We start from the raw sequence: 45,655 nt of genomic DNA, 5'->3' as shown, positions 1-45,655 counted from the left end.
CCTCAACTTCAGACGCACCGCTCGATCGGCTGCCTGCTGACGACGCGCCATCCCACACCTCGCTGATCACGAGGTGTTGCGACGACCAGTTGAATTCGCCCAGGGTCTCTCGATCGGCATGGTGATCGGCCCCGTTACAGCCGCATTGATCAGCAACCTGCCGTTGGAACAGGCCGGCGCAGGATCGGCCGTCACCAACACCGTGCGACAGACCGGCAGCGTGATCGGAATCGCGGTAGGCGGCACAATCATGTCGATCATGTACCGACGTGCGATCGAACCTTCGCTGGAAGGTGCATCCGGTCCGGTGCAGGATCAGGCGCGAGTTTCCGCCGAACAGGCCCGCCACGTCGCCACCGCTGTCCATCGGCCCGCTCTTGCTCAGGCTGCCGATAGTGCGTTTATCCATGCTATGCACGTCGGCGCGGGCTGGATCGCGGTCATCGCACTCCTCGGAGCGGCTGTGCTGCTGATTTCCTTGCCTGCTGCCGAAAAGAAGAAGGGTCAGGTACCGGATCCGGACCACGAAGAGGCCCGCAGCTCCGTCTGAAAGTGTGACGGCAGAACCCATGATCAGGCCCGCGCAGGGCGGCACCCACAGCGCAGCGCGCGCCCCCACTCCGTGACGTGGACCGCCCGGGCCCCTGCCAGCCCCACCGGCTCCTGAGATCAGCCGGAGCTTCCCCCAGGCCACCGTCACACGCCGGTGTCTCGTCCTGCCGGCGGGAACACCGCAGGCCGGCAATCTGTTGGCACGCCCGTAGAGATGAGCGATCCAACGTTGGAGGGCCGAGTGCCACTCGCATCACGACCGCTGCGCAAGCTGGGGTTCCTGACCATCGGACTCTTCGACGAAGCCGACCCGGGCCAGGGCCACGAGTCCACGCTCCAACTGATCGAGTTGGGAGAGCGGTTGGGCTTCGACAGCGCCTGGGTCCGCCACCGTCATCTGCAGTACGGCATCTCTTCTCCCGTCGCAGTCCTGGCAGCCGCCACACAACGCACCCGGCGCATCGAACTCGGCACCGCGGTCACGCCGCTCGGCTGGGAAAACCCACTGCGGCTCGCCGAGGACCTGGCCACGGTCGATGTCCTGTCCGGCGGCCGCCTCAATTCAGGTATCAGCGTCGGCACTCCGATGTTCTACGACCGGGTCAAGGACGCCCTGTACCCGGAGACCGCGGATGCCGAGGACTTCGGGTACGGACGGGTGGAACGGCTGCTGGACCTCGTGCGGGGCAAATCCGCCGCCGCCTCCAGCGGCAGGGAGGGCTTCGAAGTCTTCTCCGACCGGGTACAGCCGCACTCACCGGGGCTGGCCCGGCGGATGTGGTACGGCGGAGGAAGCTTGCGGTCGGCCCGCTGGGCGGGCGAGCACGGGATGAACTTGCTGACCAGCAGTGTCGTCAAGGCCGAGGGCCCCGGCGACGAGCCCGCCGACTTCGCCGCCATCCAGCTGTCCCACATCCGCGCCTTCCGAACGGCCCACCCCGACAGGGAGGCTGCCCGTGTCTCCCAGGGACTGGTCGTCGTCCCCACCGACTCGGCGTCACCCGAACAGCGGGCCAGGTACGAGCGATACGCCGCCGAACGGCTGCCCCGCACAGCGGCGCCGCAGGGTCCGGCACGCATGATGTTCGCACCTGACCTGGTCGGCACCTCGGAGGTGATCGCCGAGCGGCTGCAGGCGCACGCAGCGTTCCGTGAAGTGGACGAAGTGGCGTTTGCGCTTCCTTTCACCTTCCGGCACGAGGACTACGAGCAGATACTCACCGACATCGCGATGAAGTTGGCCCCGGCACTGGGCTGGGGGTCAGGAGCCCGGTCGCGGTGACCGGGACCACCTCTCGCAGCATAATGACCCTCATGGTGCATATTTCCTCCCGCCCAGTCAGGGGTTCCTCGCTCTCCTTGTGGTCGAAGGACTCATTCCTGTCCATCGGCTCCGTGGGGTCCGTGCTGTCCATCGGCTCGGTCGGCAGCGCGCTGTCCATCGGGTCCATCGGCTCTTCGCTGTCCGTGGGCTCGATCGGCTCCGCCATGTCCCTGGTGTCGCTGGGGTCCATTCAGAGCACCGGAAGTGCGCTGTCCATCCAGGCGCGGCGCTCAGTACTGGCTATCGGCCAATACCGCGTGATCAGTTCCCCAGGCACGCTCGCGCTGGTCGGATCAGGTGCGCTCGCGCTTGCAGGCGTGCTTGCCCTGCGCACGCGTACCAGGCCGTGAGCGGTCCGGCGCCTTCGATCGGGGGGACTTGCCGCGACCGCCCTGCCACGTCCTGCGGCCACGACATGTTCGCGCAGGCAGACCGGACGGGTGCGGTAGCGGGCAGCAGGCGCGGCCGAGCCCGCCGTGGCGCAGTGCGGTACCGCGTCGTCCGCGTAGCGCTGGAACCAGAAGGAGATCCTCCAGCCGCCCGGACTCGACGACCGGCAGCGGGAGCAGATGCTCGCCCGGATGAAGCGCGAGGCCCGGACCGCGGCAAGGCTCAACCACCCGGCGTTCAGCCCCGGTGGCAAGACCCTCGCCACCGGCACCGGCGCATCCGACTTGACGGTCCGGCTCTGGGCGGTGCCCTGAACCTGGGGGCTGGGCCGCTCACCACCGTATGATGGGCGGTTCCCCGTCACCCCCGGCTCCCGGAACAGCGCGTGCAGATGGCGTACGGAGATGTGCTGCGCCGCCGCCCCTGAACCGTCGTCAGACCGCGGTTCCGCTCCCGGACTGCCGAAGGCGTTCCGCCAGGGCGAGGAAGACGAAGAAGTTCGGGATGCCGGACACGGTGATCGAGGTCACCGCCGTGTTACCCAGCGAACGCCACTGTCCGGCGATCTTGATCTTCACGAATCCGTCGAAGACCCTGATCTCCTGGATCTGCGACCACTTCGCGGTATCGCGCGCCGAACCCACGGCGTCCAGAGTCAGCCACAACCGGCCGAAGTCGAGTGACTCCCCGGCCTTCAGCCTGGCGATGGCCTTGGGGAGCTGCGCCTCGGTCACTGCTTGCTGGATGGTGTCCCCCCACTCCTTCGGATGGGGGAACCGCCCCTTCTGGGCGACCCCGTCCGACCGGCCCCGCAGTACGACCTGCTGACCTTCGATGTCGGTGAGGGTGTACTCGTACTCCGTGTAGCCGGCCACGCCGGTGTGGCGCACGGAGTTCTGAAGGACCGACGTGCCGTCGTAGCGAACGGCGTGCACGCGGTTCTTCAGGGCGGCGGTGAGACCGTGTTCGTACAGGTCCAGCTGGAAACTCTGGTTCCTCTTCGACGTGAGTCGTTCGAACCCGATACTGATCCAGCTCACGAGCAGCAGTCCGAATGGGATGACAGCCAGCCCTGTTCTGCCCGCGAGGAACAGGGCGAGCGCGATCCCGAAAAATACGGCACCCGCGGCCAACGCACAGCCGGGCGACCCGGATTGCGACTGCACCCCTCGATGGACTGCCCGCCTCTCCCCCAGGCGCCCGCGTTCCGCGGCCTCGTCGATTCTCGTGAGCAACTGGTCCTGGGCTCGCAGACGGCTGTCCCGTTCGGTCATTCTCTCCCCCTGGAATTCCGGCATCGGGCCATGGGCACGATAGTCGCCCCCGATGACATCGGCTCGAACAATTCGCGCCTGCCCTATGTCGGGTTGATGGTGTCGAAGTACAGCCGGTCACCGACCGCGTCGAGGAAGAACCGCCCGCTGGTGAGCTCGCCCGGCTCAGGCCCCAGCAGGTGGCGGCCCGCCTCACCGAATACTTTCCGCAACGGTGCGCACCCTCTTGTGGTCCGGCAGTGGCTCCGGCGTATCGCTGATCGCGTGCACACCCATGCCGACGGCCGCGATGGCCCCTGCCACGAGCCCCCGTGAGAGCCAGGCGCGTCGACCCGCTTCGAACGACCGCTTCATCAACCCCAACTCCCCGCACACCGTGCCCCCTTGGCCGGGTGCCACCGGTGAGCGTAACCGCAGGGCTGCTTTCACCGGTCCAGAGATGGTGGAAGGAAGGCGGCCGACCGGCTCACCGCGGCGTTCTCAAAGCCGCTGCTGAACCGGGCTCAGCGGAGCTCGCTCGCCAGCAGACCCATCGTGAACATGTCGTACCACCTGCCGTCACGGCGGAAGACCTGACGAAGCCGGCCCTCCTCGACGAAGCCAACCTTCTCGTAGACCTTGCGCGCGGCATGGTTCTCGGTCACCACGGTCAGCGTTACCTTGTGGAGGCGCATGTCTTCGAAGCCGTAGCGGCAGATCGTCCGCACTGCATCCGTGGCGTAGCCACGGCCCCAGTAGGCCTTCTCGCCCAGGTAGATATCAAGTTTCGCGATGCCCTTCTCCGGGGCCGCATCGTGGAGCATGACCAGACCGATGAGCGTGTCGTCGGCGAGCGCCTCGATGCCGAGGAGCAAGTCGCCGTAGGTGTTGCGGGGGCGCTCCTCCAGCCACGTGCGGACGCGCTCCACCGGTTGGGCATACGTGTCGTCCATCCACCGCATGACCTCGGGGTCGTGGTTCCAGCGCCACAGTGCCTCGGCGTCTGCAGGGCCCATGGCCCGCAGTTTCACCAGTTCTCCGAGCGCCATGCCCACCGACCCCTTGCTGTATCTCGTGATCATCTTTCGAACCATGAAGTGGTACCACGACCGGCATGGAACACCCAATGATCACGGGGATGACCGGCACCTTCGGGGATTCGGGCACGGTAATCTCGGGCCATGTCCGAGACCTCGGTGGCGCACTTCTACGACGAACTGGCTGACGACTACCACCTGATCTACTCGGACTGGGGCGCGAGCATCCATCGGCAGGGGGGCGCTCTGGACGCCCTGATCGGCCAGGATCGCGCGGCGGTCCTCGACTGTTCCTGCGGCATCGGCACGCAGGCCATCGGCCTGGCGCTGCGCGGGCACCAGGTCACCGGGACCGACCTCAGCCCCCGCGCCGCCGCCCGCGCCGCACGTGAGGCCGCCCGCCGGAGCCTGAGCGTGCGCACGGCCGCTGCCGACATGCGGCGCCTGCCGTTTCCTGACGGCCGGTTCGACACCGTCGTCTGCGCCGACAACTCGCTGCCTCACCTGCTGACCGAGCAGGACGTGCACACCGCCCTGGCCGAGATGCGCCGCGTGCTGCGTCCCGACGGCCTGCTGCTGGTAAGCACACGCGACTACGACGACCTGCTGCGCGACCGCCCGGCGTCGACGCCTCCACAGGTGCACGGGGACGTCGGCCGGGCCGACCGCGAAGACCGAACCGTCACCTTCCAGCTCTGGCACTGGCACGACGACGGCGAACACTACGACCTGGAGCACTTCCAACTCCTTCCGGCAGACGGAGAATGGCGCGTCCAGGTCCGCCGTACTACTTACTGGGCACTCGGCCGGGACCGGTTGGCCGGCCTCGCGGCCGAGGCCGGGTTCATCGACCCCGTATGGCGAATGCCGCAGGAGACGGGCTTTTTCCAGCCGCTGCTCGTGGCTCGCGCAGGTGAGTAGGCGCCGCCGCCTCCGGCCTGGTGAGAGCATGGACGTAACGCGGTCATGGGTCGTTGGCAGAGCAGGGAGCGACGGTGTTGTCCAAGGTCGACGTCGAGCGCATGCGCGATACGACGAAGCCCTGGACCTTCGTCGCGAGCGGGGCTCCGTTTCGGATTGATGTCATGGTTCGCGCGGTCCGATTCTTCGGGGGCGTGTCTGAAGGTCTGCCTTCCGCGACTGCGCATGCGCCGAGACCCGGCGCCCGTCTGCCTCGCCATGGCCCGCGCCGCAGCCCGGCCTGCGAGGTCAGCGTCGCAGGACGTATCGGGTCACACGGGAGCGAGCCGTCTTCTCGCTGACCCCCAGCGCCTGGGCGACGGCGCCCCACTCGGGCCCGTCGCCGGTGTCGAAGCTGAACGCGGCATCGGTCGCCACACGCCGGGTGAGGCGTTCCAGGGCCGCTGCGGCACGGAGGGCAGCCAAGGGCTCGTCGGCGACCAGCGAAGTGAGCCGTGCCTCGATCTGGTCGAGGAGAGCGGTGAGATCGGCAGGTACGGGAACCGTCCGTGAGGTCACCTCCGCGATGTGGGTCTCCCAGTCCGCTTCCGGTTCGCTGGTGTCGGCCATGTACGGGCGCCGGCGGTCCACGGCGCTCCAGTCGATCGGGTACGTGGCGGAGCCACGCCAACCGCACGAGCAGGTACCGCGAAGCTCGGTCGCGGACGGGGCCCCGAGGCTGCCGTCGTAGATCCACCAATCGCTGCTCCGGTGCACCGACGGGCCGCTTCCGGCATCGAAATACACCGGGCCCGGCTCACTGCCGTCGGCGAGCAGAACTCCAGGCCGGCCTTCGTGCTCACTGCCGAACTCCTCGGACTCCCACATGATCAAGTTCCTCTCCGCTACCCGGTCAGGCCGCACGCCGGCGACACGTCGAGACCCAGCTCAGAAGCGGCCCACCACAGCCGTCCTGTCCAAGGGCCGGCACGCCAGGCCTCCGTACGACTGTGCCCGAGGCAGGCAGCCGGAGGCGGGCGAATACCCGAACCGGTGAACCTTCAGCCACCTTGGCGAGGGGAGGCCGCAGCGCCGGCACGCAGATGCTGCGACTGCTGCGCCCCAGGGTCTTTCGTTCGGATCAGGCTGGGCTCGCGGGGCCTGACAGCCCCGGCTGTCACAGGGCGTCCGCCCGGTCCGGGGCGATACTGGTCGAGACAGTCGCCTCTCCGCCGATAGCTCCGGATGCGGGCCGGGCCGGGCGAGGCACCTCTGCCGATGTCTCCGAGGGGAGCCGTTCATGACCACGGCGAAAGACCTGTTCATCGTCGCCATGGACCCGAGGCCGGAACACACCGTGGGGCAGGGCGACCTGTCGCTCGCACTCGCGGGGGCCGAGCTGATCGATCTCATCCACGCGGGCGCCGTCACCGTGGACCGTGACCGCATCGTGCCGGGCGAGCCGCCGACGCCGGACGACCGGCTCCTCGGCGAGGCCGCTGCACGGCTCGCTCGGGAGTCGCCCTACGAACGGATCGAGGACTGGCTGTGGCGCCGGGGCCGCGACCTCTCGGCCTCGTACCAGGCCGCGCTGGAGGAGGACGGCGAGCTGACGCGGAAGCGGAGCGGCCGGTTGTCCTTCGGTTCGGAACACGTGGAACCGGTCGATACGCCCAGCCGCCGTCGGGCAGCCGATCGCTGGGAGGAGAAGGAACCCGTCCTGGCCGCCCTCGCCTCGGCCGTGGGCATCGACGCCGGGGAGCCCGACGCCGAGGCCGGGCTCGATGACGAGGCGGTGACCACCGTGGTGGCTGCCGTCCATGACGCGGTGATGGAGCTCGAGGCCGTACGCCAGAAGCGGGCCATCGAGAACGCGGCCTTCGCCAACCTCTGGCGCGGACCGTGAGGCGGGGCCGCGGTCGGTGAGTGAGCTCGGTACGGTCCGATACCGAGAACCGGGCTGCGGCGCCCGGCGAGCCGATGCCCGGATGCTTCGGGGTGACGAGGACTGGTGGCAACGCGTGTTCGAGGAAGTCGTACGATGCCGGCTATGGACGCCTCACAGGACGACTTGCGCTGCGGGCTCTGCGGGCAGGTCATGGATGCCCAGCATGAGCAGAACCACAAAGTCTCGGGGGTCGGCGCGGGCAGGCGCGTGGAGCACGTGGTGATCGAACTGCGCGGCGCCACCGCGCTCTGTCAGGCTGCCGACGACCCCTCTCGGACATCCAGGACCGGTGCCGCCGGTCTGGCGGAGCAACTGCGGATCGACCTGCCCGATCTCCTCGGCCGCCGTTACACGTGCTGGGAGACGCCTGGGGAATACGGTGTCGTCCGGAGCGGCTTCGAGCCGGTCTGAGGGCGGAACGGAACCGTGGGCATGGTTCGCCGGGCACCGAAGTGTCCGGCCCGTAGCGTGGTGGCATGACCAGCTTTCTTGCGCTGCACCACACCGGGACACCGCTCCTGCTGCCCAACGCCTGGGACCATGCATCCGCGGCAGCCCTGACCGCACAGGGCTTCCCTGCTGTCGGCACGAGCAGTCTTGCCGTGGCCGCAGGGGCCGGACTGCCCGATGGCACGGCGGTGACCCGGGAGGAAACCCTCCGGCTGACGCGACAGCTCGGCAACCGGGGGTTCCTGCTGTCCGTGGACGCCGAAGGCGGCTTCAGCGACGACCCTGCGAAAGTCGCCGAACTCGCCGCCCTGCTGGCCGCCGCCGGTGCGTCAGGCATCAACCTGGAAGACGGCAGGGGCGACGGAACGCTCACCCCTGCGCCTGTACACGCGGCGAAGATCGCGGCGGTCAAGGCCGCCGTACCGCATCTCTTCGTCAACGCCCGCACGGACACCCATTGGCTGAACATCCGGCAGGACGAGACCGCGGCGCGGCTCGACACCTACAGCCGGGCAGGCGCCGACGGTGTGTTCGTCCCGGGGCTGTCCGACCCCACCGCCATCACCACCCTGGTCAAGTCCCTGGACCTGCCCCTGAACATCCTGTATTCGCCCTCAGGCCCCAGCGTCGCCGAACTCGGTGCACTGGGCGTACAGCGGGTGAGTCTGGGCTCGCTGCTCTACCGGGCGGCGCTGAGCGCGGCACTGGACACAGCAATCGCCATCCGCAGCGGGCGGTCGGTGACCAGCAGCATCACCACCTACACCGATGTTCAAGACCTCAGCCACGGTGGACACCGAACCTGACCGCAGGTCAGGCCGGTGTACCGGGCCGTCTAGAGAAGGTCGGCGGCCGTGACGCGATGAAGGTGCACCAGTACGTCGAACTGACGCCCGAGCGAGGTTCGGTAGGGGTCCTCCGGCCAGGCGTTCCCGATGGACCGGGTCGGTCGCTTCGCCGTCAGCCAGTCTCGCACCGGGGCGGGTGCGGCCCGCAGATCGAGGTAGTAGTCCCGGCGCGACACTCGCTCCAGCACCTCCTCGTTGCTTCCCGCGCCCAGCGGCTCCACGGAGAATCGTCGGTAGGGCTCGGCCGGATCTGTCAGATCCATCGCGTTGAACGAGCCCTGGCCGAAGGTGTAGCCGATGTTCATGTACTCGGCACCCACCCGCTGGCGGATGAACTCCCCCTGAGTCCTGGGGTACTGCTCAGGGTTGTCGGACTCGTAGGAGACATGGCCGTTGTGGGCCGACAGCAGCATCCTGTGGCCGGTGTGCCGCTGCCACCACACGGTGTTCTCCGCCATGACCTGATCGCGGTAGAGCATGGCCTGAGCGATCTTCTCCGGGTCGGAGAAGTCGTAGTACGCATAGAGGTCGGCCGTCCGGGAGATGGCCCTGGCGTGCTGGAGGACCCACTCGTACGTCTGCCGGTCCCCGTCCGGGCCCTTCGCCCGGAGCAGTTCGTAGGCACGCCGTACGAGCGTGGCCGCCCGCTTGCGCTCGGCGATGGGCTTGGTCATGTTCCCGTTCACGGTCTCCTCCACGCTCCCCGTCGGCCGGAACCCGCCGTAAAGGCGGCGGAACTCCGGCAGCAGTTCCGGGTGGTGGGCGGACACGTAATCCGTGACCTCGTCGAACAGCTGGGGTCCCGCGTAGCCGTTGTCCTCGCCCATGAACTGCACGGGCCGGTCGGGATGGCGGACGTTGTGGGCGCGCATCCACTTCAGCAGGGCGAGATACTCGCGGTTGTTCCAGATCCGGTAGGAGCTCTGGAACTCCTCCCGCATGATCTCTTCCGGGACGCCCTTCCCGTGCAGCACGTACTCGTTGAGGACCAGTCCGGTCGACCAGGGGGCCTCCAGTGCGAAGGTGGTGAAGCCCTTCTCCTCGACCAGGTAGCGGAAGACGCGGTGCTTCATCGTGAAGAACTGCCGGGAGCTGTGAGTGGCCTCACCCAGGCCTACGATCTTCGCCGAGCCGATCATGCGTCCGAGCGGCCGCAGATCGCCGTCCCGGTCGCCGGGCGCCGTGGAACGCAGCGGCTCCGCGATGCGGGCCAGTGCGCGCGCCGGATCCTCGGCGGCGGGCGGGTTCGTGCGAGCCGGCAGGGCAGCAACCGGCAGCGCCCCGGACCCGAGCGTCAGCACCAGCAGGACCAGGAGCAGCAGTAACCGAGGCGATCGGTGTGTTCTGTTCAGTACAGGCATGGATCAAGGCTGCCGACGCGCGGCAGCCCCGGACAGCCAGCCCCCTGCAGTGTTCGTCCGGGGGATAACCACAGGGCGTCGAGGCATGGCCACCGCCATCCTTACCCTGCGGTAACTTAAGCTCCGCGCCCGCCGAACGAACGTCAGGAGCCCCCATGAAACGCCTCGTCCCCCGCTCACCCCTCATGCTCGCCGGTCTGATGGCCGCGGCCGGGGTCGCGCACCTCGCGGCTCCCAAGCCCTTCGACGCGGTGGTGCCGCGGTCGCTCCCCGGCAGTCCTCGATTCTGGACCCTGGCGAGCGGTGCCGTGGAGCTGGCCCTCGCGGCCGGACTCGCCGTCCCCAGCACCCGCCGCGTCAGCGCCCAGGCCACCGCGCTCTTCTTCGTCGGCGTCTTCCCCGCCAACGTGAAGATGGCGTACGACTGGCGTGCCCGCCCCGCACCGGTCCGGGCGCTCGCTTACGGCCGCCTCCCCCTCCAGGTCCCGCTGTACCTGTGGGCCCGCGCGGCGGGTCGCCCCACGACCGGCTGACGCTGGAGCGGCTCCCCCTTCAGCGGGCCGGTCCAGCCGGCCCGATGCCACATGGGCGGCGTTCAGGCGCCAGGAAGGAAGAGACAGAACGGATGGCCGTGAGGGTCGCGGAGGACCCGCACGTCCTTCTGCGGCTGGTACTCCTCCAGAGTCGCGCCCAGGGCGCAAGCCCGCTCGGTCTCCGCCTCCAGATCGTCGACCTGGAGGTCCAGGTGCGCTTGCATCTGCTGAGTGCCCGGGCGCTGCGGCCACGTCGGAGGAACGTGATCGGTTTCCAACTGGAAGCTGAGGCCGGGGCGTTCACGTTCCGGAGCTCTCAGGCGGACCCACTCGAGCTGGCGGTCGACTTCCTCCCAGCCCAGCAGGGCCCGGTAGAAGTCGGCCAGCGCGGGCGGGTCGGGAGTACCGAGGACGAAGGCACCGAGCGTCGTCATGCCTCCTACTTTGCCCCTGGCGCTCCTCCTCACGCATCCGCGCACACCCGCCGTCGCCCGTTCCATCCCTTCGGCCGACCGTGTAGCCGTACCAACGCCCGTGGAGAGCGGACTGGAAGCGTGCCGGAGCCCGCTCGTCGACGGCGGAGGCGTGCGCCGTGGCAAATCCTTCCCGGGCGAGGGAGCTGATCCACTACAGTGCGCCGTGGGCCGTGACTGGCGCTGAGGTGGAGAACCACCGGGGAGCGGTCTGACGAGATGTCGTTGCCGTGCGCCTGGGCGAGCAGTCAGCAACGCCTGGAGGGCACGATGTCCGCGACCGAGACGGCCCAGCTCATGGAGGGCACCGGCCTCGCCGAACGCACCATCGAAGAGACCGCTGCCAAGGCGGCGGAGATCACACGGCGTACAGGGACCAGCCCCTGTCTGGCGACGGTGCTGGTGGGAGAGGATCCCGCGTCCGTTACCTACGTCCGCATGAAGCGGGCGCGTTGCGCGAGGGCCGGCATCCGGTCCCGGCACATCGGTCTGCCCGCCACCACCACGACCGCCGAACTGATCGGCGTACTCGCCGGTCTGTCCGACGATCCGGACGTGCACGGCATCCTGCTCCAGCACCCCTGCGGCCCGCACATCGACGAGCGGGCGGCGTTCGAGGCCATCGCCCCGGAGAAGGATGTCGACGGCGTCACGATGCACTCGTTCGCCGCGATGAGCTTCTCCTCGCCCGGTTTCGTGTCCTGCACTCCCGGCGGAATCATGCGGCTGCTGGAGGCGTACGACGTCGAGCTCGCCGGGAAGCACGCCGTCGTGGTGGGACGTAGCGCGATTCTCGGCAAGCCGGCCGGGATGCTTCTGCTCGCGAAGGACGCAACGGTGACGTACTGCCACTCCCGCACGGCGGAGCTGTCGGCGATCGTCCGGGAGGCCGACGTCGTGGTGGCGGCCGTGGGGCGGCCTCGGCTGATCCGGGGCGAGGACATCAAGCGTGGCGCGGTGGTGATCGACGCCGGATACAACCCGGGCAACGTCGGCGACGTGGACTTCGACGCGGCCCGCACCCGGGCCCGTCTGATCACTCCGGTGCCGGGAGGCGTCGGGCCTATGACGATCGCGGTCCTGCTCGCGCAGACCGCGGAGGCCGCGGCGCGTCAGCTGGGAGTTCAGCGCCCCTGACCCGTGTCCGGCAAGCCCGCGGGACACCGGGTCGGCACGGTCTCGTAGCTCCGTCCTCGCCTTTTCGGCAGCGACCGGTGGCCGGCCCTCGGGCCGGGAGTCGGCCACCGATCGTCAGTTCCACATCGTCTCCGGTTCTGATGAACTCCCGGATCGTCCAGGTGCGGCCGTCGATGCGAGTGCCGGCACCGGTGGTGTATGCCGGAAGAGCGAGTACGGGGCCTGCCGGGCCCCACTGTGCGCAACACCGCCCCGGTGACCACGTCGTCGGACGCGAGTGCTCTCAGGGGCGGGGCGCCTTCTCGCCGTGTACGGCCATGTATTCGGCTGCGAGCCAGGGCCCCAGCCGGTCGACGAGCATGCTGATTACTGCCGGGTCTGCCGAGGGCCTACGGCCGGTAGCCGCGGCAACGCGCATCTGCTCGACGTGTTCGGGGTAGTAGCGGCCGAACAGCTCGGCCGACTCTTCGAGGTCGCTCGTCCAGCCGCCCCAGCGGGGCATGATCAGCGTGAACGCCGTACGGACGATGCGGCGGCCCACCGCGCGGCTGAGTGCCTTGCGGTCGGCTTCCGTGGTGGCCTCGACCGCTCGGGCGCGCCATCGGGGGAGCACAAGTGGGAGGTCGCCGTTCGTCTCGCGGGCGAGCAGGGATGTGGGGCGGTAGCGGGGAAGCTGTCCTGCCAGGTCGTTTCCCAGCAGTGGGGTACACAGGCAGGCGACGAAGAAGCCGCCGTCGTGGCGTTCGAGTTCGCTGAGCAGGGTACGTGTGCCGGACAGGAGGATGCCGACGCCGTTGATCTGAGCGAAGCGACGGTCGAGAGCGGTCTCGATCGTCCTGGCGTCCGCCCGGTCGGTCTCGGTCGGCTCGTGGCGGAGGGCGAGCAGCAGGTCGAGGTCGGCGACGCCGGGGACTGCGGTGCCGCGGGGGATGCTTCCGTAGAGGTAGGCACTGTGCAGTCGTGTGCTGCCGAACGTCTCGGTGATCCGGGCGCGCGAGGCCACGACGACGGGGGCGAATGCTTCCGGTACACGGCTCAGCGCACCTTCACGCGCGATCGTACCGTCGTGGGCCAGCCCTATTCCGCTCATGGGTTCACTCTGCCCTGCGGACTCGCATGTCGCCGAGTGGTTTCTCCTCGGCGGCTCGCCGGGCGGGCAGCTGGGGGTGTTCCTGGTTCCCCGGCCGCCGTACGTACACCGCAACCGCCATACGGAGCAGCGGACTTCGACCGAACGGGCATCCGGGAATCCCCGCTCCCGTATCTCACGCACGAGGACGCAGCTGCCAGATCTCGTCGATCGCTTCTCCGGTCAGCACCTCCCGCGGGTCTCCCTCGCCCCACAGCCTTCCGTCCCGGAGCAGGAGGAGGTGGCCGGCCGATCTGGCCACTTCAAGGTCATGGGTCGCCTGGACGACCGTCAGCCCCTCCCCCGCCACCTCGGCCAGCACATCGGCGATGAGCCGCTGGGCCGTCGCGTCGAGGCCGGCGGCGGGCTCGTCGAGCAGGAGCAGGTCCGCCTCCTGGGCCAGCCCCTGCGCGATGAGGGCGCGCTGGCGCTGGCCGCCCGACAGCTCCCCCAGTTGCCGATGGGCGAGGGAGCTGATGCCGAGCCGGCGCATGCTCGTCTCCACGACGTCCCGGTCCTGCCGGGTGAGCCGCCGCCACAGCCCCCGGTGTCCCCACCTTCCCATCGCCACGGCGTCCCGCACCGTCAGCGGCAGCACATCGGCCACCTCGCTGCGCTGCGTCACGAACGCCACGCGCTTGTCCGTTCCGTGTTCGACCTTGCCCGCTGTTACCTGGATCACTCCGGCGATCACCCCGAGCAGTGTGGACTTGCCGGATCCGTTCGGACCGACTACCGCCGTCGTGGTCAACGCCGGTATGTCCAGGGTGAGTTGATCCAGCACCGCACGGTTGGGATATCCGGCCGACACCCCGTCGAGCCTTACCTGCCGCTGCATCTCCCGAACCTCTTCCTGTCACGCTTCTTTGTAGTGATAATCATTTTCATTGTAGTGTCCCGCTGCATGGAATGGTTGATGGCCCCCTTCGAGGTGACCTTTGTGCAACGGGCCCTGTGGGGCGGCGTGCTGGTGTCGTCGATCTGCGCCCTGGCAGGTACGTGGGTGGTTCTGCGCGGGATGGCGTTCCTCGGGGACGCGATGTCGCACGGCATGCTTCCCGGGATCGCGCTCGCCTCCCTGCTGGGAGGCAACCTGCTCGTCGGTGCCGCCGTGAGCGCGGCCGTCATGGCGCTCGGCGTCAGCGCCGTCGGCCGGTCGCCCCGTCTCTCGCAGGACACGAGCATCGGCCTGCTCTTCGTGGGGATGCTGTCGCTGGGCGTGATCATCGTCTCGCGCTCCCAGTCGTTCGCGGTCGACCTGACGGGTTTCCTCTTCGGCGATGTGCTCGCCGTGAGATCGGCCGATCTGGCCGCTCTCGGGGGTGCGCTGGTCATCGCACTGGCGGTCTCCGCACTCGGCTACCGGGCGTTCGTCGCGCTGGCGTTCGACGAGCGCAAGGCGCACACGCTGGGGCTGCGGCCGCGCGTCGCACACGCGGCTCTGCTGGCCCTGCTCACACTGGCCATCGTCGCGTCGTTCCACGTGGTGGGGACCCTGCTCGTCTTCGGCCTGCTCATCGCGCCGCCCGCGGCCATGCTTCCGTGGGCCCGGCGCATCCCGGTGATCATGATCGGCGCCGGCTGCCTCGGAGCGAGCTCGACGTTCATCGGCCTGTTGCTCTCGTGGCACCTCCACACCGCTGCGGGGGCGAGCATCGCCGCGACAGCGGTCCTCCAGTTCCTGCTCTCCACCGGGGTTTCGGGCCTCCGCAGCCGATGGGTGCGGGCCGCTCTCCCCACCTCCACACCTGACCGCCCGCACATGGAAGACGGACAGACGTCATGACACCCAGGAAAACCCGAACCGCCACAGCGCTCACCTGCGCCGTCCTCGCCGGCTCCGGGCTGCTCGCCGGCTGTCAGAACGGCAGCGACGCGAAGTCCCCTTCGGCGTCCTCGGCCTCGGCCTCCGCGAAACCTCATGGGTACGTCGAAGGGGCCGAGGAAGCCTCCGAACAGCAGTCCCGCCTCGTTCTCGCCGACGCCGGCACCGGAGCGGTCGAGGTGCTGGACCTGATCACCGAGGACACCACATCGCTCGAGCACGGTGACGACGTACGAGGTCTGCGCACCGACGGCCGGTTCGCCTATCTGAGTGCCGATGGCGGCACACGCGTCCTCGACACCGGTGCCTGGACGGTCGACCACGGCGACCACGTCCACTACTACCGCGCCGCGATCCGTGACATAGGGGCGATCGCGGGGACGGACGCCGCTCACATCCGCAGCGATCGGACCGTCACCGCGGTCTCCTCCGCGGAGGGTGGCACCCAACTGCTCGACCGCAGGAAGCTGGAGGACGGCACCGTCCCCCGTGGCACCGAGCTGACCGGCGTGGGCAGCGGCGTGGTCGTCCCGTACAAGGAGCGTCTGCTCGTCACAGCGGCGGGTTCCGGGAAGGACACCGTCGAGGTCCGCGACCGGGACGGTGCACGGGTCATCGCGCTCAAGGAGCCGTGCTCCCAGGCGCACGGCGAGGCCGTCACCCGCCGGGGCGTGGTGTTCGGATGCGCCGACGGGGCGCTGCTGGTCAGCGAGGACAAGGGCACGTTCGAGGCCGAGAAGATCCCGTACGGAACAGCCGTGGGAGCCCCGGAGCGGGCGACCGAATTCCATCACCGGGCGGGCAGCACCACGCTCGCGGCCAGGTCGGGCGATGACGCCGTCTGGGTCCTCGATGTCACCGACCGCTCCTGGACCCGCATCAGAACCGGCCCGGCCATGGCCGCCAACACCGCGGGTGAGGGTGCTCCGTTGCTCGTGCTCGGCGAGGACGGCGCCCTCACCGCCTACGACATCACCACCGGGAGGAGCATCGCCCGTAAGGAACTCCTCCCTGAGGGGGCCGAGTCCGCTTCCGTCGAGATCGACACCACCCGTGCGTACGTCAACGACGCGGCGGGGCGGAAGGTCTACGAGATCGACTACAGCGACCGGCTGCGGCTCGCCCGGACCTTCCGGCTCGACTTCTCCCCGACGTACATGGTGGAGGCCGGCCGGTGAGCGCCGTTCCCGAGCCCCGTCGCCTCTGCCGCCGGCTACGCGCCCGCCTCCTTCAGGCAGCCCTGGCCGGCGTGCTGCTCCTGGGGGTGAGCGGTTGCGCGGAGGGCGAGCACAGACGCCCCTCGGTGGTCGTCACCACGAACATCCTCGGTGACATCACCCGCAAGGTCGTGGGCGACGAGGCCGAGGTGATCGTGCTGATGCGAGCCGGTGCCGATCCCCATTCCTTCGGCGTATCGGCTCCGCAGGCGGCGTCCGTCGAGCAGGCCGATCTGGTCGTCCACAACGGCCTCGGTCTGGAGGAGAACGTCCTGCGCCATGTGCGGGCCGCCGAGGAATCCGGTGTCCCGACTCTGGCGGTCGGGGAGTCCGTCGATCCGATCACCTATGCGGCGGGCGCATCGGCCGACGAGCCCGACCCCCACTTCTGGACCGACCCCGAACGGGTCCGCAAGGCCGTCTCGCTGATCGCCCATCACGTCGTCGAGCACGTGCGGGGCGTCGACAAGGCAGCCGTCGGGAAGAACGCGTCCGCGTACGGAGCGGAGGTCACCGAACTGGCCTCGTGGATGAGGCAGCAGTTCGACGCCATCCCGGCCGGGCAGCGCCAGTTGGTGACCAACCACCACGTCTTCGGGTATCTGGCGCAACGCTTCGGATTCCGGATCGTGGGCGCGGTGATCCCGAGCGGGACCACTCTCGCGTCGCCGAGCGCCTCGGATCTCAAGTCCCTTGCCACCGCGATCGAGGCGGCGGGCGTGTGCGCGATCTTCGCGGACTCGTCGCAGCCCGACCGGCTCGCCCAGGTCCTGAAACGCGAGAGCGACGTCGAGGTCGACGTCGTGCCTCTGTTCTCCGAATCCCTCACCGCGAAGGGCAAGGGAGCGGACACCTACCTGCACATGATGCGCGCCAACACCAGGTCCATATCCAAGGGCCTGAGCGCCGAACAGCCACGTTGTCGCCTGTCATGAGCGACATCCATGGAGAGGAAAACCACCAGATGAAGCACGTAGCACGCCCGAGGCGGGCCGCCGCCGTCAGCACCCTGCTCGCGGCCTCCGTAGCACTCACCGCCTGCGGGAACGACGGTAAGGCGTCCACCGCCGGAACGACGGGCAAGGCGTCGGGTGCTCCGGCGTCCCAGGTCACGGACCCGATCGTCACCACGTACGACGGTGGCCTGTACGTACTGGACGGCACGACGCTGGAGCTCGCCGAGGACATTCCTCTGGAAGGCTTCAACCGGGTCAACCCCGCGGGCGACGACCGTCATGTGATGGTCTCGACCGCCACCGGCTTCCGGGTGCTGGACGCCGGGGGCCGAAAGCTGACCGCCGTGGAGTTCGAGGGCAGCAAGCCCGGCCACGTCGTACGTCACGCCGGCAGGACCATTCTCTTCGCCGACGGCACCGGCGTGGTCACGGTCTTCGATCCCGAGGACCTCGGCGGCGGCACGAAGCCCGAGACCGAGACGTACACCTCCGCCGCTCCGCACCACGGTGTCGCCATCCAGCTGGCCGACGGCAAGCTGGTGACCACCCTCGGTACGGAGGAGAAGCGCGTCGGGATCGCCGTGCTGGACAAGGACCGCAAGGAGATCACCCGCAGCGAGGAGTGCCCCGGTGTCCACGGGGAGGCCGCCGCGCAGGGCGAGGCGGTCGTCATAGGCTGCGAGGACGGCGTCCTGATCTACAAGGACGGCGCCATCAAGAAGGTGAAGAGCCCGGCGGCGTACGGCCGGATCGGCAACCAGGCGGGGTCCGACGAGTCGCCCGTGGTCCTCGGCGACTACAAGAAGGACAAGGACGCCGAGCTGGAGCGACCGGAGCAGGTGTCCCTCATCAACACCGAGACGGGCAGGATGCGGCTGGTCGACATCGGTACGAGCTACACCTTCCGTTCGCTGGCACGTGGTCCGCACGGTGAGGCGCTCGTCCTGGGCACCGACGGCAAGATCCACGTCATAGACCCCGCTACGGGCAAGGTGACCAAGGAGATCTCCGCACTCGGTGCATGGCAGGAGCCCCTTGACTGGCAGCAGCCCCGCCCGGCTCTGTTCGTCCGCGACCACACGGCGTACGTCTCCGACCCATCGAGCAGGAAGCTGCTGGCCATCGACCTCGAGTCGGGCAAGCAGGTGGCCTCGGCGGAACTCCCGAAGGCTCCCGACGAGCTGAGCGGCGTCAAGCAGCACTGAACCTGACCTGTCCCGGGACACGGGAGCGCGTTCCCGCCGGGGGGGGGGAGCGCGCTCCCCGCGCTGTCCGGGGCCGCAGGGCGCACCGCACCACCGGCGTGGTCAGGCCAGTCCGGCCTCGATCGCGCGGCGGACGGCGTCGGCCCGGTCGCGGATCCCCGCCTTGGCGAACAGGTTGTTGATGTGGGTCTTGACCGTGGCTTCGCTGATGAAGAGCTTCTCGGCGATTCCGCGGTTGGGCAGGCCCTGGCCGATCAGCGTGAACACCTCACGTTCGCGCGGGGTGAGGTTGCCGGGCAAGGTCTGTCCCGGCACCGGCGCCTTGGTTCTGACGGTGGCGAGCAGCCGGTCCTGGACCTCCCGGTCGAGCACGGACTGCCCGGCGGCAGCGGCGCGGATCGCCCGGGTGATGTCCTGGCGGCCGGCGTTCTTGGTGAGGTAGCCGCGGGCCCCCGCGCCCAGGGCGCCGAGGATCGAGTCGTCGTCGGCGAACGTGGTCAGTACGACGACCGCAACCTCCGGGTACTCCTCGCCCAGCCGGCGGGTTGCCTCGATCCCGTCCATGACAGGCATTCTCAGGTCCATCAGCACCACGTCCACCGGCCCGTCGGCAACAGCCGTCAGCACCTCGCGCCCGTCGGCGGCGGCCGCGACGACGTCGATGTCCTCGGACAGCCCGAGCACCGCGGCGAGCGGCTCCCGGACGGCTGCCTGGTCGTCGGCGACGACCACCCTCAACCGCTGTGGCGCCTCGATAGGTTCGCTCATCCCGGGATCACTGCCTCCACCTGCCAGCCGCCTTCGTCCGGTCCTTCGGTGACCGGGAACGCGGTGACGCTTCCGCCCAGCAGGGCGACACGTTCGCGCATTCCGATCAGCCCCATTCCACTCCCGATACCCGTGTTCACCTCACGGGTGGCGGGGCCGTTACGGATCCTCAGTGTCGTCGATGAGGCCGCAAAGGTCAGTTCCACGGCGACATCTCCCCCAGGTGCGTGCCGGGCGGCGTTGGTCAGCGCCTCCTGGGCGATCCGCAGCAGGTTCTGTGTCACCTGGGCGGGAACCTCGCGGACGGTCCCGGTGACGGTGAGAACGCCACGGTGGCCCGATGATTCGAGCATCGCGGTCAGGCTCTCCAGCAGGGGCAGCGAGTCCTCGCGCAGGGCGTGCACGGTCCACTGCGCCTGTTTCAGGCTCTCCTTGACCAGTCCGTGGGCCTTGTCGTTGGCCTCCCTGACCTTCTCCAGGTCACCGGTTTCGATCAATGCGTCGGCCAGTTCCAACTGCATGTTGATCCCGGCCAGCGAGTGCGCCAGAACATCGTGCACATCCCGGGCGATCCTGCTGCGTTCCGTCAGCACGGCGGTCCGGGCCTCGGCCCGAGCGACGCGTTCGGCCGATTCGGCCGCCTCGATGGCCGCCAGTACGGCCCGGCGCCGGCTGCGGTTGACGATGCCGACCAGGACCGGCAGGCCAGTGGCGAGACCGACTGCCCAGGGCAGTTCGTGGTACCCCGGCCCGAGGCGGAAGTACAGGACACCGCCGCAGATCAGACTGCACATCCCCGCGAGGACGAGAGCCTGCCTGACCTCCAGCCGGAATCCGATGTGACCGGCGAGGAAGAAAGCGAAGAGGTAGCTCGTTCCGCTGTGGCTCACGCCGATGAGGGCGGCCGCCGCGATGACGCCGAGCGTCAGCCAGACGAGAGCGAGATGCCTGGGCACCCTGTTCTCGGGCAGGAGCCGGACCAGCAGCGCCGCGGAGTTGATCACGAGAAGGAGAGCGACGGCCAGGCCCTGGCCGCTGAAGCCCAGCGGCCGGATGGTCCAGATTCCGACCACGATGACCGACAGGGTCAGCACCCACTGCACACGCGGGTCCCGTCCAGGAACGGGCCGCGGGCCCGCTCCCCGGGCTGCGGCCTTCCCAAGGGGCAGGGCGCTCTCGGTTGCGGACACGGGCAGAACATATCGCATGGTCAGGCCGTACGTTCGAAGACGGGTGCGGGGCTGGTGACCGTCCGGGTCCCGCTGCGGGTTTTCCGGCTCCGTATGAAGATCGTGGCCAGTCGCGTGACCACTTCGGTGAGTGCCATCAGCACGAACGCCGCCACCCAGGCCTGGTCGCTCGTGATGTGGTGAGTGATGCTGAACCGGGCGACGTCATCGGCCCCACCGCCGTGCTCGACCCACATCTGGAAGGCCATCCGCGCTCCCATGCCCGATACCCACAGGATCGCCGATACCGCACCGGCCTTGATCAGGATGTGCTCGCCGGCGGTCCGTATCCGGGTGTAGATGCCGCCCGCGACGCCGAGGGCGGCACCCGCACTCATCAGGGCGCCGATCAGCACCAGGTCGTTGCCGGCGGTGGGGATGGTGTCCAGGTACGAGTAGGTCACGAAGGCCACGATCCCCAGCGGGATCAGGAAGGACTTGAGGTTGAGCCGGCCTTCCCGCAACTGCCGGAAGACGACGAGAATGAGGGCGATGTCGGTGATCCACTCGGTCGTTGTCATGCCTCAAGGTTGCCGGGACGAGGCTCGCAGCGCCTCGACCCACGGGTGGAACCCGGGGTGGAGTTCGACCACTCCACCGACGTCCACCCCTCGCCTGTCAGCAGACGCGAGGGCGTGCCCGCACAAGGCCGCGCACGGGCGCGGAGGAGAGGACCGGAGAGCGCCGTCTCCTGGGTCACCTCACCGTTGAGCCGGTACACCCCGTTCGGAGCCGCCGTCACCGGTGCCGAAGAGGCAGCACACTCCGCCGCCGGCGCCGGTGAGGCCGACGAACACCTCTCGGTAGACCACTCCCCCAGATACACACATCGGTTTCGTCAACGACGACCACACCTGTCCGAGCCCGGCGCCCGCACCGACAGAGTCCTGTGCGCTGAACGCCTGTCAACCCTTCAGCAGCGCACGGCAGTCATCGGCCGCGACCCACAGACAGGCAGCACAAACGGGTCACCCGTTCCATTAGACCCGAGGATCTGTTACGGTTCCCTCAACTTAACGGAACCATAATCCCATTAGGGGTCAGCCGTGAACACTGCCTACGTACGCCGCATCGCCGCACCTCTCTTCGCCGGATCCCTCGCCATCGGCATCCTGGCCGCCCCGGCCGCACCGGCGGACGCAACACCCGTCGCCTGGACCGCGGCCTGGGGCGCGTCCCCTCAGTTGCCCAGCACCGGCTTCACCCCGAACTGGTCGCAGGAAGGCTTCTCCCACCAGTCCGTACGCCAGGTCGTCCGGGTCACCAAGAGCGGCAGCCTCGCCAGAATCCGGCTCTCCAACACGTACGGCACCTCACCACTGCGGATCACGGGTGCGGTGATCGCCCGCACCGCCCGGGGCGCGGCCGTCGAAGAGGGGTCGGTCCGCCACCTCACCTTCGACGGCAAGCGGTCGACGTGGATCCCGGCCCATGGGGAACTCCGCAGCGACACGGTCCAACTGGACCTGAAGCGACTGGAGTCGGTCACGGTCACCCTCTACTTCGCGGGAACCACGGGCCCCGCCACCTTTCACTCCCAGGGCTGGGCCGACACCTACCGGGCTGAAGGCGACCACCGCGCCGATACGACGGGCGCCGCGTACGACAGCACATCCCAGTCCTGGTACTACCTCTCCGGCATCGAGGTCGGTGATGCGGAGGACAGGCTCCGTGCCGGGACAGCCGGGAGCCACGCCGGAGGTACGGGCGCCGAGGGCGGCGTCGTCGTCTTCGGTGACTCCATCACCGACGGCTTCGGCTCCACGCCCAACGCCGACCGCCGGTACTCCGACGCCCTCGCCGAGCGAACGGGGAGGCCCGTCGTCAACCAGGGCATCGGCGGCAACCTGGTACTGAACGACTCCGCCTGGTTCGGTGAGCGCGCCACCGCCCGCTTCAGGCGCGACGTCCTCGACGCGCCGGGCGTCTCCACGGTCGTCATCCTCGAAGGGGTCAACGACATCGGCTTCAGCGAGGCCGCCAAGGGACCGAATCCGCCTGCCACCTACAAGCCCGCCCCTGTCGTGTCGTCCCGTGAACTCATCACCGGCTACCGCACGCTGATCCACGCCGCGCACGACAAGGGCCTCGAAGTCGTCGGAGCGACTCTGCTGCCCTTCAAGGGCTCGGACCACTGGGGCCCGCACGCTGCGCAGGTCAGCAACGAGGTCAACGACTGGATCCGGCATTCCGGCGAGTTCGACGCCTATGTCGACTTCGACAGGGCGCTCGCCGCCCCCTCCGACCCGGACCGCCTCAACACGTCCTACGCCTTCAAGGACGCTCTGCACCCCAACGACGCCGGCTACCAGGTGATGGCGAACGAGGTGGCCAAGGTCCTCCACAAGTGACACCCGGCAGGCCCTCTCGACGAAGCCCGGAGCGTTGACGGGAGCGAGGTCCTCAAGAGCACCGCTGCGACTCGCCGTGACGGCCCATCAGAGGTCGCTGTCGATACCCGTGACGGCGGGCGGGCCCAGCGGTGCATCGTTTTCGGCGAATCCCGTCTCCCGCAGCGCGGCGGACACGAGGCGTACGGCGGCCAGTTCCGCCTCGTACCGGTCTGCGGCATCGACCTCCAGCCGGATGGAGAAGGTGGCGTCATCGTTGAGGCTGAGCAGATCGATGCCTTCGCTCTTGCTCACGTCCGTGTGCTGTGTGGCCAGTTTGCGCTCCAGGGCCGAACGGGACGTCTCTGTGACGTCCGTGACGAATGTGCCGGGCACGGTGATCACAAATGTGGTCATGAGAGCTCCTCACGGTGCGCCATCGTTTTGGCGTCTCCTTGCGGCTACCCACATGCGCAGAAGTCACCGAGGGGCACGCTCGGTCCAGGTGTCAGCGGCGCCGCGCGCCCAGGCCTCGGGCGCGCCGGCCCGGCGCCGGGACCATCCGTACGATGCCTCGGACGAGGGTGTCGATCAGGTCGTCGGTCGGTGCGTCGCTTCCGTGCGTCAGCAGTCGGGCGAGGGTGTGCACCAGAGCGGGCGAGGCCATGACACGGGGGCTGAGGAGCGGCCGGTAGCCGTAGCGGGCGAGCACAAGATCGGCGACGGTGTTGCCGAGCCGGTAGTAGCGCCCCCAGCGGCGGTTCACTTCGCTCGCGTACTGATGGAGTGCCTGCTCACGCCCGGGGCCGCTCGGGCGGTGCAGCGCGAGGGCGACGGTCTCGGCCGCGACCTCCCCCGCCTCCATGGCCTGGACGATGCCTTCCCCGCTCCATGGACTGACCATGCCGGCGCTGTCGCCGACCAGGAGCAGACCGCGACGGTACTGAGGCCTGCGGTTGAAGCCCATGGGCAGCGCGGCGCTGCGCAGCGGGGAGTCGGCGTTCTCCTCACGCAGATCCCAGTGGTCGGGAACCCGGGTCAGCCACCGGTCCATCGTGGCCCGCAGATCCACCGATCCGTGACCGCGGTGCGGCAGGGCGCCCAGGCCGACATTCACGCGGCCGTCGCCGAGGGGGAAGATCCATCCGTATCCCGGCAGGTCACGACCCGTACGGGAACAGAGCAGGTCGGCCCAGAGCTCCAGGTACGGGTCATGGGTGCGGGCCTCGCTGCGGTAGTAGCGGCGGGCGGCGGTGGCCATCGGCCTGTTCGGGTCCCGCTCCAGTCCCATGGCGAGGGCGGTCCGTGCGGAGGCACCGTCCGCGGCGATCACCACGGGGGCGTGGTAGTTCTTCGGCTGCTTGTCGGCTCCCGCGACCGTGCTCACGCCGGTGATGCGTCCGGCGCGGTCGGTCAGAGGGGCCGTCGCCTTCGTCTCCAGGCACAGCCGCGCCCCGGCGGCCACGGCCTGACGGGCCAGGATGTCGTCGAAGTCGTGGCGGGAGCGGGTCAGGCCGAAGTCCGGATGGCTGCCGGAACGAGGCCAGTCGATGTGTACCTGACGCCCTCCGCAGACCCATCGCATACCTTTGGTGCGCATCCAGCCGGGGGCGTCGATGTCGACCCCCATGCGCACCAACTGCTGTACGCCTCGCGGTGTGAGTCCGTCCCCGCACACCTTGTCGCGGGGAAAGGTGCCTTTCTCGAGCAGCACCACGTCCACACCGGCCCGCGCCAGGTGGAGCGCCGCAGCCGAACCGGCGGGCCCCGCACCCACCACGATCACCTGCGCCTGATGATCGCCGCCACCCACACCGTCGTCCGACTCCACGTGCTGCCTCCTCGATGAACGGGGCGGACCGGGAGGTCCGACGCCCGATGCCGGACCGGTTACGGTCGCGTCGAGGCCGCCGGGGCCATCTCCGGCAAGGTGAGCGTGTGCGGGACACCAGGCCCTCGGGCGGCTGCGCCCCCGAGGGCCTGGGCTGTCTCGGCCTACGCGATCAGGCGGTCGTGATGTTCTCCGCCTGCGGGCCCTTCTGGCCCTGGGTGACGTCGAAGGTCACGGCCTGGCCTTCCTGGAGCTCGCGGAAGCCCGTGGCGTTGATGGCGGAGTAGTGCGCGAAGACGTCCGGCCCGCCGCCGTCCTGCTGGATGAAGCCGAAACCCTTTTCGGCGTTGAACCACTTGACGGTTCCGCTGGCCATGCTCGTGCCTTCCCGTTGATATCCGGACCCGCACCTCGCGGTCCCGAAGGTGCCGTGGTTCCGCACCGACCCAGCAAAACGCCCGCACCGAAGCGCGGGCAGGCAGGCGAACCACGACATCTGGCAGTGACGCTACATGGCGAAACCGGCCCCCACCAGAGAGCAACGACGCGATGTGTACGTCCGGTGGAATCGGCTCACTCCTACGGCGTGATTTGGGCGTGAACTTCGGATGTGTGTCACCCCCTTGCTCGGGAAGGGGGCACGGACGATTCGCGTACGGCCCTTCTGACCGTCGCCCCGACAGGCACAACTTCGGGCCAACATCGCAGAGTCGCCCAGGCCTGGCGGTCCGGGCATCCGAAGGCGACGCGTGCCGGATCCACTCGATCCAGCGCACGGAAAGGGCCCACATCCGTGGCGCTTCGGGATCCACCGGGTGTTACCCACGTCGGTGTCGGTAGCATCACACGCCATAGGCCGTTTGAGACACACAGCGAAAGACGAGGACTGCATGTCCGAAAATACTCCTACATCCGGCATCAGCGCAGACTATGCACAGCGGATCACGGACGATCTCGCAGCCAACCGGAGCGAGCAGGACCGGGCACGCGGCGAGCTGACCCGACTGCAGGACGAGCTCATCCAGTTGGAGGAGGGCGAGCGGATCCTGGTCAAGATGCAAGATGTGCTGGGGATCGCAAAGCCCGCCGCGAGCAAGGGCAAGGCAGGCAAGTCGGCGGCTTCCGTCCCGGCGGCTCGCCGCTCCAGGAGCAGCACCGCCTCGCAGAAGGGCGGCAGCACACCGAAGTCCCGGACTCGGGCCGACCGCCGGACGGCCGCCGGTGAGACCGGGGCAACCAAGAAGTCCGGGGAGCCGACGTGGCGCGAGCTGGTCACCGGATATCTCTCGGAGCAGAGGGAACCGAAGTCCGCCGCCGAGGTGGCCGCGGCCCTGACCGAGGCTCACCCCCAGCGCACGACCCAGGTCACGGTGGTGCGCAACACGCTCGAGCAAGGCGTCGCGCATGGACTGCTGGAGCGCTCCAAGCAGGGACGCTCCGTCTACTACAGCCCCGTCCCGGCCGCGGAACTGGGCGCCGGCGCCGCGGCCAAGTAGCTGCGCATCAAGGACTCCGCCCCTGGCCGCCGCGCTGCCGCCACCCAGTCCCCAGGCCCGCACCCCGCGGAACACGCACCTCCTGTCGACATGACCGCCGCGGCCGGGCGTGGGGTCCGGCGACCATGACGGACAGCGAGTGTACGTTCGTACGCTCGGCCTATATGGTTCCCGTATGACTGTTGAAGCGCCGAGCAGGCCCGCCCTGGCCGAACGGCAGGCCCGGGTAGCCGTTGCCGTGCTGTTCTTCACCAACGGGGCCCTCTTCGCCAACCTCCTGCCGCGGTACCCGCAGATCAAAGCCGACCTGGGCATGAGCAGCACCGTCTACGGGCTGGCGGTCGCTGCGTTCCCGGCTGGGGCCATCGCCGCCGGGCTTGCGGCCGGAGTGGCCGTCCGACGGCTGGGTTCGGCGCGGGCGGCGGTGCTGGGCACCCTGCTGACCGGCGCCGGCATCCTCGCGGCGGGCCTGGCCGACTCGGTCGTACTGTTCGCGGGTGCGCTGTTCCTGGCCGGGGCGATGGACGCCGTCACCGATGTCGCGCAGAACGCCCACGGACTGAGGGTGCAGCGTCGCTACGGGCGTTCCATCATCAACTCCTTCCACGCGATCTGGTCCATCGGCGCCGTCGCCGGGGGGTCCATGGCCGCCGCGGCGATCGCACTCGGCCTCTCGAGGGGCCAGCACCTGACGGTCTCGGCCTTGGTGTTCGCGGCCGCGGCGTGCGTCGCTCTGCGGTACTGCCTGTCCGGGCCCGAGAGCGAGTCCGGCCCCGTACCCGACACCGACCGTCGTGCGGTGCGCGCGGCGGGTCCGGAGACGAGGGGCCGGCGCACCGCGTACGTCCTGGCTGCTCTCGTCCTCATCGCGACGGCCGGCACCCTGGTCGAGGACGCGGGCAGTTCCTGGGCGACGCTCTATCTGTCCGGCTCGCTGCATGCGGCGGTGACGCTGGCAGCCTTCGGCTACATCGCTCTGGTCGGCGCCCAGTTCATCGGCCGCATCATCGGCGACAGGCTCGTCGACCGGTTCGGCCAGCGCACCGTGGCCCGAGCGGGCGGTCTGATCACAGCGGTCGGCATGGGCCTTGCCCTGGCGGCACCCTCGGTGCCGGGCACGATCCTGGGCTTCGCGGCAGCCGGGTTCGGGGTGGCGACGCTGGTCCCGGCTGCCATGCAGGAAGCCGACGAACTGCCCGGCCTCAAGCCCGGCTCGGGGCTGGCGATCGTCTCCTGGCTCATGCGCCTGGGCTTCCTGGCCTCGCCCCCGATCGTCGGGCTCGTCACCGACGCCACGAGTCTCCGGGTGGGCCTCCTGGTGGTGCCACTGGCCGGGGTGCTCGCGCTCCTGCTCGCAGGAGCGCTGCGGAACGGCCACCGCTGAGCGGCTCGTGGCCGAGCCGCCCGGCCACGAGCACCATGCCCGCCCGTAGGGCGTCAGGAGCCGGCCGTCCCCGTCGTCAGTGCTGCGGTTCCGGGTACGACGTGGGCAGCCGCATGCCACGGGCTGCCATGACGGCCCGCACGCGGTCGGGGAAATCGGTGATGATTCCGTCGACGCCCATGTCCATGAGCTCCTCGACGGTGGCCGGATCGTCACAGGTCCAGGGGATGACCTCCAGTCCGCGCCGGTGTGCGTCGCGGACCATCTTCCTGTCGGGGTAGAACCGGAACCCGGGGTCCGTCACCGTGCCGTTCTGCGGGAATCCGTAGTTCGGGGACAGTGCGGTCACGCCGGGCACGGACGCGGCTGCCGCGACGAAGTCCCCGCCGTAGTCATCGGCGTCGATCCCGCCGAGCCAGGGCGACGCTCCGGGCTTCCCGACCTGGAGGAAGTCGTAGTTCGTCAGCGCCACCAGCGGGTACGCCGGTGCGATCCGGTGCATCTCCTTCAAGGCCCCCCAGTCGAAGGACTGGACGGTCACCTGCTTCTCGATGCCGGAGCGGTGGATCTCCTCGTGGACGCGACGCACGAACAGCTTGCGCGGGGCGGTCTCCTCGGGCGCTCCGGCCTCCACCTTCGTCTCGATGTTCAGTTTGATCCGCTTGGCGCCGTAACTCCTCACCAAGTCGAGGACGTCCTTCAGTTCGACCATGCGGTGGCCCTTGATCTGTTCCTGCTCAGGGAATCCGGGCAGCTGCTGATAGCCGCAGTCCATGGTCCTGATCTGCGCGAGCGTCAGGTCCTTGACGTACTTGCCGACATACGGGTACTTCGAGTCACCCGGCGTCAACGGGTTGGTGTCCTTGCACTTCTGAGCGCTGACCTGCCGGTCGTGGGTCACGACCACTCTCCGGTCCTCGGTGATCTGGGTGTCCAACTCCAGGGTGCTGACACCCAGGCGTATCGCCTTGGCGAAGCCCTCGATGGACGCCTCCGTGGTGAGTCCGAGGCCTCCGCGGTGGGCCTGCAGGTCGAAAACGGCCCTGCGAACGGGGGGTTGGTGCTTCTGGGGAGCCGTGGCCGCCTGCGCGGTCGCCGGAACGGCGAGCACGGGAAGAAGGGCCAGGCCGGCGACTGCGTGCCTCAGGGACATATGTGCCTCGTCTGTTGCGTCGAGCTGGACGCCGCGAAGCCAATCCTGGGGATCCGGCCCGCACGAGGCTCCACAGCGAGGACACCATGAACGTACGTGGAACGGTCACTCCCGAGGAAGCCCCCTTGACCCCGTTCGGGTGAACTCCTTTCCGGGTGGGAATAGCAGGGTCGGGCCGCTGTTGACCTCACCATGAGTTCTGAGACGCGCGAGGCATTCGGACGGATCGGCATCTGGAGCGGCTCCCTGCACGGGTCGCGTACGGACGACGCGGGCAGAGAAGCGATCGCGGAGGCGGTCGCCGAGCTCGAAGAGCTGAAGTACGGCACGCTCTGGATCGGTGGCAGTCCTTCGGTCGAGGACGCCGCAGCTGTCCTCGCCGCCACCCGCACGGTCACCGTGGCCACCGGCATCCTGAGTATCTGGGACCACTCCGCCGAGGATGTGGCGGCGCGGATCGGTGCGATCGGCGCCGGCTCGCGCGGGCGGTTCGTGCTGGGCCTGGGCGTCAGCCACGGTCCGATGGTGCCGCAGTACGAGAAGCCGTACAGCGCGATGGTCGCCTACCTCGACGCGCTCGACGCAGCGACCCCGCCGGTGGGCCCCGGTAGCCGGGTCCTCGCCGCGCTCGGCCCGAAGATGCTGAAGCTCGCCACCGACCGGGCACGGGGAGCACACCCTTATCTCGTCACCGCGGAGCACACCGCGGAGGCACGTACGGCACTCGGCCCCGACGCGTTGCTCGCACCGGAGCTGTCGGTGGTGCTCGACAGCGACGCCGACCGCGCACGCACGACCGCGCGCACCATGCTGTCGATGTACCTCAAGCTGCCCAACTACACCGACAACTTGCTGCGCCTGGGGTTCGCGGAGAGCGACTTCGACGGCGGCGGCAGCGTCCGGCTCCTCGACGCGCTCTTCGCCCTGGGTGACGCCGAGCGTGTGAGGACCCGGACCCAGGAGTATCTCGACGCCGGCGCAGACCACGTGGCGCTCCAGGTGCTCACCGCCGACGAGGGTGGCGGCGGCCTGCCGCGCGCCGAATGGCGGGAGCTGGCAAAGGTGTTCGCCGACGAGTTGTAGGGGGCCGCTCTCGGGGACGGCGTGGCCCGTCCCCGTCCGGGCCGCTCCGGCACGGCGGCCGGCGAGGGGCTATCCCAGTTCGATGGTGGTCGCGGCGAAGATGCCGGCCATGTCGACTTCGGGGACGTCCCTGGTGTACATCCGGGCGCACTCGAAGGTCGGTTCGAGTCCTAGGCGCTCCATCAGCCGGATCGCCACCCCGTTGACGTCGGGCACGTCCAGGGCCACCGGCGCCCCCTGATGCTCTGCCGACAGACTGTTCAGCAGGGCCAGAGCGACGTCGTCGGACGCGGCGTAAAGGGGGCCGACGCGTACACCCGACTCCGCCGGGCGCGCGACTCCGAAGCCGCTCAGTTCACCGTCCCGCAGCGCCACGAGGGCGGTGTGGCCGGGCACACCCACCCACAAGGAGAGAAAGACGTCACGGCGCGCGGGGAAGAAGCGGCGGTCGTAGGAGGCCAGCCGGCCGAAGGGGATGGATCCGGCGTCCACGACCGTGATGTCTCCGGAGGGCTCCTCGCCACTCGGCGTTCCCGCGTACCGGATGTGGGTCCAGGCCGTACGGAACCCGGACTTGCGGTAGTTGTCCTGCTGGTCGACCACTCCGTCGAGGCCCACGTTGCGGCCGTCCAGGCGTTTCATGGCCACCTGCCACGCCTGGATCCCGTATCCCTGGCCGCGGACCCGGGGGCGGGCGATGTAGAACCCGATGAAGCCGAAATCCGCTCCGTACCGTACGGCGGAAATGGAGGTGACGGGTTCATCGTCCAGCCTTCCCAGGAGAAACCCGTGCGGGTCGGCGGCGTGGAAGGGGAGGTGGTCGGACTTGCCCGGGTTCCACTGCTCGTCGGCGGCCCACTCCAGGAACCTCGCCATCTCCCGGATGCCGGCAGTCGTGATCTCGTACTCCGCCATGTCCCTCGTCCACTCGATTCGATGAAGCCCGGTGAAACAACGGGGCGGGTCCGGCTCCCGTCCAGGCCGTGCCGCGATCCCGGATGTGCCGCACCCTGCCGGCCGTCACCCGCATGCAGACAGTCTTCACCCACTTGCTCCCGAGCACTCAACTCCTCACCCGCAAGGGTGATTTGCCGGACCGGAGCCTCCCGCCTCACGCTCCACGCCGCGGGACACCGGGCACGCCGGATCACAGCTCCCGGCGCATGCAGACCCTTGGCCATCGGTCCAGGCCGTGGGCGGCCTCGGTTCGTCGGATCTCCCGCAGCCCCGGACCGAGTCCGGTGTCGTCGAGCAGGTGGAATCCGCAGCGCGCGTAGTAGGGCGCGTTCCAGGGGACATCGGCGAACGTGGTGAGAGTGAGGGCGGGGACACCGCCCGCCGCGGCATGTGCCGCGAGATGGTCGAGCAACGAGCGTCCGACCGCGCGGCGCGCGTGGTCGGGGTGCACCGAGACCTGCTCGACGTGGAGGTTCCCGTCCACGTGCTCGGCGATGAGGTAGGCCACCGGAACGTCTGCGGGATCGACGGCGACCCAGGCCAGCCCACTCCCCCGGTAGCACGCCAGTTCGCCGGCCAGGAGCGGCTCGTCCTCAGCGATCTCGGGCATGCCGATGTCCCGGAAGCACTGCCCGGCAGCCCGCTCGATGTCCTGCAGGAGCGGAAGCTCGTCGATGTCCACCGGTCGGATACGCATGGGCACATTGTCCTCGGCAGCCGAGCCCCTGCGTGTGCGACCCCGGGTGGGCGGCCTGCCGGGCAGGCGTCACCGTCGGCCGACGCGCCGTCCGTTCCCGATGCCTGCCACATGCAACGCCAGCGCGACGAGGCCGAGCAGCATGATGTTCGTCGAAGCGAAGACGTCGTTGGTCGCTATGTCGGCGGCGTTGATCAGAAAGGCGATGAAGAACAGTACGGCTGCGGCAATACCCAGCATGGCGTAGCTCCTTCTTGTCGTTGGAACCCGTGTGCCCCCGCGTACGTGGATCAGGCCGGTCGGGTGACGGCCCTGCTGTTCCGGGAGGACCGGCTGGGCGACCGGCGGGGGGCGGGCTTCGCAGACCTTGGGCGGCACCTGCCCGTGGAGCGAGAGTTTTGGCCCATTCCTGCCCCTGCTGCCTCGGGATTGGCGAGGATCACCGTATGACGACCACTGCGCATGCCCGTTCCTTCGACAGGGCAGCCCCCGAGTACGCCGCGTACCGGCCTTCCTATCCGCCCGCGCTGTTCGACGCGGTCGAGGAACTGGCTGGTCGCCCGCTGAGCGGCGCGGACGTCGCCGACATCGGCGCAGGCACGGGGCTCGCGACCACGCACCTCCATGCCCGCGGTGCGCGCGTCCTGGCGGTCGAGCCGGGCGCTGCCATGGCGAAGCAGTTCCGCCTCGGCCTTCCGGGCGTCCCCGTCGTGCGTGGCGACGGGAACCACCTGCCGCTCGCCTCCGGGTCCATCGACATCCTCACCTATGCCCAGAGCTGGCACTGGACCGACCGGTGTGAGTCCGTACCGGAGGCCCTGCGAGTGCTTCGCCGAGGCGGAGCACTCGCCCTCTGGTGGAACGACTCGGACAGCGCGGTCGGCTGGACGGCCGACCAGGACGCCCGTCTGCGCCGGCTCTTCGGCGCCGAGGGCGACGAGCCCGACCCGACTGCCCGGTTCCGAGGCCTGCCGCCGGAACTCTCCTTCGCCGAGCGGCAGATCACGTGGTCCAGAAGCGTCCCGCTCGAAACGCATCTCGCGAACCTCGCCACCTACTCCGACTTCCTCGTCCTCGGCGGGGAAGCCACCGCCGCGTTCCTTGCCGAGGAACGGGAGATCCTGACCGAGGTCTTCCCGCACGGGACGGTCGAGGAGCGCTATGTGGTCAGCCTGGCCTTGGCCATCCCCACCACCCCCTGACACCGTGCCGCGTCGGTGGAGGCTGCGGGAGAAAGCGGCGCGCGACCGGATCACCCGACCCGCAAGGCTGCCGGCGTCAGGCGGTGTACTGGTAGGCCGGGTAGGTCAGGTATCCGGCGTCGCCCCCCTGGTAGTACGTTGCATCATCGACCGGAGCGATCGGCAGCCGGGAGCGCAGCCGCTCCACGAGGTCGGGGTTGGCGATGAACGCACGGCCGAAGCCGATCAGGTCTGCCCCCAGTGCGAGCCAGTGATCCGCTTCGGCGGGGCCGGTCTGCTTAGGCCCCATGGGGAACACGGGATTCATGATCAAGGTACCCGGCCAGGCCCGCCGCAGACCCAGCAGCACTTCCTCGTCGACCGTGGCCTCCAGATGTACGTAGGCCACCTCCAGCCGTGCCAGTTCGGCCAGCAGTGCCGTGTTGAGTTCGAGGGCGTCGGTCTCCGTCACGCCCCAGAAACCGCCGCCCGGGGACAGCCGTATGCCGGTCCTCGCTCCTCCGACCGCCTGCACCGTCGCGGAGACCGCCTCCACGGCGAACCGGATCCGGTTGGCCACCGAACCACCGTAGACATCCGTACGCAGGTTGGCGTCGGACGAGAGGAACTGTGAGATCAGGTAGCCGTTGGCACCGTGCAGTTCCACCCCGTCGAAGCCCGCGTCGACGGCACGGCGGGCGGCGTTCGCGTACGCCAGGGCGTGCTCCCCCACCTCTGCGGTCTCCAGGGCACGCGGGACCGGAGCGGGCTGGGGGCCCGTGGGGGTGAACACATCACCCACGGCGGGCACCGCGGAGGGGCCGACCGGCTGCATACCGGTGGTGTCCGGGTGCGACACCCGGCCGCCGTGCATGATCTGCGCGAAGATCCGTCCGCCGTTCGTGTGCACCGCGGACGTCACCTGCCGCCATGCGGCCACCTGCTCGTCGGTGTGCAGTCCCGGTGTACCGGGATTGGACTGCCCGATCAGGCTCGGCTGCACGCCCTCGCTCACGATGAGTCCGGCCGTGGCGCGCTGGGCGTAGTAGGTGGCCATCGACGGGGTCGCGAGGCCGCCCGCCGCAGCACGGACTCGCGTCATCGGGGCCATCACCACCCGGTTGGGCAGATTCAGGTCACCGAGCTGGTAGCTGTGGAAAAGGCCCGTCATGTCGAAATTCCCCTTGCGTCGACTTCGTGCCCGGCTTCCGGGTACATCGATTACGCTAAAACCTCACATCAATGTCAGAGGCAAGGGCTGTGACGCACACCACAGCACACGGGGAGGGCCCATGCGGATCGGGGAGCTCGCATCACTGACGGGGGCCAGTGTCCGTTCACTGCGTTACTACGAGGAGCAAGGGCTGCTCTCCAGTACCCGGAGCAGCAGCGGGCAGCGCCATTACACGGTGGATCAGGCCGAGCGGGTCGGATTCATCCAACGGCTGTACGCGGCAGGCCTCTCCAGCCGCACCATCATCGAACTCCTCCCCTGCGTCGACGAACCGAGCCAGGACAACTCCGACGCCGCACTCGGGCGGATGATGCAGGAGCGCGACCGGCTCAACCGGCACATCACCGACCTCGCGGCCACCCGGGACGCGCTCGACGAGCTCATCTCCACGGCCCGAGCCCACCGCGAACAGCTTCAGAACACGGTGACCTGCTGAGGCGGTCCGGGCAGCCGCACCGCCCGGGCCTTCCCGTCGACGACAGGCCCCTCACTCACCGGCTCTCCCGCAGCAGCTTGCGGCGTTCACCGCGTTTGGGGTGGCGAACCGTCACCCCACCCATCCCACAGGTGCCGGTCAACCGAATCAGGGGCGTGCCCGGGAGCTTCTCGGCGGTGGTCCTGTTCCGCAGGCCGGCGAGTCCGGGGTCCAACTCCCCCATTTCCACCACCCACCCGTCAGGGACGACGACCTCGACACCACCGGTCTGACCGTCCACCTCGATCTCCACCACGCGCAGTCGGCACTCGACCCGGGTGAAGTCGATCTTGGCGCCGCCCAGACCGCCGTACGCACTGATCCGCTCGGGCACCCGCCACACCCCCTCCCGCACCGCACCAGCAAACCCACCCTTGAGGACCAGCGGCTGAGCCGGCGGCATGGCAGGCAGCAGGTCGGCGGTGAGGGGCGCCAGCTCGACATGCGTCCTGGCAGCCAGGGCCACTTCCAGCCGCGCACCGAGCTCGTCGAGGTCGATACGCCCGTCGGCCGCAGCTTCCTGCAGCTCCGCCACCACCGCCTCACGGTCCGCGTCGGAGGCGCGCAGGGGGACGGGGTTCGAGGGCTCGACGCTCATGAAGCCGATGATAACGAGGGCGACGGCCGGGCGGACCCTGAATTGCGGCCCCGCCCTCAGGGGGCGTCCGGCACCCAGGCCGCGACGAGGTCCAGCAGGCCGGGGAAGCGGGCGTCGAGGTCGTCGATACGCACATGGCTCCGGCGCTCCAGGCCGTACTGCCGCTGCCTCGTGACGCCCGCCTCGCGCAAGGCCTTGAAGTGGTGCGTGAGCGAGGATTTGGGGCGGTCGAGGCCGAACCATCCGCAGGAGTGGTCGAACCGCTCCGACTCCAGGAGGAGTTTGCGCACGATGCGCAGACGCAGCGGATCACTGAGTGCACCCAGCACCGCCTCCAGCCGCAGGTCGTCGACCGCCGGCTCGGGCAGCGGGCTGGGCAGATCCGCAGGTTCCGGCAGGGTTTTGACGACCTGTGCCGGGGGCGCCGTTGAAGCCATGACCAACTCCTCACAAGCTGAACTCACTGCATTCGCTGTACGAGTTCAATCGTACTGCATGCTAAGTTCGACTCGACTCGTACTGGCACTTCGGAGGGGTTCAGTCATGCCTGAAAGTCGAGGAGTGGTGGCCGCCGGGACGGCGGGAGGCCCGCAGCACGCCGGAACGGAGGCCCCGGGGGACGCTGGTACGCCCCTCACGCCCGTCCGGTGGATCTGGCTGGCGGCCTGGCCCGTCACAGCGGTCTTCGTGCTGTCCAACGCGGCGACCCCGCTGTACGTCCTGTGGCAGCGCGAGATCGGCTTCTCCCAGGGCACGCTCACGGTGATCTTCGCCTTCTACATCCTCGGTCTGCTCGGTTCCCTGCTGGTCTCGGGGGTCGTGTCCGACCGAATCGGGCGCAAGCCCGTCCTGCTGCCCGCGCTCGCCCTGGGCATGGCGGCCTGCCTCATCTTCGCGACCGCCACCACGGTCCCCGCTCTGGTCGTGGCCCGCCTGTTCAGCGGGATCGCCGTCGGGGCCGTCGTGTCCGCGGGGATGGCCGCCGTGACGGACGTGGCGGGAGAGGGACGCAGGCGGCTCGCCGCACTTCTCGCCTCGTCCGCCATGGTCTTCGGCGCGGGACTGGGACCGCTGCTTGCGGGCGTGCTCTCCGAAGCGGCTCCCGCGCCGACGGTCACCGTCTTCGTCCTCGAGATCGCACTCCTGGCCACAGCGTTCCTCGCGGTACTGCGGATGCCCCTACGGCATCGAACCGCAACCGTGAAGGGGACCTGGGTGCGCATTCCGGTGGTGCCGGCCGGCACCCGCCTGCAACTCGTCCACGGTATGGCTGTGTTCGCCCCCGGGATCACCGCCACCTCGTTCGTGCTCTCCCTCGGACCGTCGCTGCTCACCGGCCTGCTCGGCACCACCAGCCGGATCACCGCCGGAGCCATGGCCTTCTCCATGTTCCTCGCCGCGACAGGTGTGCAGTTCGCGGTCCGGCGACTGCGGACACGCACGATCCTCGCGGCGGGGGCCGTGAGCATCGTGCTCGGCACGGTCGCGCTCATCACCGCCGTACGCACCTCCTCGGTCCCGCTGCTCGTCACCGCCGCCCTCCTTGCCGGTGCGGGCCAGGGCATGGGGCAGCTCGGAGGGCTGTCACTCCTCAACTCCACCGTGCCCCCGCACCGGCTCGCCGAGGCCAACGCGGCTCTGAACGTGGGCGGTTATGTGCCGGCCGGCATCCTTCCCGTCACGGCCGGCTACCTCAGCGATGCGATGGGACTGGCCACCGCGACGACCGTCTTCGCCACCGCTCTGATGGCGTGCGCGGTCCTGGGCGGCCTCCTCGTCCTCTCCACCGGCCACCGCGCGGGACCGCCCGCCGAAGGTTGAGCTGTACGCGATGATCCGGCGTGACCATCGAGGGCCCCGCGCAGGACGCCGGCTGCGGGGGCCGGCGTGGGCAGGGCGAGGCCTCGGGAGGCGGACAGCTCAGGGGCTGTCCGCCTCCCAGGCCCAGTGACTCGGGTCGGCGGCCACCGGTCCGTACACGGCGCGTCCTCCCGCGCCGAACTTCCCGAGCTCCGTGCCGAGGGCGGCGCCCACCGCCAGGCGCTCCTCGGGCCAGCCGGTCACGTCCAGGAGCAGCCCGTCCAGCGGGCCGCCCACCAGTTCCACGTAGACGTGCCCGGGCCGGGGTCCGGGATCGGGGTCGTCGTGGTCGGCGCCGTAGACGCGGCGCCTCATCAGTTCGTCCATGACCCCAGCATCACAGCCACCACCGACAATCCGCCTCCGTGAGACGGCGCCGGGGAGCCCTTCACCCGCGCGTGGGCGGGCGCCAGACCGTGAAGTCGCTGATCCTGAAGTGGCTGGTGACCGTCCGGAACGCGAAGTGACCACTGGTGTACGGCTCCGGGTCCTGATGGTCGAACACAAGCCGGCCGTTGTTCCACCACTGCACGGTCGAGCCGTCCGAGACGATCCGGACACGGTTCGGCTCGCCGGCCGTCAGCAGAGGAGCCGTGTAGTCGAGCACGAGGGGGCGGTTGCCCGCCTCACCGACGTAACGGCGCAAGCGGGACGTGGTGTTGGAGTTGGCCCCGTAGCCGACGTAGTAGGTCTTCAGGTGGTCGTACTCCGCCAGGGCGCCGCCGCGCACGGTGGCGAAGAGGTCGCGGGGTGAGCGGACGTCCGTGGCGTTCCAGAAGTTGTTGAGGTCGGACACCCTGTCGTTGGCGCCACCCTCGGACACGGCGGTGGCCGTGTACTCGATCTCGTACGGCCCGCTGAGCCTGCGCTCGAACCACACCGTCGCCCCGCTCGGTACGTCGATGTCGAGCACGCCGTCCACGGCCGTCACGCTTCCGCCGTCCTGGAGCTCGGAGGTCCACCGGCCGGTGCCGGAGCGGAAGGTGTCCCGTGCGATCGGGGTCCAGGCGCGGTCCGGGCCGGTGTCCGTCCGGATCGCGGGGCGGCGCGGGTTCTTCGAGCCGTAGCCGAGGTGGTAGTCCGTGAACGTGGACTGGAGGTAACCGCGTACGGTCCAGCCGAGCCGGTAGGCGGGGTTGTGGGCCAGGGTGTAGAGGCGGGTGGAGGTGGGCTCGGTGGTGGTGTAGAGGCGCAGGGCCGTGTGGTCGTCGGTCTCCGCGAGGATCTCCTCACGCCAGTCACCCAGGACGTCCCCGTAGAAGGGGGTGGCGTTGCGGGCAGCCGGGACCACTCCGGCGAGGTCGAACACACGTCCGGTGGTCTCGGCGGCGGGGTTCCACTTCTCCACGTGCGTGCCGTCGAGAAGTTCGGCTCCCTTGTCCCCGTCCCACCAGATGCGGAAGTTGACACTGGGTGTGGTGCCGGACACCTTGCCGTCCCGCACGTTACGGACGCCTGCGCCCGGTGCGGTGACGTCGGCGGTGGAGGTCCAGTACTCGAGGCCCGGGTGGCGGGGGTCGATGTCGGCCGCGGTGCCCCGGCCGACGTCGAGGTCGGCCTCGCTCGCCGGGTCGGCGGGGTGCTCTCCCGTCACGAGCCGTTCACCGGTGTCGGCGTCGTAGTAGTACCAGGGGAAGCGGGACACGACGCCGAGTTCCGACTGCTGGATGGCGAACCCCTCCAGGCCCGGCCTCGCCGGGTCCAGATCGGCGATGTGGAAGCGGTCGCCGTGGCCCGCGCCGTCGACGACGTAGCGCAGGGTGCCGTCGCTGTTGACGACGTAGTTGCCGTCGGCGATGTCGTCCTTCCCGTCCTGGTCGACGTCGACGGTGCGTATCTGGTGGAAGCTCGTGGCCCCGCTGTCGGGCGGCACGACGTACTTCCAGTTCCGCTTCAGCTCGCGGCCGTCGAAGTCCCAGGTCTGGATCAGCGTGCGGAAGGCTCCGCGCTTGGCGCCCACGCGGGTGACGAGTTTGGTGACCAGGCTCGGGTGGACGCCGTCGAGGTAGGCGATGCCGAACTGGCCGCCGGAGGGCCCGTCGGCGGTGAAGTCGCCGGGTACCGGCTGCCGTGTGCGCTCGGTGCCCGTCGCGCCGTCGACGACGGAGACGAACTGGTCGGCGGGCGACTCCGCTTCGACACTGCCGCCGTCGGCGAAGGTAGTGCCGTCCGCGGTGTGGACGAGCACCTCCGCCCGGCCGTCGCTGTCCAGGTCGTAGACGGTGACGTTGTCGTCGTTGCGGAAACCACCGATGGCGGTGGAACCGCTGATCGCGGCCGGGGCGGGGTCGTTGGCGCCGTTGCCGGAGACCTGGTTGTACGACCCCGGGCCTTGGTCGATCCGCCACAGGCGCTCGCCGGTGAGGGTGTAGGCCTCCAGGAGGTCCGGCCGGTCCCGTGTTCCGGACAACCGGCTGACCACGAGTTCGTAGCGGCCGTCCCCGTCGAGGTCGCCGGGCCAGGCGTGCTGCACGGTGTATCCGCCGGCTTCGGCCAGGGGTATCTCGGCGTAGCCCTTGTCGAGGTCCAGCGCGCCTCCGCTCGGCTTCCTCTCCCGGCCGTCCACGACCGCGCGCACGGTGTAGGCACCGCGCCCCCGGCTGTCGTCCTGGTACGTGGTCGACGAGGTGACCGGCCGGTGATTGAGGCGCTTGCCGCCCCGGTAGACGTTGAAGGCGATGTCCGATCCGTACTCCGTGCCGAGCAGGCGCCAGCTGAGGAAGGCGCCTCGGCCCGAAGGGACGGCGACGAGGCCCCTGTCGAGGTTCTCCAGGATCCTCCGGGGCTGCGCATCCGCGGTCCGGTCGGTGTCGGGGGCGCCGTGTGCGGTGGGGGCAGCGAGCAGGCCGGCGAGAGCGGCCACGGCACTCGCCGCCGCGATTCTGCGGCGTCCGGAGCGGACGGGGTGCATGGTGGGTCCTCCGATCACAGAAAGCGCTGTCTACGGAGATCCACAGTGCAGCGGCCGTCCCCCGGTGTCGACGATTTCCCGTACGCCGCCACGCGACCGCAATGTGCCGCTCACATCCGGCAGTCGCGGCCCCGGGCCGGTGAGCCGTGCCGCTGCTCGCCGTGGACGCGCAGCGTGGGGCGGTACGGGCCGCCGCTCACCTCGTGTGGCAGCGTGGAGGCGCGCCCTCCGAATCACCCGGTGTGGTTCACCACCCCAGGGCGGGCGCAGCACGAGACAGAGGAGAGAACATGTCGAAGCCGCCCCTCCCCGACGCCGCGGTCGCCATGCTGCGCAAGCCCAACCCGGCGGTGATCGCCACCCTTCGTTCGGACGGACAGCCTGTGTCGACGGCCACCTGGTACCTCTGGGACGACGGCCGGGTACTGGTCAACATGGACGAGGGCCGCAAGCGCCTGGACCATCTGCGCCGGGATCCCCGTGTCACGCTGACGGTGCTCGACGACTCCGACTGGTACACCCATGTGACCCTGATCGGGCACGTCGTCGAGATGAACGACGACGAGGGGCTTGCCGGTATCGACCGGCTGTCCCAGCAGTACCTCGGACAGCCGTACGCGGACCGTGAACGCGCCCGGGTCAACGCCTGGATCGAGATCGACCGCTGGCACGGATGGGGTGGCTTCCGGGACAGCTCACAGGCGGCGACCTAGGGCCGCGGCAGCCAGGGTCGCGACGGGGCGAAACCTTGGCTGCCGCGGCACTGGACCTCCGTCCGCATCGACCGGGCTGCCGCTTCGGCGACGTGCGGGACATCGGCGGGGCAAACGGTCACAGTGCGGGCTCCGCATGCGTTTCGGCGTGCGCGCCGCCCCCTCCCCGGGTGACGGTGGACCTCCTTCGGGGTTCGCCGGGGCGCCCCGGCGTCCCGGGTCCACCGAATGGGATCCGACCGGCCAGGCGTACTGGCTCTGCTGAGGAGGCTTCATGAACTGGACACTCGAGGTCATCCCGGTCCCCGTCACCGACATGGACCGGGCGAAGGCGTTCTACACCGAGAAGGCCGGCTTCAAGCTGGACCTGGACGACGAGGTCGCTCCCGGTATGCGCATCATCCAGATGACTCCGCCGGGGTCGCGGTGTTCGATCGCGATGCTCAGGGGGATGCCCGCTTTCCCCGGTGAGAAGGCCATGGCACCCGGCACTCTGCAGGGTCTCCAGGTCTGCGTGACGGACATCGAGGCGGCACGCGAGGAGCTGGTGGGCCGGGGTGTGGATGTCTCCCCGATCCGGCATGTCGGCGCGACGGGCTGGGAGGAGGGCAAGGGGGACACCTGGAACTCGTTCATGTCCTTCGCCGACCCGGACGGCAACGGATGGGTGGTGCAGGAGGCACCTTCGGAGCTGTCCGCCCGCTGACATCTCGCCAGAGCAGGTGCAGCGGCCACCCGCCCGCGCCGAGCGGCGCGGGCGCGCGGCATCAGCCGCCCTCCTACGTCAGGCGTTGGGGTCGAAGGGGATTCCGGCCGGGAGGGCCTTTTGCAGATGGGCGGCGAAATTGCCGTCCTTGAGACCGAAGACAGCACTCCCGAAGTCCGCCTGCACCAGCTTGTCCCTCAGGCCGGCGGGGTAGCCGTTCCAGCCGACGAGGGCCGGGAAACGCCACTCGTGGTAGTGGTTCTCCGGCGGCTCGTCGTTGGAGTTCGCGGGGCGGAAGCAGTGGGTGCTCACACCGTCCTTGTGATAGACGATCTTGGGGTGGGTTCCGTCCCATCGGATCCGGTCGCCGGCGTAGACGTCGAAGTCGCCGTGGGCGGAGGTGGACACGTAGCGGGCCTCGTTGTCCTTGATCCACACCACGACGTGTTCCCAGTCGTGCCGGTGCCCGCCGAGCCCGCTGCCGGCCACTGCCTGGTCCTTCTCGAAGTAGAGCCCGTACATGACCGCGCACCAGCCGTTGTTGCAGGTGGACCGGGCATAGCCGTTGGTGTTGTCCAGGTCCACGGCGTCGTGGCAACTGCCGTTGACCGCTCCGGTGGTGTTGAGACCGGCGGCGATCGTTCCGTCGGGGCCGATCGCCGGCGTGGGGTAGCAGCCGTCCGTGTCGTAGTCGAACGCCGGCTGGAATGTCTGCTCCAGCGCGTCCGCGTTCGCCGGCAGCGCGGCCGGCGGGGCGGCGAGCGCGCTGCTCGCGGAGGCGACGACCAGAGCGACGGCACTGGTCACGACGAGAGCGGCCTTGCGGATCGGTGCGCTGCTTTTCACTGCGTCCTCCCGGTCGGCGCGTGGCTGTGGGGGGCACGCGCGATACGCCTGACATGCCCATCACAATCATCTTGAACCCTGCGGGCGCACCGGGTTCGCGGCACGGAGCAGCACTCAGCGTGGGCGTACGGCCGCAGTCCTCGTTCCGGACGTACCGGCGCGGGCGGCCCTCCCCGGGCGCAGGGTCCACGGCACCGGATCGGTGTTCATCAGCCACCCGTCGGCGATCAGCCGGCGGATGACGTACATCCTCAGCTCGCGCGACATCTTTCCCCATCCCATCGCCCTGCAGAACTGCTTGACGGATGGTCCATGACCGTGCGCGGCACGGAACTCGGCGGCGAACTCGGCGGCGGCAGGCCCCTGGTCGGGGAACTTGACCTCCCAGGCACTGTGCGCCCTGCGCACCTTCTCCTCGAACTGGGCAGGAACCGCCGTACGCATGAACGCCTCCGAGACCCTGGCCGTGGACAGGGAGCACTCGGCGCAGCTCTCGACCGCTTCGACGTGCCGGCGCAGTGCCACGCTCGCCCGGTCCTTCCATTCGTCCCAGCTCAGCTGTTCCGCGTCGGGTTCGTCGCTCGTGCCCGCCGGGGTGTCGGACGGGGGGCGCACTCCGGACAGATGCCGCACGGCTTCGGACAGCAGATACCGGTCGCCGTCGAGCTCCTGCAGGAAGCCCTTGGCGAGCAGTTCGGGCAGAGCGGCCCGGCAGTCGTCGGGCAGGTGTGCCGGGAGCGTGCCGTGCTCGTCGGCCGGGCCGTGGGCCGCGAGGAACAGCGCGGCCAGCCGAGCGGCGGTCGAGGTCTTCTTGACCGGCTTGGCGGACAGGGTCCGGATGGTCCATCCCGAGACCCTGGACCGCATCACCTTGCCGAAGGGCAGCCGGGAGCCCGGCCGGCCGGCGAGGTCAGGCACGACGACCCCCACAGGGGTGACGAGATCCTCGCCGAGCAGGGCCTCCTGACCCTGCCAGCCCAGAGCGGCGAAGGAGGTGACGGCGCCCTCCGGGTCGGCCAGGCGCAGCGAACGCAGGTCCTGGCCGGTGAGGTTGCCGACTCCGCTCCGGGCTGCCCGGATGGTGACGACGGCTGCGAGGAGCTGTGCGTCGGCTCCCTTCAGCGGCAGCGAGCCCACGTAGGCCAGGAGCGTACGGGCGGCTTCTCCCTGACTGGGTGTCAGCAGGAAGGGCTTCGGCTTCACCACCGGCACGGCCGGGGCGGGGGGCGAGCTGGGAGAGGAAGAGGCCATGCCCTGTACAACGTGCACGAAGGGCCGAGGTCACTGTTCGTACTGATGTACGCACCAGGAAGGCCCGACGGTAAACGATATGAACGCAATGACGAGACCCCTGGTGAATGAGACGGGCGTAACTAGCATCGGCCGGCATGCACAGGAGCGAGAAGCCCGGCACGCACCGGAGCGAGAGGCCAGGAGGCACTACCGTGTTCGCTTTTCTCATGCGGCGGCGTCGGCGCGGAAGGCTGTCGACGGTGACGGCAGGCTGCGCGGCGGGCATTCTCGCCGCCGGCCTCATCGGCCCCGCCCAGCCGTCGGCGGCGGCCGGAGCGCCGGACGCGGTCCCCTGCCCGGCGGAATTGGCCCCGAAGGCGACCTGCTACGCCGGGCAGGGCCCCCGCGGCGCCCACTACACCGTGGCCGTCCCTCACGCATGGAACGGAACGCTGGTCATGCACGCCCACGGCGGCCCCGACCTGGGCGAGGAGTCGGATCCGCAGCGCAGCGCCGACGACCTGGAGCGCTGGTCGGTCATGGTCGACCAGGGCTACGCCTGGGCGGGTTCGGCCTACCGTCGCGGTGGCTACGGGACGAGGATGGCGGCCTCGGACACGGAGAATCTGCGCCGGCTGTTCACCAAGAGTTTCGGACGTCCGGACACCACGCTGATCCATGGCCAGTCCTGGGGCGGGAACGTGGCCGCGAAGACCATCGAGATGTACGGGTCCGGGGCCGGCTCCCCCTATGACGGCGCCCTGCTCACGAACGGTGTCCTCGCGGGCGGTTCACGTGGCTACGACTACCGGGTGGACCTGCGCGTCGTCTACCAGTACTACTGCCGGAACCACCCTCGCCCGTCGGAGCCGTCGTACCCCCTGTGGATGGGGCTCCATGACGATTCGGCCATGACGGGTGCGGGGCTGCGCGCCAGGCTCCAGGAATGTACGGGTCATGCCTCGGCTCCGGCGGACCGGACGCCCCTTCAGCAGCGGAACCTGGACGACATCCTCGCGGTCACGAAGATCCCCGAGCGCACCCTCGAGTCGCACCTCTCCTTCTCGACCTTCACGTTCCGCGACATCGTGCGACGCCTCGGCCTGCGCAGTCCCTTCAGCAACCAGCATGTGCGTTACAGCGGTTCGCACGACGACGCGGCGCTGAACGCCGGGGTCGAACGGTTCTCCGCCGACCCCTCGGCGCGGCGTGACCTCTCGTACGACAGCGATGTGACCGGGGCGGTGTCCGTCCCCGTGCTGACCATGCACGCCATCGACGACCCCACCGCCTTCGTCGAACACGAAACGGCGTACTCCGACAGCCTGAAGGGCGCTCACCGCGACCGGCACCTCGTGCAGACCTTCACCCAGGAGGGCGAGCACAGCGGGCTCAGCACGGCGGAGTACGCCAGTGCGCTCTCGGCGTTGTCCGGGTGGGTGCGGTCGGGGCGGAAGCCGACGCCCGCTTCCGTCGCCGCCTCCTGCCCGGCCTTCGACGACACGTACGGGACCGGGTGCTTCTTCCGGCCCGGCCATCGTCCCGGCCCCTACTCCTCGCGGGTGAACCCACGGGCGGGGGCCACGCACTGGCCCGCGATGACCAGGGCCCAGGAGAGGAAGTGGAGCAGCCTCGGGGACGTGGGAATCGCGCCCTGAGCCGTCGTGACGGCGGTCCCGGAACCCGGGGCCCAGCCGGAAAACCGCTCTCCGCCGGCTACCGGTGCCGGATATCGTTCCCGGATGGCTGTCCTCGAACGTCTGCGTGCCGACCACGCTCCCGCCCTGCTCGCCTTCGAGGAGGAGAACCGCGCGTTCTTCGCCGCTGCGGTCCCCGACCGGGGGGACGCATTCTTCGCGGGGTTCGACGCCCGCCTCGCCGAGTTGCTCGGGGAGCAGGCGGCGGGGATGCACCACTTCCACATCCTGGCGGACGGTGACGGGGCCGTGCTGGGCCGGATCAACCTCGTCGACGTCGCGGGAGGTTCGGCCGAGCTCGGGTACCGGATCGCCGAACGGGCCACGGGCCGGGGCCTGGCCACATGGGCGGTCCGCGAGGTGTGTACGCCGGCGTTCGCGGAGTACGGCCTGACCGTCCTCCGGGCCAGGACGACGGTGGACAACGCGGGTTCGAGGGCCGTGCTGGCCCGTACCGGGTTCGTGCAGGCCGGCGCGATCACACTGATGGGAAAGCCCGGGCTGCGCTACACCCGTGATCTGACGGACGCGGGGCACGGAGGCTGAGCCGCGGGACACCGGGGCCGGGTCAGGGCGTCCTGCCGGCCCTGCGTGCCGGCAAAACACATCGGTGGCGGACCGCGACGCGGTCCGCCCCCCAAGTGTGCCTGGGGGGGGTGGTAATTCGGTTTGGACCAGCTCGTGCGGGGTAGTGCCCATGGGCGCCGACACGTCGAATGGTGTCTTATTACAAGA

Annotated in this window: 49 protein-coding genes, 2 pseudogenes and 1 riboswitch; of the genes and pseudogenes, 25 read left to right on the top strand and 26 right to left on the bottom strand. The window is 69.4% G+C overall.

The window, feature by feature from the left end:
* The first annotated feature begins 118 nt into the window (after positions 1–118).
* From ACIRD8_RS06925 to ACIRD8_RS06910, 4 genes are all read left to right on the top strand, one after another.
* Positions 119–550: a hypothetical protein gene (locus ACIRD8_RS06925; RefSeq protein WP_403987225.1), complete on the top strand. Its 432-nt coding sequence runs from the start codon at positions 119–121 to the stop codon at positions 548–550.
* A gap of 243 nt (positions 551–793) precedes the next feature.
* On the top strand, positions 794–1,834 hold the full coding sequence (locus ACIRD8_RS06920; RefSeq protein WP_403987222.1) for an LLM class flavin-dependent oxidoreductase: 1,041 nt from the start codon (positions 794–796) through the stop codon (positions 1,832–1,834).
* A 122-nt stretch (positions 1,835–1,956) separates the two neighbouring features.
* Positions 1,957–2,226: a hypothetical protein gene (locus ACIRD8_RS06915; protein ID WP_403987220.1), complete on the top strand. Its 270-nt coding sequence runs from the start codon at positions 1,957–1,959 to the stop codon at positions 2,224–2,226.
* A gap of 231 nt (positions 2,227–2,457) precedes the next feature.
* Entirely contained in the window at positions 2,458–2,580 is a 123-nt protein-coding gene (locus ACIRD8_RS06910) for a hypothetical protein (RefSeq protein ID WP_403987217.1), read from the top strand.
* Positions 2,581–2,700: 120 nt separating this feature from the next.
* On the opposite strand, the gene ACIRD8_RS06905 is transcribed toward ACIRD8_RS06910, so the two are convergent.
* The 3 genes from ACIRD8_RS06905 to ACIRD8_RS06895 form a co-directional block, all read right to left on the bottom strand.
* A complete protein-coding gene (locus tag ACIRD8_RS06905) occupies positions 2,701–3,540 on the bottom strand; it encodes a DUF6585 family protein (RefSeq protein ID WP_403987214.1) in 840 nt (279 codons plus the stop codon).
* A gap of 83 nt (positions 3,541–3,623) precedes the next feature.
* The gene (locus tag ACIRD8_RS06900) at positions 3,624–3,752 is read right to left on the bottom strand and encodes a hypothetical protein (protein WP_403987212.1); all 129 of its coding nucleotides are present in this window, start codon (positions 3,750–3,752) and stop codon (positions 3,624–3,626) included.
* Between the two features lie 291 nt (positions 3,753–4,043).
* Positions 4,044–4,601: a GNAT family N-acetyltransferase gene (locus ACIRD8_RS06895; protein WP_403987209.1), complete on the bottom strand. Its 558-nt coding sequence runs from the start codon at positions 4,599–4,601 to the stop codon at positions 4,044–4,046.
* A 99-nt stretch (positions 4,602–4,700) separates the two neighbouring features.
* Between ACIRD8_RS06895 and ACIRD8_RS06890 the strand changes: the two genes are divergently transcribed.
* Entirely contained in the window at positions 4,701–5,477 is a 777-nt protein-coding gene (locus ACIRD8_RS06890; protein WP_403987206.1) for a class I SAM-dependent methyltransferase, read from the top strand.
* 288 nt (positions 5,478–5,765) lie between these two features.
* On the opposite strand, the gene ACIRD8_RS06885 is transcribed toward ACIRD8_RS06890, so the two are convergent.
* Positions 5,766–6,344 carry a hypothetical protein gene (locus ACIRD8_RS06885; protein WP_403987203.1) on the bottom strand — a complete coding sequence of 193 codons (579 nt, stop codon included), beginning with the start codon at positions 6,342–6,344 and terminating at the stop codon, positions 5,766–5,768.
* Between the two features lie 412 nt (positions 6,345–6,756).
* Between ACIRD8_RS06885 and ACIRD8_RS06880 the strand changes: the two genes are divergently transcribed.
* The 3 genes from ACIRD8_RS06880 to ACIRD8_RS06870 all read left to right on the top strand — a co-directional run bounded on the left by ACIRD8_RS06880 (position 6,757) and on the right by ACIRD8_RS06870 (position 8,660).
* Complete coding sequence (locus ACIRD8_RS06880; protein ID WP_403987200.1) at positions 6,757–7,362, top strand: GPP34 family phosphoprotein; 606 nt, start codon at positions 6,757–6,759, stop codon at positions 7,360–7,362.
* A gap of 144 nt (positions 7,363–7,506) precedes the next feature.
* Entirely contained in the window at positions 7,507–7,815 is a 309-nt protein-coding gene (locus tag ACIRD8_RS06875) for a hypothetical protein (RefSeq protein WP_403987197.1), read from the top strand.
* Between the two features lie 65 nt (positions 7,816–7,880).
* Entirely contained in the window at positions 7,881–8,660 is a 780-nt protein-coding gene (locus tag ACIRD8_RS06870; protein ID WP_403987194.1) for an isocitrate lyase/phosphoenolpyruvate mutase family protein, read from the top strand.
* A 29-nt stretch (positions 8,661–8,689) separates the two neighbouring features.
* Here the strand turns inward: ACIRD8_RS06870 and ACIRD8_RS06865 are convergent, their stop codons facing one another.
* On the bottom strand, positions 8,690–10,063 hold the full coding sequence (locus tag ACIRD8_RS06865) for an erythromycin esterase family protein (RefSeq protein ID WP_403987191.1): 1,374 nt from the start codon (positions 10,061–10,063) through the stop codon (positions 8,690–8,692).
* Between the two features lie 155 nt (positions 10,064–10,218).
* Between ACIRD8_RS06865 and ACIRD8_RS06860 the strand changes: the two genes are divergently transcribed.
* A complete protein-coding gene (locus ACIRD8_RS06860) occupies positions 10,219–10,596 on the top strand; it encodes a hypothetical protein (protein WP_403987188.1) in 378 nt (125 codons plus the stop codon).
* A 62-nt stretch (positions 10,597–10,658) separates the two neighbouring features.
* Here ACIRD8_RS06860 and ACIRD8_RS06855 read toward each other — a convergent pair whose 3' ends face one another.
* Entirely contained in the window at positions 10,659–11,030 is a 372-nt protein-coding gene (locus tag ACIRD8_RS06855) for a VOC family protein (RefSeq protein WP_403987184.1), read from the bottom strand.
* 202 nt (positions 11,031–11,232) lie between these two features.
* A riboswitch (ZMP/ZTP riboswitch) is annotated at positions 11,233–11,318 on the top strand.
* Positions 11,319–11,339: 21 nt separating this feature from the next.
* Between ACIRD8_RS06855 and ACIRD8_RS06850 the strand changes: the two genes are divergently transcribed.
* Positions 11,340–12,206 (top strand): bifunctional 5,10-methylenetetrahydrofolate dehydrogenase/5,10-methenyltetrahydrofolate cyclohydrolase, encoded by an 867-nt coding sequence (locus ACIRD8_RS06850; protein WP_403987181.1) that lies wholly within the window; start codon positions 11,340–11,342, stop codon positions 12,204–12,206.
* 283 nt (positions 12,207–12,489) lie between these two features.
* Here ACIRD8_RS06850 and ACIRD8_RS06845 read toward each other — a convergent pair whose 3' ends face one another.
* Both ACIRD8_RS06845 and aztA read right to left on the bottom strand, forming a co-directional pair.
* Positions 12,490–13,296 carry a nucleotidyltransferase gene (locus tag ACIRD8_RS06845; RefSeq protein WP_403987178.1) on the bottom strand — a complete coding sequence of 269 codons (807 nt, stop codon included), beginning with the start codon at positions 13,294–13,296 and terminating at the stop codon, positions 12,490–12,492.
* A gap of 175 nt (positions 13,297–13,471) precedes the next feature.
* Positions 13,472–14,173 carry a zinc ABC transporter ATP-binding protein AztA gene (aztA, locus tag ACIRD8_RS06840; RefSeq protein ID WP_403987175.1) on the bottom strand — a complete coding sequence of 234 codons (702 nt, stop codon included), beginning with the start codon at positions 14,171–14,173 and terminating at the stop codon, positions 13,472–13,474.
* 66 nt (positions 14,174–14,239) lie between these two features.
* Here aztA and aztB point away from each other — a divergent pair, with 66 nt between their 5' ends.
* The 4 genes from aztB to aztD all read left to right on the top strand — a co-directional run bounded on the left by aztB (position 14,240) and on the right by aztD (position 18,538).
* The gene (gene aztB / locus ACIRD8_RS06835; RefSeq protein WP_403987172.1) at positions 14,240–15,121 is read left to right on the top strand and encodes a zinc ABC transporter permease AztB; all 882 of its coding nucleotides are present in this window, start codon (positions 14,240–14,242) and stop codon (positions 15,119–15,121) included.
* Positions 15,118–16,338 (top strand): hypothetical protein, encoded by a 1,221-nt coding sequence (locus ACIRD8_RS06830; protein WP_403987169.1) that lies wholly within the window; start codon positions 15,118–15,120, stop codon positions 16,336–16,338. The genes aztB and ACIRD8_RS06830 overlap by 4 nt, the downstream gene beginning before the upstream one ends.
* Before the next feature lie 62 nt (positions 16,339–16,400).
* Positions 16,401–17,312 (top strand): zinc ABC transporter substrate-binding protein AztC, encoded by a 912-nt coding sequence (gene aztC, locus ACIRD8_RS06825; RefSeq protein ID WP_403987298.1) that lies wholly within the window; start codon positions 16,401–16,403, stop codon positions 17,310–17,312.
* 29 nt (positions 17,313–17,341) lie between these two features.
* Positions 17,342–18,538, top strand: a complete 1,197-nt coding sequence (aztD, locus tag ACIRD8_RS06820) for a zinc metallochaperone AztD (RefSeq protein WP_403987166.1) — start codon at positions 17,342–17,344, stop codon at positions 18,536–18,538.
* 102 nt (positions 18,539–18,640) lie between these two features.
* Here the strand turns inward: aztD and ACIRD8_RS06815 are convergent, their stop codons facing one another.
* From ACIRD8_RS06815 to ACIRD8_RS06805, 3 genes are read right to left on the bottom strand one after another with little or no spacing between them, the layout of a single operon-like run.
* On the bottom strand, positions 18,641–19,306 hold the full coding sequence (locus tag ACIRD8_RS06815; protein WP_403987163.1) for a response regulator: 666 nt from the start codon (positions 19,304–19,306) through the stop codon (positions 18,641–18,643).
* Positions 19,303–20,514: a sensor histidine kinase gene (locus tag ACIRD8_RS06810; protein ID WP_403987160.1), complete on the bottom strand. Its 1,212-nt coding sequence runs from the start codon at positions 20,512–20,514 to the stop codon at positions 19,303–19,305. The genes ACIRD8_RS06815 and ACIRD8_RS06810 overlap by 4 nt, the downstream gene beginning before the upstream one ends.
* 2 nt (positions 20,515–20,516) lie before the next feature.
* Positions 20,517–21,056 carry a hypothetical protein gene (locus tag ACIRD8_RS06805; RefSeq protein WP_403987157.1) on the bottom strand — a complete coding sequence of 180 codons (540 nt, stop codon included), beginning with the start codon at positions 21,054–21,056 and terminating at the stop codon, positions 20,517–20,519.
* 525 nt (positions 21,057–21,581) lie between these two features.
* On the opposite strand from ACIRD8_RS06805, the gene ACIRD8_RS06800 reads away from it, so the two are divergent.
* Positions 21,582–22,886: an SGNH/GDSL hydrolase family protein gene (locus ACIRD8_RS06800; protein ID WP_403987155.1), complete on the top strand. Its 1,305-nt coding sequence runs from the start codon at positions 21,582–21,584 to the stop codon at positions 22,884–22,886.
* An 87-nt stretch (positions 22,887–22,973) separates the two neighbouring features.
* Here the strand turns inward: ACIRD8_RS06800 and ACIRD8_RS06795 are convergent, their stop codons facing one another.
* The 3 genes from ACIRD8_RS06795 to ACIRD8_RS06785 form a co-directional block, all read right to left on the bottom strand.
* A complete protein-coding gene (locus ACIRD8_RS06795) occupies positions 22,974–23,282 on the bottom strand; it encodes a hypothetical protein (RefSeq protein WP_403987152.1) in 309 nt (102 codons plus the stop codon).
* Between the two features lie 91 nt (positions 23,283–23,373).
* Positions 23,374–24,696, bottom strand: a complete 1,323-nt coding sequence (locus ACIRD8_RS06790) for a geranylgeranyl reductase family protein (protein ID WP_403987149.1) — start codon at positions 24,694–24,696, stop codon at positions 23,374–23,376.
* A gap of 172 nt (positions 24,697–24,868) precedes the next feature.
* Positions 24,869–25,072, bottom strand: a complete 204-nt coding sequence (locus tag ACIRD8_RS06785) for a cold-shock protein (RefSeq protein ID WP_014158060.1) — start codon at positions 25,070–25,072, stop codon at positions 24,869–24,871.
* A gap of 514 nt (positions 25,073–25,586) precedes the next feature.
* On the opposite strand from ACIRD8_RS06785, the gene ACIRD8_RS06780 reads away from it, so the two are divergent.
* Both ACIRD8_RS06780 and ACIRD8_RS06775 read left to right on the top strand, forming a co-directional pair.
* A complete protein-coding gene (locus tag ACIRD8_RS06780; RefSeq protein ID WP_403987146.1) occupies positions 25,587–26,192 on the top strand; it encodes a hypothetical protein in 606 nt (201 codons plus the stop codon).
* Between the two features lie 175 nt (positions 26,193–26,367).
* Positions 26,368–27,576: an MFS transporter gene (locus ACIRD8_RS06775; protein ID WP_403987144.1), complete on the top strand. Its 1,209-nt coding sequence runs from the start codon at positions 26,368–26,370 to the stop codon at positions 27,574–27,576.
* Positions 27,577–27,652: 76 nt separating this feature from the next.
* Here ACIRD8_RS06775 and ACIRD8_RS06770 read toward each other — a convergent pair whose 3' ends face one another.
* On the bottom strand, positions 27,653–28,729 hold the full coding sequence (locus tag ACIRD8_RS06770; protein WP_403987141.1) for a glycerophosphodiester phosphodiesterase family protein: 1,077 nt from the start codon (positions 28,727–28,729) through the stop codon (positions 27,653–27,655).
* Positions 28,730–28,921: 192 nt separating this feature from the next.
* Between ACIRD8_RS06770 and ACIRD8_RS06765 the strand changes: the two genes are divergently transcribed.
* Positions 28,922–29,812, top strand: a complete 891-nt coding sequence (locus ACIRD8_RS06765; protein ID WP_403987138.1) for an LLM class F420-dependent oxidoreductase — start codon at positions 28,922–28,924, stop codon at positions 29,810–29,812.
* Positions 29,813–29,881: 69 nt separating this feature from the next.
* Here the strand turns inward: ACIRD8_RS06765 and ACIRD8_RS06760 are convergent, their stop codons facing one another.
* The 3 genes from ACIRD8_RS06760 to ACIRD8_RS06750 all read right to left on the bottom strand — a co-directional run bounded on the left by ACIRD8_RS06760 (position 29,882) and on the right by ACIRD8_RS06750 (position 31,706).
* Complete coding sequence (locus ACIRD8_RS06760; protein WP_403987135.1) at positions 29,882–30,727, bottom strand: GNAT family N-acetyltransferase; 846 nt, start codon at positions 30,725–30,727, stop codon at positions 29,882–29,884.
* A gap of 232 nt (positions 30,728–30,959) precedes the next feature.
* Positions 30,960–31,466: a GNAT family N-acetyltransferase gene (locus ACIRD8_RS06755; protein WP_403987132.1), complete on the bottom strand. Its 507-nt coding sequence runs from the start codon at positions 31,464–31,466 to the stop codon at positions 30,960–30,962.
* Between the two features lie 69 nt (positions 31,467–31,535).
* Positions 31,536–31,706 carry a hypothetical protein gene (locus ACIRD8_RS06750; protein WP_403987129.1) on the bottom strand — a complete coding sequence of 57 codons (171 nt, stop codon included), beginning with the start codon at positions 31,704–31,706 and terminating at the stop codon, positions 31,536–31,538.
* Between the two features lie 206 nt (positions 31,707–31,912).
* Here ACIRD8_RS06750 and ACIRD8_RS06745 point away from each other — a divergent pair, with 206 nt between their 5' ends.
* Entirely contained in the window at positions 31,913–32,668 is a 756-nt protein-coding gene (locus ACIRD8_RS06745; RefSeq protein WP_403987126.1) for a class I SAM-dependent methyltransferase, read from the top strand.
* 76 nt (positions 32,669–32,744) lie between these two features.
* On the opposite strand, the gene ACIRD8_RS06740 is transcribed toward ACIRD8_RS06745, so the two are convergent.
* A complete protein-coding gene (locus ACIRD8_RS06740; RefSeq protein WP_403987123.1) occupies positions 32,745–33,818 on the bottom strand; it encodes an alkene reductase in 1,074 nt (357 codons plus the stop codon).
* Positions 33,819–33,939: 121 nt separating this feature from the next.
* Here ACIRD8_RS06740 and ACIRD8_RS06735 point away from each other — a divergent pair, with 121 nt between their 5' ends.
* Positions 33,940–34,317 carry a MerR family transcriptional regulator gene (locus tag ACIRD8_RS06735; RefSeq protein ID WP_403987120.1) on the top strand — a complete coding sequence of 126 codons (378 nt, stop codon included), beginning with the start codon at positions 33,940–33,942 and terminating at the stop codon, positions 34,315–34,317.
* A 55-nt stretch (positions 34,318–34,372) separates the two neighbouring features.
* Here ACIRD8_RS06735 and ACIRD8_RS06730 read toward each other — a convergent pair whose 3' ends face one another.
* On the bottom strand, positions 34,373–34,954 hold the full coding sequence (locus ACIRD8_RS06730; protein ID WP_403987117.1) for a DUF1707 domain-containing protein: 582 nt from the start codon (positions 34,952–34,954) through the stop codon (positions 34,373–34,375).
* 56 nt (positions 34,955–35,010) lie between these two features.
* A complete protein-coding gene (locus ACIRD8_RS06725) occupies positions 35,011–35,391 on the bottom strand; it encodes an ArsR/SmtB family transcription factor (protein ID WP_403987114.1) in 381 nt (126 codons plus the stop codon).
* Between the two features lie 106 nt (positions 35,392–35,497).
* Here ACIRD8_RS06725 and ACIRD8_RS06720 point away from each other — a divergent pair, with 106 nt between their 5' ends.
* Positions 35,498–36,775: an MFS transporter gene (locus ACIRD8_RS06720; RefSeq protein ID WP_403987111.1), complete on the top strand. Its 1,278-nt coding sequence runs from the start codon at positions 35,498–35,500 to the stop codon at positions 36,773–36,775.
* A 99-nt stretch (positions 36,776–36,874) separates the two neighbouring features.
* Here the strand turns inward: ACIRD8_RS06720 and ACIRD8_RS06715 are convergent, their stop codons facing one another.
* The 3 genes and pseudogenes from ACIRD8_RS06715 to ACIRD8_RS06705 all read right to left on the bottom strand — a co-directional run.
* On the bottom strand, positions 36,875–37,141 hold the full coding sequence (locus ACIRD8_RS06715; protein ID WP_403987108.1) for a hypothetical protein: 267 nt from the start codon (positions 37,139–37,141) through the stop codon (positions 36,875–36,877).
* Positions 37,142–37,202: 61 nt separating this feature from the next.
* Positions 37,203–37,811, bottom strand: a pseudogene (locus tag ACIRD8_RS06710) (DUF6250 domain-containing protein); the annotation flags it as partial.
* A 54-nt stretch (positions 37,812–37,865) separates the two neighbouring features.
* Positions 37,866–39,725, bottom strand: a pseudogene (locus ACIRD8_RS06705) (hypothetical protein); the annotation flags it as partial.
* Between the two features lie 290 nt (positions 39,726–40,015).
* Here ACIRD8_RS06705 and ACIRD8_RS06700 point away from each other — a divergent pair.
* Both ACIRD8_RS06700 and ACIRD8_RS06695 read left to right on the top strand, forming a co-directional pair.
* On the top strand, positions 40,016–40,438 hold the full coding sequence (locus ACIRD8_RS06700; RefSeq protein ID WP_403987106.1) for a PPOX class F420-dependent oxidoreductase: 423 nt from the start codon (positions 40,016–40,018) through the stop codon (positions 40,436–40,438).
* A gap of 274 nt (positions 40,439–40,712) precedes the next feature.
* Complete coding sequence (locus ACIRD8_RS06695; RefSeq protein ID WP_403987104.1) at positions 40,713–41,144, top strand: VOC family protein; 432 nt, start codon at positions 40,713–40,715, stop codon at positions 41,142–41,144.
* Between the two features lie 78 nt (positions 41,145–41,222).
* Here ACIRD8_RS06695 and ACIRD8_RS06690 read toward each other — a convergent pair whose 3' ends face one another.
* Entirely contained in the window at positions 41,223–41,990 is a 768-nt protein-coding gene (locus ACIRD8_RS06690) for an NPP1 family protein (RefSeq protein WP_403987101.1), read from the bottom strand.
* Between the two features lie 114 nt (positions 41,991–42,104).
* Positions 42,105–43,241: a hypothetical protein gene (locus ACIRD8_RS06685; RefSeq protein WP_403987098.1), complete on the bottom strand. Its 1,137-nt coding sequence runs from the start codon at positions 43,239–43,241 to the stop codon at positions 42,105–42,107.
* A gap of 209 nt (positions 43,242–43,450) precedes the next feature.
* On the opposite strand from ACIRD8_RS06685, the gene ACIRD8_RS06680 reads away from it, so the two are divergent.
* On the top strand, positions 43,451–44,881 hold the full coding sequence (locus ACIRD8_RS06680) for a hypothetical protein (protein WP_403987295.1): 1,431 nt from the start codon (positions 43,451–43,453) through the stop codon (positions 44,879–44,881).
* Positions 44,882–44,965: 84 nt separating this feature from the next.
* Complete coding sequence (locus ACIRD8_RS06675) at positions 44,966–45,466, top strand: GNAT family N-acetyltransferase (RefSeq protein WP_403987095.1); 501 nt, start codon at positions 44,966–44,968, stop codon at positions 45,464–45,466.
* Positions 45,467–45,655: the final 189 nt, after the last annotated feature.

The sequence above is a fragment of the Streptomyces sp. NPDC102451 genome, from assembly GCF_044765485.1.
Lineage (GTDB): Bacteria > Actinomycetota > Actinomycetes > Streptomycetales > Streptomycetaceae > Streptomyces.
This window is presented reverse-complemented; position numbering and strand designations above follow the sequence as displayed.

Coding starts and splice junctions, on each gene's coding strand:
- ACIRD8_RS06925 (WP_403987225.1), top strand. CDS start 119: ATGGTGATCGGCCCCGTTACAGCCGCATTGATCAGCAACCTGCCGTTG.
- ACIRD8_RS06910 (WP_403987217.1), top strand. CDS start 2,458: ATGAAGCGCGAGGCCCGGACCGCGGCAAGGCTCAACCACCCGGCGTTC.
- ACIRD8_RS06905 (WP_403987214.1), bottom strand. CDS start 3,540: ATGACCGAACGGGACAGCCGTCTGCGAGCCCAGGACCAGTTGCTCACG.
- ACIRD8_RS06895 (WP_403987209.1), bottom strand. CDS start 4,601: ATGATCACGAGATACAGCAAGGGGTCGGTGGGCATGGCGCTCGGAGAA.
- ACIRD8_RS06890 (WP_403987206.1), top strand. CDS start 4,701: ATGTCCGAGACCTCGGTGGCGCACTTCTACGACGAACTGGCTGACGAC.
- ACIRD8_RS06885 (WP_403987203.1), bottom strand. CDS start 6,344: ATGTGGGAGTCCGAGGAGTTCGGCAGTGAGCACGAAGGCCGGCCTGGA.
- ACIRD8_RS06880 (WP_403987200.1), top strand. CDS start 6,757: ATGACCACGGCGAAAGACCTGTTCATCGTCGCCATGGACCCGAGGCCG.
- ACIRD8_RS06875 (WP_403987197.1), top strand. CDS start 7,507: ATGGACGCCTCACAGGACGACTTGCGCTGCGGGCTCTGCGGGCAGGTC.
- ACIRD8_RS06870 (WP_403987194.1), top strand. CDS start 7,881: ATGACCAGCTTTCTTGCGCTGCACCACACCGGGACACCGCTCCTGCTG.
- ACIRD8_RS06865 (WP_403987191.1), bottom strand. CDS start 10,063: ATGCCTGTACTGAACAGAACACACCGATCGCCTCGGTTACTGCTGCTC.
- ACIRD8_RS06860 (WP_403987188.1), top strand. CDS start 10,219: ATGAAACGCCTCGTCCCCCGCTCACCCCTCATGCTCGCCGGTCTGATG.
- ACIRD8_RS06855 (WP_403987184.1), bottom strand. CDS start 11,030: ATGACGACGCTCGGTGCCTTCGTCCTCGGTACTCCCGACCCGCCCGCG.
- ACIRD8_RS06850 (WP_403987181.1), top strand. CDS start 11,340: ATGTCCGCGACCGAGACGGCCCAGCTCATGGAGGGCACCGGCCTCGCC.
- ACIRD8_RS06845 (WP_403987178.1), bottom strand. CDS start 13,296: ATGAGCGGAATAGGGCTGGCCCACGACGGTACGATCGCGCGTGAAGGT.
- aztA (WP_403987175.1), bottom strand. CDS start 14,173: ATGCAGCGGCAGGTAAGGCTCGACGGGGTGTCGGCCGGATATCCCAAC.
- aztB (WP_403987172.1), top strand. CDS start 14,240: ATGGAATGGTTGATGGCCCCCTTCGAGGTGACCTTTGTGCAACGGGCC.
- ACIRD8_RS06830 (WP_403987169.1), top strand. CDS start 15,118: ATGACACCCAGGAAAACCCGAACCGCCACAGCGCTCACCTGCGCCGTC.
- aztD (WP_403987166.1), top strand. CDS start 17,342: ATGAAGCACGTAGCACGCCCGAGGCGGGCCGCCGCCGTCAGCACCCTG.
- ACIRD8_RS06815 (WP_403987163.1), bottom strand. CDS start 19,306: ATGAGCGAACCTATCGAGGCGCCACAGCGGTTGAGGGTGGTCGTCGCC.
- ACIRD8_RS06810 (WP_403987160.1), bottom strand. CDS start 20,514: ATGCGATATGTTCTGCCCGTGTCCGCAACCGAGAGCGCCCTGCCCCTT.
- ACIRD8_RS06805 (WP_403987157.1), bottom strand. CDS start 21,056: ATGACAACGACCGAGTGGATCACCGACATCGCCCTCATTCTCGTCGTC.
- ACIRD8_RS06795 (WP_403987152.1), bottom strand. CDS start 23,282: ATGACCACATTTGTGATCACCGTGCCCGGCACATTCGTCACGGACGTC.
- ACIRD8_RS06785 (WP_014158060.1), bottom strand. CDS start 25,072: ATGGCCAGCGGAACCGTCAAGTGGTTCAACGCCGAAAAGGGTTTCGGC.
- ACIRD8_RS06780 (WP_403987146.1), top strand. CDS start 25,587: ATGTCCGAAAATACTCCTACATCCGGCATCAGCGCAGACTATGCACAG.
- ACIRD8_RS06775 (WP_403987144.1), top strand. CDS start 26,368: ATGACTGTTGAAGCGCCGAGCAGGCCCGCCCTGGCCGAACGGCAGGCC.
- ACIRD8_RS06770 (WP_403987141.1), bottom strand. CDS start 28,729: ATGTCCCTGAGGCACGCAGTCGCCGGCCTGGCCCTTCTTCCCGTGCTC.
- ACIRD8_RS06765 (WP_403987138.1), top strand. CDS start 28,922: ATGAGTTCTGAGACGCGCGAGGCATTCGGACGGATCGGCATCTGGAGC.
- ACIRD8_RS06760 (WP_403987135.1), bottom strand. CDS start 30,727: ATGGCGGAGTACGAGATCACGACTGCCGGCATCCGGGAGATGGCGAGG.
- ACIRD8_RS06755 (WP_403987132.1), bottom strand. CDS start 31,466: ATGCGTATCCGACCGGTGGACATCGACGAGCTTCCGCTCCTGCAGGAC.
- ACIRD8_RS06750 (WP_403987129.1), bottom strand. CDS start 31,706: ATGCTGGGTATTGCCGCAGCCGTACTGTTCTTCATCGCCTTTCTGATC.
- ACIRD8_RS06745 (WP_403987126.1), top strand. CDS start 31,913: ATGACGACCACTGCGCATGCCCGTTCCTTCGACAGGGCAGCCCCCGAG.
- ACIRD8_RS06740 (WP_403987123.1), bottom strand. CDS start 33,818: ATGACGGGCCTTTTCCACAGCTACCAGCTCGGTGACCTGAATCTGCCC.
- ACIRD8_RS06735 (WP_403987120.1), top strand. CDS start 33,940: ATGCGGATCGGGGAGCTCGCATCACTGACGGGGGCCAGTGTCCGTTCA.
- ACIRD8_RS06730 (WP_403987117.1), bottom strand. CDS start 34,954: ATGAGCGTCGAGCCCTCGAACCCCGTCCCCCTGCGCGCCTCCGACGCG.
- ACIRD8_RS06725 (WP_403987114.1), bottom strand. CDS start 35,391: ATGGCTTCAACGGCGCCCCCGGCACAGGTCGTCAAAACCCTGCCGGAA.
- ACIRD8_RS06720 (WP_403987111.1), top strand. CDS start 35,498: ATGCCTGAAAGTCGAGGAGTGGTGGCCGCCGGGACGGCGGGAGGCCCG.
- ACIRD8_RS06715 (WP_403987108.1), bottom strand. CDS start 37,141: ATGGACGAACTGATGAGGCGCCGCGTCTACGGCGCCGACCACGACGAC.
- ACIRD8_RS06700 (WP_403987106.1), top strand. CDS start 40,016: ATGTCGAAGCCGCCCCTCCCCGACGCCGCGGTCGCCATGCTGCGCAAG.
- ACIRD8_RS06695 (WP_403987104.1), top strand. CDS start 40,713: ATGAACTGGACACTCGAGGTCATCCCGGTCCCCGTCACCGACATGGAC.
- ACIRD8_RS06685 (WP_403987098.1), bottom strand. CDS start 43,241: ATGGCCTCTTCCTCTCCCAGCTCGCCCCCCGCCCCGGCCGTGCCGGTG.
- ACIRD8_RS06680 (WP_403987295.1), top strand. CDS start 43,451: ATGCGGCGGCGTCGGCGCGGAAGGCTGTCGACGGTGACGGCAGGCTGC.
- ACIRD8_RS06675 (WP_403987095.1), top strand. CDS start 44,966: ATGGCTGTCCTCGAACGTCTGCGTGCCGACCACGCTCCCGCCCTGCTC.